Source organism: Leptolyngbya sp. Cla-17, from assembly GCF_016807185.1.
Taxonomy (GTDB): Bacteria; Cyanobacteriota; Cyanobacteriia; order Leptolyngbyales; family Leptolyngbyaceae; genus ULC077BIN1.
This window is the reverse complement of the sequence record NZ_JAEVYN010000001.1, coordinates 2,178,847-2,236,517: the sequence shown is the minus strand read 5'-3', so window position 1 is coordinate 2,236,517 and position 57,671 is coordinate 2,178,847. Positions and strand designations below refer to the sequence as shown.

49 protein-coding genes (2 of these 49 only partly in view) are annotated in these 57,671 nt (G+C 48.7%); 24 read left to right on the top strand and 25 right to left on the bottom strand.

The features are described 5' to 3' along the window. On the bottom strand, positions 1–1,184 hold the 5' portion of the coding sequence (locus JOY44_RS09985) for a dihydrolipoamide acetyltransferase family protein (protein WP_171573430.1). Its footprint begins 91 nt before the window's first position; only the first 1,184 of its 1,275 coding nucleotides appear in the window; it begins with the start codon at positions 1,182–1,184; its stop codon lies beyond the left edge, outside the window. A gap of 1,021 nt (positions 1,185–2,205) precedes the next feature. Here JOY44_RS09985 and JOY44_RS09980 point away from each other — a divergent pair. Continuing rightward, positions 2,206–2,748 (top strand): FHA domain-containing protein, encoded by a 543-nt coding sequence (locus JOY44_RS09980; RefSeq protein ID WP_171573428.1) that lies wholly within the window; start codon positions 2,206–2,208, stop codon positions 2,746–2,748. A gap of 40 nt (positions 2,749–2,788) precedes the next feature. On the opposite strand, the gene JOY44_RS09975 is transcribed toward JOY44_RS09980, so the two are convergent. Beyond that, complete coding sequence (locus tag JOY44_RS09975) at positions 2,789–3,487, bottom strand: DevA family ABC transporter ATP-binding protein (RefSeq protein WP_171573427.1); 699 nt, start codon at positions 3,485–3,487, stop codon at positions 2,789–2,791. A gap of 182 nt (positions 3,488–3,669) precedes the next feature. On the opposite strand from JOY44_RS09975, the gene cpdA reads away from it, so the two are divergent. From cpdA to JOY44_RS09950, 5 genes are all read left to right on the top strand, one after another. Continuing rightward, the gene (gene cpdA / locus JOY44_RS09970) at positions 3,670–4,482 is read left to right on the top strand and encodes a 3',5'-cyclic-AMP phosphodiesterase (RefSeq protein WP_171573426.1); all 813 of its coding nucleotides are present in this window, start codon (positions 3,670–3,672) and stop codon (positions 4,480–4,482) included. Between the two features lie 743 nt (positions 4,483–5,225). Next, complete coding sequence (locus tag JOY44_RS09965) at positions 5,226–5,645, top strand: GFA family protein (RefSeq protein ID WP_171573824.1); 420 nt, start codon at positions 5,226–5,228, stop codon at positions 5,643–5,645. A 106-nt stretch (positions 5,646–5,751) separates the two neighbouring features. Next, on the top strand, positions 5,752–6,456 hold the full coding sequence (locus JOY44_RS09960) for a diacylglycerol/polyprenol kinase family protein (protein ID WP_197985101.1): 705 nt from the start codon (positions 5,752–5,754) through the stop codon (positions 6,454–6,456). Between the two features lie 115 nt (positions 6,457–6,571). Beyond that, complete coding sequence (locus JOY44_RS09955) at positions 6,572–7,162, top strand: DUF3038 domain-containing protein (RefSeq protein WP_171573425.1); 591 nt, start codon at positions 6,572–6,574, stop codon at positions 7,160–7,162. A 69-nt stretch (positions 7,163–7,231) separates the two neighbouring features. Beyond that, positions 7,232–8,659 (top strand): DUF4335 domain-containing protein, encoded by a 1,428-nt coding sequence (locus JOY44_RS09950; RefSeq protein WP_171573424.1) that lies wholly within the window; start codon positions 7,232–7,234, stop codon positions 8,657–8,659. Positions 8,660–8,704: 45 nt separating this feature from the next. Here the strand turns inward: JOY44_RS09950 and JOY44_RS09945 are convergent, their stop codons facing one another. The 5 genes from JOY44_RS09945 to psbH all read right to left on the bottom strand — a co-directional run bounded on the left by JOY44_RS09945 (position 8,705) and on the right by psbH (position 11,983). After that, positions 8,705–9,382 carry a DedA family protein gene (locus tag JOY44_RS09945; RefSeq protein ID WP_171573423.1) on the bottom strand — a complete coding sequence of 226 codons (678 nt, stop codon included), beginning with the start codon at positions 9,380–9,382 and terminating at the stop codon, positions 8,705–8,707. A 109-nt stretch (positions 9,383–9,491) separates the two neighbouring features. Continuing rightward, entirely contained in the window at positions 9,492–10,352 is an 861-nt protein-coding gene (locus JOY44_RS09940; protein ID WP_171573422.1) for a TlyA family RNA methyltransferase, read from the bottom strand. 190 nt (positions 10,353–10,542) lie between these two features. Continuing rightward, complete coding sequence (gene mazG, locus JOY44_RS09935; RefSeq protein ID WP_171573421.1) at positions 10,543–11,382, bottom strand: nucleoside triphosphate pyrophosphohydrolase; 840 nt, start codon at positions 11,380–11,382, stop codon at positions 10,543–10,545. A gap of 63 nt (positions 11,383–11,445) precedes the next feature. Beyond that, entirely contained in the window at positions 11,446–11,679 is a 234-nt protein-coding gene (locus JOY44_RS09930) for a CHAT domain-containing protein (protein WP_171573822.1), read from the bottom strand. Positions 11,680–11,794: 115 nt separating this feature from the next. Continuing rightward, entirely contained in the window at positions 11,795–11,983 is a 189-nt protein-coding gene (gene psbH, locus JOY44_RS09925) for a photosystem II reaction center phosphoprotein PsbH (protein WP_171573420.1), read from the bottom strand. Between the two features lie 82 nt (positions 11,984–12,065). On the opposite strand from psbH, the gene psbN reads away from it, so the two are divergent. After that, entirely contained in the window at positions 12,066–12,197 is a 132-nt protein-coding gene (gene psbN / locus JOY44_RS09920) for a photosystem II reaction center protein PsbN (RefSeq protein ID WP_171573419.1), read from the top strand. Here psbN and JOY44_RS09915 read toward each other — a convergent pair. From JOY44_RS09915 to pntA, 9 genes are all read right to left on the bottom strand, one after another. Beyond that, complete coding sequence (locus JOY44_RS09915) at positions 12,194–15,451, bottom strand: alpha-mannosidase (RefSeq protein ID WP_171573418.1); 3,258 nt, start codon at positions 15,449–15,451, stop codon at positions 12,194–12,196. The two genes, psbN and JOY44_RS09915, sit on opposite strands and share 4 nt — an antisense overlap. A gap of 193 nt (positions 15,452–15,644) precedes the next feature. Then, a complete protein-coding gene (locus JOY44_RS09910) occupies positions 15,645–15,911 on the bottom strand; it encodes a type II toxin-antitoxin system RelE family toxin (RefSeq protein ID WP_171573417.1) in 267 nt (88 codons plus the stop codon). Next, a complete protein-coding gene (locus tag JOY44_RS09905) occupies positions 15,901–16,116 on the bottom strand; it encodes a hypothetical protein (RefSeq protein ID WP_171573416.1) in 216 nt (71 codons plus the stop codon). The genes JOY44_RS09910 and JOY44_RS09905 overlap by 11 nt, the downstream gene beginning before the upstream one ends. A 188-nt stretch (positions 16,117–16,304) precedes the next feature. Beyond that, complete coding sequence (locus JOY44_RS09900) at positions 16,305–23,438, bottom strand: tetratricopeptide repeat protein (RefSeq protein WP_171573415.1); 7,134 nt, start codon at positions 23,436–23,438, stop codon at positions 16,305–16,307. Positions 23,439–23,601: 163 nt separating this feature from the next. After that, complete coding sequence (locus JOY44_RS09895) at positions 23,602–25,935, bottom strand: tetratricopeptide repeat protein (RefSeq protein WP_171573414.1); 2,334 nt, start codon at positions 25,933–25,935, stop codon at positions 23,602–23,604. A 125-nt stretch (positions 25,936–26,060) separates the two neighbouring features. Then, positions 26,061–26,300, bottom strand: a complete 240-nt coding sequence (locus JOY44_RS09890) for a hypothetical protein (protein WP_171573413.1) — start codon at positions 26,298–26,300, stop codon at positions 26,061–26,063. 193 nt (positions 26,301–26,493) lie between these two features. Then, entirely contained in the window at positions 26,494–26,745 is a 252-nt protein-coding gene (locus JOY44_RS09885) for a hypothetical protein (RefSeq protein ID WP_171573412.1), read from the bottom strand. A gap of 54 nt (positions 26,746–26,799) precedes the next feature. Continuing rightward, positions 26,800–28,203, bottom strand: a complete 1,404-nt coding sequence (gene pntB, locus JOY44_RS09880) for a Re/Si-specific NAD(P)(+) transhydrogenase subunit beta (RefSeq protein ID WP_171573411.1) — start codon at positions 28,201–28,203, stop codon at positions 26,800–26,802. Between the two features lie 150 nt (positions 28,204–28,353). Further along, positions 28,354–29,976 (bottom strand): Re/Si-specific NAD(P)(+) transhydrogenase subunit alpha, encoded by a 1,623-nt coding sequence (gene pntA, locus JOY44_RS09875; protein WP_171573410.1) that lies wholly within the window; start codon positions 29,974–29,976, stop codon positions 28,354–28,356. A 472-nt stretch (positions 29,977–30,448) separates the two neighbouring features. Here pntA and JOY44_RS09870 point away from each other — a divergent pair, with 472 nt between their 5' ends. The 8 genes from JOY44_RS09870 to JOY44_RS09835 all read left to right on the top strand — a co-directional run bounded on the left by JOY44_RS09870 (position 30,449) and on the right by JOY44_RS09835 (position 35,981). After that, positions 30,449–30,982, top strand: coding sequence for a DUF2808 domain-containing protein (locus JOY44_RS09870; protein ID WP_171573409.1), 534 nt, complete (start codon positions 30,449–30,451; stop codon positions 30,980–30,982). A gap of 122 nt (positions 30,983–31,104) precedes the next feature. After that, positions 31,105–31,245, top strand: a complete 141-nt coding sequence (gene rpmH / locus JOY44_RS09865) for a 50S ribosomal protein L34 (RefSeq protein ID WP_171573408.1) — start codon at positions 31,105–31,107, stop codon at positions 31,243–31,245. Positions 31,246–31,257: 12 nt separating this feature from the next. Continuing rightward, on the top strand, positions 31,258–31,674 hold the full coding sequence (gene rnpA, locus JOY44_RS09860) for a ribonuclease P protein component (RefSeq protein WP_171573407.1): 417 nt from the start codon (positions 31,258–31,260) through the stop codon (positions 31,672–31,674). Continuing rightward, positions 31,664–32,062, top strand: coding sequence for a PH domain-containing protein (locus JOY44_RS09855; protein ID WP_171573406.1), 399 nt, complete (start codon positions 31,664–31,666; stop codon positions 32,060–32,062). The genes rnpA and JOY44_RS09855 overlap by 11 nt, the downstream gene beginning before the upstream one ends. 120 nt (positions 32,063–32,182) lie before the next feature. Then, positions 32,183–33,337: a membrane protein insertase YidC gene (gene yidC / locus JOY44_RS09850; protein WP_171573405.1), complete on the top strand. Its 1,155-nt coding sequence runs from the start codon at positions 32,183–32,185 to the stop codon at positions 33,335–33,337. A gap of 2 nt (positions 33,338–33,339) precedes the next feature. Further along, positions 33,340–33,837, top strand: a complete 498-nt coding sequence (locus JOY44_RS09845; RefSeq protein WP_171573404.1) for a protein jag — start codon at positions 33,340–33,342, stop codon at positions 33,835–33,837. Between the two features lie 39 nt (positions 33,838–33,876). Beyond that, positions 33,877–34,386 carry a YceD family protein gene (locus JOY44_RS09840; protein WP_171573403.1) on the top strand — a complete coding sequence of 170 codons (510 nt, stop codon included), beginning with the start codon at positions 33,877–33,879 and terminating at the stop codon, positions 34,384–34,386. A 68-nt stretch (positions 34,387–34,454) separates the two neighbouring features. Beyond that, positions 34,455–35,981 (top strand): AAA family ATPase, encoded by a 1,527-nt coding sequence (locus JOY44_RS09835; RefSeq protein WP_171573402.1) that lies wholly within the window; start codon positions 34,455–34,457, stop codon positions 35,979–35,981. Between the two features lie 81 nt (positions 35,982–36,062). On the opposite strand, the gene JOY44_RS09830 is transcribed toward JOY44_RS09835, so the two are convergent. Both JOY44_RS09830 and JOY44_RS09825 read right to left on the bottom strand, forming a co-directional pair. After that, the gene (locus JOY44_RS09830; RefSeq protein WP_171573401.1) at positions 36,063–37,295 is read right to left on the bottom strand and encodes an MlaD family protein; all 1,233 of its coding nucleotides are present in this window, start codon (positions 37,293–37,295) and stop codon (positions 36,063–36,065) included. A 20-nt stretch (positions 37,296–37,315) separates the two neighbouring features. Beyond that, complete coding sequence (locus JOY44_RS09825) at positions 37,316–38,098, bottom strand: ABC transporter ATP-binding protein (RefSeq protein ID WP_171573400.1); 783 nt, start codon at positions 38,096–38,098, stop codon at positions 37,316–37,318. Between the two features lie 326 nt (positions 38,099–38,424). Here JOY44_RS09825 and JOY44_RS09820 point away from each other — a divergent pair, with 326 nt between their 5' ends. Beyond that, positions 38,425–39,750 (top strand): bifunctional folylpolyglutamate synthase/dihydrofolate synthase, encoded by a 1,326-nt coding sequence (locus tag JOY44_RS09820; RefSeq protein WP_171573399.1) that lies wholly within the window; start codon positions 38,425–38,427, stop codon positions 39,748–39,750. A gap of 351 nt (positions 39,751–40,101) precedes the next feature. Here the strand turns inward: JOY44_RS09820 and JOY44_RS09815 are convergent, their stop codons facing one another. Beyond that, the gene (locus tag JOY44_RS09815; RefSeq protein ID WP_171573398.1) at positions 40,102–42,669 is read right to left on the bottom strand and encodes a M1 family metallopeptidase; all 2,568 of its coding nucleotides are present in this window, start codon (positions 42,667–42,669) and stop codon (positions 40,102–40,104) included. Between the two features lie 115 nt (positions 42,670–42,784). Between JOY44_RS09815 and JOY44_RS09810 the strand changes: the two genes are divergently transcribed. Further along, a complete protein-coding gene (locus JOY44_RS09810; protein ID WP_171573397.1) occupies positions 42,785–43,759 on the top strand; it encodes a class I SAM-dependent methyltransferase in 975 nt (324 codons plus the stop codon). A 63-nt stretch (positions 43,760–43,822) separates the two neighbouring features. After that, positions 43,823–44,641 (top strand): transglutaminase domain-containing protein, encoded by an 819-nt coding sequence (locus JOY44_RS09805; protein WP_171573821.1) that lies wholly within the window; start codon positions 43,823–43,825, stop codon positions 44,639–44,641. Between the two features lie 125 nt (positions 44,642–44,766). Here the strand turns inward: JOY44_RS09805 and JOY44_RS09800 are convergent, their stop codons facing one another. From JOY44_RS09800 to JOY44_RS09785, 4 genes are all read right to left on the bottom strand, one after another. Then, on the bottom strand, positions 44,767–45,219 hold the full coding sequence (locus JOY44_RS09800) for a CAAD domain-containing protein (RefSeq protein ID WP_171573396.1): 453 nt from the start codon (positions 45,217–45,219) through the stop codon (positions 44,767–44,769). A gap of 245 nt (positions 45,220–45,464) precedes the next feature. Next, on the bottom strand, positions 45,465–45,776 hold the full coding sequence (locus JOY44_RS09795) for a hypothetical protein (protein ID WP_171573395.1): 312 nt from the start codon (positions 45,774–45,776) through the stop codon (positions 45,465–45,467). A gap of 247 nt (positions 45,777–46,023) precedes the next feature. Further along, on the bottom strand, positions 46,024–48,996 hold the full coding sequence (locus JOY44_RS09790) for a PAS domain S-box protein (protein WP_171573394.1): 2,973 nt from the start codon (positions 48,994–48,996) through the stop codon (positions 46,024–46,026). A 262-nt stretch (positions 48,997–49,258) separates the two neighbouring features. Beyond that, positions 49,259–50,443, bottom strand: a complete 1,185-nt coding sequence (locus JOY44_RS09785; RefSeq protein ID WP_171573820.1) for a M20 family metallopeptidase — start codon at positions 50,441–50,443, stop codon at positions 49,259–49,261. Between the two features lie 347 nt (positions 50,444–50,790). Between JOY44_RS09785 and JOY44_RS09780 the strand changes: the two genes are divergently transcribed. Next, on the top strand, positions 50,791–51,741 hold the full coding sequence (locus tag JOY44_RS09780) for a bestrophin family protein (RefSeq protein ID WP_171573393.1): 951 nt from the start codon (positions 50,791–50,793) through the stop codon (positions 51,739–51,741). Here the strand turns inward: JOY44_RS09780 and JOY44_RS09775 are convergent. Then, positions 51,738–52,397 carry a (2Fe-2S) ferredoxin domain-containing protein gene (locus tag JOY44_RS09775; RefSeq protein ID WP_171573392.1) on the bottom strand — a complete coding sequence of 220 codons (660 nt, stop codon included), beginning with the start codon at positions 52,395–52,397 and terminating at the stop codon, positions 51,738–51,740. The genes JOY44_RS09780 and JOY44_RS09775 overlap by 4 nt on opposite strands. Positions 52,398–52,444: 47 nt before the next feature. Further along, positions 52,445–52,693, bottom strand: coding sequence for an Asr1405/Asl0597 family protein (locus tag JOY44_RS09770; RefSeq protein WP_171573391.1), 249 nt, complete (start codon positions 52,691–52,693; stop codon positions 52,445–52,447). 376 nt (positions 52,694–53,069) lie between these two features. Between JOY44_RS09770 and JOY44_RS09765 the strand changes: the two genes are divergently transcribed. The 5 genes from JOY44_RS09765 to JOY44_RS09745 form a co-directional block, all read left to right on the top strand. Continuing rightward, positions 53,070–53,486, top strand: a complete 417-nt coding sequence (locus JOY44_RS09765) for a DUF1824 family protein (protein ID WP_171573390.1) — start codon at positions 53,070–53,072, stop codon at positions 53,484–53,486. Positions 53,487–53,499: 13 nt separating this feature from the next. Further along, a complete protein-coding gene (locus JOY44_RS09760) occupies positions 53,500–54,237 on the top strand; it encodes a VanW family protein (RefSeq protein WP_171573389.1) in 738 nt (245 codons plus the stop codon). Between the two features lie 18 nt (positions 54,238–54,255). After that, the gene (locus JOY44_RS09755; RefSeq protein WP_171573388.1) at positions 54,256–56,490 is read left to right on the top strand and encodes an ATP-dependent helicase; all 2,235 of its coding nucleotides are present in this window, start codon (positions 54,256–54,258) and stop codon (positions 56,488–56,490) included. A gap of 184 nt (positions 56,491–56,674) precedes the next feature. After that, positions 56,675–57,214, top strand: a complete 540-nt coding sequence (locus JOY44_RS09750) for a GbsR/MarR family transcriptional regulator (RefSeq protein ID WP_242541737.1) — start codon at positions 56,675–56,677, stop codon at positions 57,212–57,214. A gap of 68 nt (positions 57,215–57,282) precedes the next feature. Next, positions 57,283–57,671 carry the 5' end (the start) of an efflux RND transporter periplasmic adaptor subunit gene (locus tag JOY44_RS09745; protein WP_171573387.1) on the top strand. The gene runs 961 nt beyond the window's last position, so the window shows 389 of its 1,350 coding nt (coding positions 1–389); the start codon lies at positions 57,283–57,285; the stop codon falls past the right edge of the window.

The window sequence follows — 57,671 nt, the reverse complement described above, 5'->3', positions numbered from 1 at the left end:
TCACAGGTCATGTTTACCTGCATTTGTCGCTTCACCCCCAGCAACCCATCATCTGTTGCAACTACGGTGGGTAAGGAAGCCCCGATCGCGAGAATGGAACCCATACCCGGCGGAAGAATCGCATCAAATCGATCAACCCCAAACATACCTAAATTTGAAATCGCAATCGTGCCAGTGCTGTATTCATCGGGCTGAAGTTGTTTTGCTCTGGCGCGGTCAACCAGATCTTTCCAGCTACGCGACAAGGAATACAAATCCATTTGATCTGCGTTTTGCAGAACGGGGGTAATTAGTCCGCCATCATCCATTGCCACGGCGATCGCCACGTTAATCGCTGCTGGATAGTTGATACTTTGGTTGACATAATTGGCATTCACAACCGGATGTTTTTGCAAAGTAACGGCGACTGCTTTTGCCAACAGCGCCGTCATCGTGACCCCTTTAGACTTCACCTGTTTGTAAAGCTTGTCTAAATTGTCGGTCGTGATTTTGTAGCTGACATGGAATGTGGGAACTTCCATACTGGCTAGCATGTTCCGCACAACGGCATTTTGCAGAGTGTTGAGGGGAACTTGTTGTCCTAAAACGACGGGCGCAGGGGCAGCAGTAGGTTTATTGGAAGCCACTGCCGTTGAGACAGGAGCCACTACAGCAGGAACAGTCACACTAGGGAGGGGAGCGACAATCCCCCCAGCGGCTTCCACATCTTCAGCAATGATGCGTCCATGAGGACCACTACCTTTTAAGGTATTCAAGTCAACCTTTAAATCTTTTGCCAATTTCCGGGCACGAGGAGAGACGATCAGGCGACCGTTGCCAGTACTCCCTCCATTCGTGGAAGGCGGTGCTACAGAAGGAGCCGGAGCCGGAGCCGCTGATGTCATTACCGCAACTTCCGGCTTCGCTGGAGTAGTTGCTTGCTGTTGGGCAGTGGCGATTTCTGCTTCGGTTTCAACCACTAGCGCGATCGCAGCTCCTACAGGGGCAGTTTCGCCCGCTGACACCACAATTGCCGCCAAATAGCCTTCATAGAAAGACTCTACATCCATATCTGCTTTGTCTGACTCAACCACCACAACGGTTTCGCCTTTCTCCACCTTGTCGCCCGGAGATTTCACCCACGCAACGATTTTTCCCTCCGTCATGGTGGAACTGAGAGCAGGCATGAAGACTTCATTAATCATGGGGCACTTTCCAAAGCAAACAGTGTAAATCAAATTAAAGCGATCGCCAGCCGACGTTGCAGTGGCTACCAGCCAAGCAAGATAGAAGGATCAGGCTAGTTAAGTTGCAAGCAGTCAGGGCAACCAACCTCAATTTTACAAGCTTGAACATCATAAAGCCCAGAGCTACAGGGAAATCATTTTTGCTATCTCCTAGCTCTCCAATAGTGCTGCGAGTTAGTTGGGGGAAAACCTTACCGAGAGTTGTGTGCAGAATAGCCACGACAACGCATTCATCGGTGCAATGCCAAGGTTAGCTTTCCCCGTGAAATCAGCGATCGCAGAGGCTGCAATGTTGGCGATTACTCCCGCTTATTTCAAAGAAACCATAAAGTAGGGCTTAATGATTAGCACCTAGGAAAGGCAAAATAACCTAGGCTAAGACTAAGTGTGATTGTGGGCAGCAAAAACTCAACAGAGTGTAAAAATGAGTACGGAAAAGAAGCGACAACAGCCTGGTTGGTGGGTTCCAGCGTTTATTGGTTTCATCCTAGCCCTAGCTGGCATTCGGTATGTTAGCTCCCAGGGGTGGTGGGGAAATAGATTTGACGTGAACCAACGGTCGTACCAAACAATCAGTACCGGGCTTAGCGTTCAAGTGCCCAATCAGTCTGAAGTTCCAATCGGTACTCAAACGTTAAACCCAGGTAGACCGTCGCGACCATCCACTTCAATAGATTCCAGTCAGAGTAGTAGAGCATCCGACCAAGGGCCACGCGCCTTATGGTAAGCAAAAGTATAAAAAGTCCGTAAGGAAGCTTCAAAAAAGATTCGTAATACTGACAAACTCTGTAAAGGTTTAGAAAAGTTTGTCTCGAATCATTGCATGAGGTAATAAAGCTAGTGTTTAGTCTATGTATTCGCACTTAGCTAGACCCAGCAGATAGATTTTTGATCATCTTTGGTTGCGTCAAGGGTCTAGATTCAGCAAACCGGTTTAAACGCTTGTTGCACTATCATAAGTTTTCTAGATTAGGTAACCATGTTGAATCTGAAATCTCCTGTTCAAGTTGATCAACGTACTCACTTGTTTCTAGAGCAAAATCCGTCTATTTCAGAATCCTTGATTGAGGAGCTTGGGCAAAATCTTAGTCAGGTCGCAACTTTTATCCAGCCTATCTTGAATGCGCCAAGCCGTTGCGAAATTAGCTCTAACTACATCCAAGCTGTCACTACTGGACGAACCACTTTTTTAACCACTAACCTGACTAATGTTCGCTCAACTCAAGTCACTGAAATGGCGAACAGTTGGTTGATCGGACGTAGTAACAATTGCGCGATCGCCATTTTGGAGAAGTCCATTTCTCGCTGCCACGCAGTAATCGGGCATCACCCTAATGAAGGTTTTTGTATTATGGATTTAGGCAGCAGCAACGGCACTTGGGTCAATGGCTCTAAGTTGGTCCCATTGCAGCAGCAGTTTCTTAAAGATGGAGATTTGATCGAGTTCAACAAGATTCGCGCAGAGTTCTTTGTTTCCGGCTGGGCTGCGCCTAAATCTTCTATCCAAGAGACCCACTATTAAAACCATTAAAAAGACAAAGGGACGGTGTTCGTAACGGTATTTATGTAGGAGCCGTCTCCAATGATGACAAGTAGCCATCTTCCATATAGATGATCCGGTCCGCCACATCTAAAATGCGGTTGTCGTGGGTCACTAACAAAATAGCTGACCCTTGCTGCTTCGCAAGTTTTTGCATGATTTCTACAACGTCTCGACCCGATTGTTTATCTAGGGCCGCAGTGGGTTCATCAGCTAAAACAATTTTAGGATGACTGGCAAGGGCGCGGGCGATCGCAACTCTTTGCTTTTGCCCACCCGATAGCTCTTGAGGATAGTAGTTGCTCCAATTGGCTAATCCAACCGCTTCTAACATCTCTTCGGCTCCACGTCGCCGCTCACGTTCAGATAAATTTTCATGCAATTCCATAGACATTTGCACGTTTTGGCGAGCAGTTAAAGAATCTAGCAAGTTATGCGCTTGAAAAATGTACCCAATATTGCGCCGTAATTCTACTAACAAGCGGTTTGGGGAACCATTCAATTCTCGGCTCAACACTTTTAGACTGCCTTCTTGGGTTGAACGAAGTGCCCCAATGAGAGTCAGCAAAGTGGTTTTTCCAGAACCGGAAGGTCCCATCATAATCACAATTTCTCCCGGTTGAATCTCTGTAGTGACCTCAAACAAAATTTGCTTTCGGAGTCGCCCTGAGCCGAAATAGTGATTCACATGGTCAATTGCAATGATTGGTTCTTGCCGCATTGATTAATAACTCTTCTACACGGAGCTTCTGTGTGATCGAAATCATACCGTTTACTGAGGTAGATCGCAGGCCTAAGTCTCCAAACATACTAATGTGTATGTGGGTCCCTCTGTCTATTTCTCTCAGGCTGACGTGCTTTCTCGACTGCTTGAATTCACTGATTGCAATGTTGGAACTTTTTATGAGTGCTGTCGCTGTCAATTCTCCATCACCTTTGCTAATTGCCCAAATTACCGATACTCATTTGTATGCCGATGCTCAAAAGGAGCTGTTAGGTTTGCAAACAAGTCAATCGTTTCAATGTGTGATTGAGCAAGTAAACGCTTTAGAGCAGCGGCCTGATCTGATACTTTTAACCGGTGATTTATCCCAAGACGGCACAGCAGAATCCTATGAACGATTGCATACAATGGTTTCACCGCTTGCAATTCCGACATACTGGCTGCCGGGAAACCACGATTGCCCAAAGACGATGGCGCAGGTGCTAACGCGATCGCCCATTTCGCCTCAAAAGTCTTTTTATGCCGATCCCTGGCATATTGTGTTGTTAGATTCCAGCGTACCTGGCTGTGTTCATGGCTACCTATCACCCGAAAGCTTGGAGTGGCTTGATCAAGAACTGAGGCAATCAAACGATGCCCCGGCTTTGATTGCCTTTCACCATCCGCCTTTTTTAAGTGGCTCCGACTGGATGAACGACATTGGGTTACTCAATGCGGAAGAATTCTTTGAGGTGTGCGATCGCCATTCTCACGTCAAGCTCGTTTTATTCGGGCATATTCACCAAAACTTTAGCCATCAGCGCAATCAAGTGCATTACTTAGGCACGCCCTCAACCTGCATTCAATTTAAGCCGAACAGCGTTAACTTTGCATTGGATGAAGAGCAGCCCGGTTTGCGTTTAGTGACACTTTATCCGGATGGAAAATGGGAAAGTGAAGTTGAGCGGGTTGTTTATAGCTGCAAACTTGATTTTGCTGCGGCAGGCTATTAATAGAAAGATAGTTCTGCTTGCAAGGGGCTATTTCTCATGTCAACTGATTTTTAGCAGAATTGTGTGAGCAATTAGAAGCCTATCAAGGACTTAAGGTGAGTCAACCGACCTTGTGTCGAGCGCCGCAACGCTTGAGGCTGACCCGTAGAAATCACTGTACGCGAGTGAGCAAGATACTCCTATGGTTCGTCAACAGCGAAATGAGTAACGTCGCTGGCTACAGCAGGTGGAGTGCACAATTGGGTGTTCATTGACGAAGCAGGCATTCCTCTGGGCAGGGTGCGCTTATTTTCACGAATTTTGTTGTGAGAACGGGCTGTCGATACTGTCTCCCGTAATCGTGGAGCGTTTCACCCATTGGGGCACTGAACCTTGATGGTTTGATTGCATCTATGACCCTAGAAAACGTGTCGATACTTCAGCACTCTTGAGTGATGTCCACGACGTTCTACCCACAATTATGGGTCGGGGCGATTGTTGTCATGGACACTCTCAAAGCCTCATCATGCTCATTTAGCTCGCAGGGTGATTAAAGCGGTGGGAGCACAGGTGGTCTTCTTACCTGCTAAGATTATGCGCTCAGTTGGTTCAATCACTGCGGTCTATTATTCACTTGAAATTTACTGTATACAGAAAACATCTGCCTATTCACCCGTTTTGGAGCGTTATCCGAAAAATTTCCGCCTAACACTAGTTAGGTGCCAAAATTCAGACAGCAAACACTGGAGATACAGGAAATCGGTATGGATGGTAAATGTCTTTGTGGTGCAATAACTGTCCGAACGCCAGATAAGAAGGGCATAGATGCCTGTCATTGCAGCATGTGTCGGCGATGGGGAGGTGGACCAGCATTAGGTATAGCGTGCGGCTCAGATGTGCAGATAGACGGTGTTGATAAACTGAAAGTGTATAAGTCCTCAGAATGGGCTGAAAGAGCTTTTTGTGGTGAATGCGGTACGCATCTGTTCTACAGATTGTTGCATACCAGTGAATATTTTGTTCCGGCAGGTCTTTTTCAAAATGAAATTGAGTTTGAATTCAAGGAGCAAATCTTTATCGATATGAAACCTGGTTACTATGAATTTGCTAATCAAACCTTGAACCTGACAGAAGCAGAAGTATTCGCCAAATTTGCGTCCAGTGAGAATATTGAAGGCACATAACACTAGCTCGTCACTCTGAAAGCCAAAGAGAGGTTTCAGATGCGATCGCCTTGAACTAGATCAGCAGTAGAGTGGAAGGAATTGTGGTCTTTGGGTTAGATTGCCTGTGACAATTTCCTCTTGGTGGGTAGTTCCAGTCCCGCTTTGGCTCCAACTTGGTTTGGTTGGGACTTGGTTGGGACTGGTTGGGCTGTCTGCGGAATGGCTATACAGGACAAAACTGGCAAGCCCAGAAGTGGTTCGCAAAGTGGTTCACATTGGCGTAGGGAATGTGATTTTGCTGGCATGGTGGCTGCAAGCTCCAGCATGGTTGGGCATTGGTGCCTCGATCGCATTTAGCGCGATCGCATTTCTGTCCTATCAGTTTCCCATTCTGCCCAGCATTAACGGGGTCGGGCGCAAAAGCTTAGGCACTTTTTTCTATGCTGTCAGCATTGGTCTATTGATTAGTTACTTCTGGACGATTGAGCAGCGTGAGTATGCCGTTTTAGGGGTTTTAGTCATGACTTGGGGCGATGGTTTGGCGGCTCTAATTGGGCAACGATTTGGCAAGCATCTCTACACGCTTTGGGATACCCAAAAAAGTTGGGAAGGTTCTTTGACAATGGCGATCGCCAGTTTTGTGGTTAGCAGCAGCATTTTGGTCAGCGTACAGGGCAATATTTGGCAATCCTGGATCATTTCTGTTGCGGTCGCCCTCTGGGCAACGGGGCTGGAAGCTTTTTCAAAGTTTGGGATTGATAATCTAACCGTTCCTGTGGGCAGTGCTGCGATCGCCTTTCTCCTAGGCTCTCTATTATTTTTAGAATAGGGAAGGGGATCTGTCATGGCAAAATCAGAGTAGTATCGTTCGCTAATTGGCAAATCGCGTTTCAAGACCTGTAACCGTTCCTCTTTTGCCTAGTTTCTCGCCTATTCTTAAAGCTATGCCCCCCGACCTAAAACCTCTGCCATTCAACAATATAGAGGCGTTTCCTCTCACCACTTCTCCACATCCTGAACAGCTAGACAACATCAAAGCCCAAATTGATTTGGTGTTACTGGCACTAGAAGCATTAACTGGGATTGGCTCTGAGGCGATGTTGCAAGCGGCGATCGACCTCAACCTGGAATCAATGGTGGCAGATCGAGTGGCATTATGGCGCTTGCGTCAATCCAACCCACTGCGTAAAGGGCAAGGTGGGCGTAAAAAGCTCGATGTGGAAGAAGCAAGGGCACTGGTTCTGATTAGCTGCCATTTGGCAAAGCAGCAGCATGAACTCATTCGACGGGCAGTGGCGTTACTTGAGCAGGTGACAGAACAACAGCGGCAACCTCATCAAACGGCTCTTTTAGGAGATTACTTAGATAAGTTCAACAATACCTATCAAGAACGCATGGAGGCAGGAGATGCAGTCTCTCCCGAAACACTGATGAATTTGGCACTAAAATTGCTGATTGATCTGCTGTTTTACAGCTCGAACCATGGATTTCGTCGGATGTGGTTAGCCCTGATCGATCGCACCAAGCTCCATTGAATTCATATACCAGTTTTCATATTTTTTCTCTCCCTAACTCCTAGCCCTTCATCCTAATCCCTCTTCTCTATGCTCCGATCTCCATCAGTCATGCGTCGCTATACCCCACCAACCTGCACTTTAGAGGTGATGGCAGAGAATTCAGCTTTATCTCGCTGGGCTGAGCAATCGGTTGTGAAGAATGTACGGTTTCACCTAAAGCTGGATGATCCGACCCTGTCTCAGGAGCGGTGGGTAGAGTTGAACGGCGATCGCGATCAGCTAGAAGACTTAAGACACACTGTAAATACTTACGTACAAACTTTTTTAGATCAATCTCAGGATTTTACATTTCCTTCTGCTGCGTCGATTGACCAAGATACTCCTAAGATTGCCGTCACCGATCCAGCCAAATCTAGCGATCCAACCGAATCTAGCGAAAAACCACTCTCTGGCTCTCATGAGCGAAACACCGTAGATATTAGCTTGCAACCCAGTGGATTGCTAAAGCACGATTTGAGCCTTGGCTCCTTAGCCACAGAAGAATCAGGAGCGGTAATTCGCCTAAGTACCCTACAGCTTTTCGATTTGGCAACCGCGCTGGATGACTATTCTGCTGACCTCTTGGAACTGCCTACCCTGCCAAAAACAGGCTGGTTTAGAGGTAGGGAAAATTGGGCACAGATCGCGGCGATCGCGGTGGCAGTTGTGGGCTTATCTGCATCAGCGCTCAAACTGTTGGATAGCTCGATGGCACCAACCGCAATGTCATCGAACCCCAGCCAGGACACTAGCAGCAACGACCAGCGCATAGCAACCCAAATTTCTCCATCGGTGGTCGATCAAGCCACTCCTCCAGTGATTTCGGCTGAAAGATTGCCACCCATTCCCCCGGTAGGATCAACTCCAAAAATCGAGATCCCTAAGCTGGCTCCGTCTCAACCTGCACCGGGTGCATCCTTGGCTAGTCCCACTTTACCCAGTTCTAAATCCCTTCCGCAAAATTCGATCGCAACGGTTCCGATTACCGGACTTCCAGATCACCCCACGATTATTACAGGCGAGAATGCAGCCGTAGCATCGAAAAAGACCGATCCATCCTCTGCCAGCGCAGACAGTGCTGCCTTAGCCAGCGGTCAAGTTGCGGCTGCGCCAGTGGAGCCAATCGGGCAATCATCGGCATCGCGTAGTGCTTTAAGCGGTGGCGATCGTGCAACGAATGCCACTGCTTTTGACACCATTCCCCAGGTGGCTGAAGTAAGAGCCTATTTCCAACAGCGATGGAAGCCCCCTGAGGGGCTGACTCAGACGCTTGAATATAGCCTTTTACTTGCGCCCAATGGCAGCATTCAAAGTGTCGTTCCACTACGGCAGTTATCAGGCGATTATATCGATCGAACAGGAATGCCACTTGTAGGAGATCCCTTCGTATCGGCAACTCCTAACGCACAAAGCGCCAAAATTCGTTTGGTTCTCAGCACCGATGGTAAAGTGCAAGCCTTCTTAGAACCAAACTAGAACGGCTTCTAAAAGCCACAACAATAAACAAAAGATCAACTTAAACTAACTGCCTGATTCTTGAGGGTTTGTAGAAACTTCTTCAGGAAGGGTTGCCGCTTTCACTACTTGAGCAGCTTTTCGAGACTCTAGCCAAAGCGGAATCACAATCCAAGCTGCCAAAATCACGAAGACTACCGCACTAAATTGACCTGCCAAGGCAACTAACTTATCTAACGGTACAAATTGACCTGCAAAGTAGGATAGCGTCACCATGACCGATGCCCAAGCCGCCGCCCCTAGGGTGTTATACAACATGAACTGCGGATAGGGCATTTCAGCAATCCCCGCCAAGGGACTAGCAAAAACTCGCAGCAGCGCCACAAACCTTCCCAAGAACACCGCTTTTGCTGAATTCTCACCAAACTGATTTTTCATGGCAATTAAGCGGGATTCAGGCACTCGAAAAACGCGCCCAACCCCCAGCATCAAAGGCCAACCGCCATATCGACCGACCCAGTAGCCAATATTGCCGCCCAAAATGGCACCCAGCACTGCATACCCCAAAACAAACCAATAATTAAGCTGATCGCTCCCCGCTAAAAAGCCCCCGGCTAAGGTGACCGTTTCGCCTGGAAGTGGAATTCCAATGTTTTCTAACAAAATTCCAAAAAAGATAACCCAATAACCATACTGCTGAGCTAAATTTTCAATCGATTCTAGGGAGATGAAATCCAGGGACATGATGCTGCCTTAACAAAAAGTCACTAATGTCACAATCTTGGCGCGTTGAGGCAAACTCTGTCAATTCGACCCAATAGATAGACGGCTTAACAAGATTTTCTAATCGCAGTTAGGTGCGTTTGGTGAGTTCTTGCTGAGCTTGAAGGGTGACCTGCTTAAGAATTTGAAAATCTGGTGATGATTTTGGTTGGTTAGCGACCTCCTGATCGCCTTCCTTTGTTGACTCAACCTTCCCTTGCAGCCACAACAAATACTCGATGTTGCCTGCGGGACCCACAAGCGGCGACCAGGTTAAACCAGAATAGGTCCATTCCAATGCTTGAGCGGCTTGCAGCACTTGTAAAATTGCATTCGCTTGATCGACAGGATCACGCACTACACCATTTTTGCCGATGCGATCGCGCCCTACTTCAAACTGAGGCTTAACTAATAGCACTACTTCTCGCGGCGGCTGTAATAGCGAATGGAGCGCGGACAGCACCTTGGTTATTGAAATAAATGACACGTCTAGAACGCCCAAATCTGCCACGGGGAGATCGCCCGTATACAAATCCTCAGGCTTTAAATACCGCAAATTAGTGCGTTCCAGCAACGTCACTCGTGGGTCTTGGCGCACAGTCCAGGCAACTTGCCCATAGCCGACATCAATGCCATATACCTGTGCCGCTCCCGCTTGCAGCAAACAATCGGTGAAGCCACCTGTGGAAATGCCGCCATCTAAACAGATGCGATCGGCGATGGAAATTTGAAAGTGGGCGATCGCTTTTGCCAGCTTTTCTCCACCCCTAGAAACATAGGGCGGTTTTTGCCGAACTTCCAGTAGGGCAGCCAGATCAATCTCCGTTCCTGGCTTATCCACCACCTGCTGATTCACCTTCACCTCCCCCGCCCGAATCACCCGCTGCGCCTGCTGCCGCGTCTCGCACAAGTTTCGTTCTACTAAAAGCACATCCAGTCGTTGTTTGGGCATGGTTTGGAGCTGTATGAAGCGTTACGTAATCCTGAGAAACATAGTAAAGTGCAAGCCGAGTGTGGATCTTTCGGGATAGGGATGAGATTGAGTCTAAAATGCTGGCTCGGATTGTCAAAATAAGGGATTAGAGCCAAGTGATTTATGAAAAGAACAAATCTCCTGAATGGCGATCGCAAGTGTCTGCGCCCTAATTCCCTGAACCCTGCTTCAGAGTTGCTTTTGCTTGCTGCCACAGAGCTTCCAGTTCCACCAGAGTATAGTTTTCCAGGGGGCGATCGGCAACGGCTTCCATCAGTTGCAGACGTTGAATGAAACGTTGATTGGTGCCTTGAAGAGCAGCGCTGGGATCGAGGTCATACCAACGAGCAAGGTTGACCACGGTGAATAGTAGATCGCCTAGTTCAGCTTCTTGGTGAGCTTTATCTTCACTGGCGATCGCTTCTTTGAATTCCGCCAGTTCTTCAGCAAATTTATCCCATACGCCATCCACGGTTTCCCATTCAAAACCAGCGGCACCCGCTTTTTTTGAGATTTTCATGCTTGCCATCATCGGCGGTAGCGATCGCCCATAGCGACTCAGTTTTTTGCTCAAGGGCAGCTCGACATTCGGGTCTTCTCCTTTTTCTACTGCCTTAATCTTCTCCCAATTGCGAAGTACCTCATCTAGACTCTGTACTTCAACATCACTGAACACGTGGGGATGCCGTCGGATCAATTTATCGGTAATGCCCTGCACCACCGTTTGCAGGTTGAATTGATTGGTTTCGCTGGCAATCTGCGCCTGAAGCACCACTTGAAGCAGCAAATCGCCAAGTTCTTCACAAATGGCGTTAGGATCACCGCTGCGAATGGCATCTACGGTTTCGTAGGCTTCCTCAATGATGTAGGGAACTAGGGTTTCTGGAGTTTGGGCAAGATCCCACGGACACCCATCATTGGGCGATCGCAACTGGGCAACCACCTCAATCAACTGCTGCACCGCCTTCAAAATTTCGGTTTGTTCGGGCGTTTGTTCCAGATTCCCCATGCTGCACCATTCACTACTAGTTCCATGCTTTCACTTTAGCGGCAGTTAAGCATTTTGCTAGGATTATTCCCCTTGCCCAACCAGCGTAAAAGCTGCCCAATCGCGGGGTTCGGGATATTGCTTCAGAGTGATTAGCATGGCTTCAGCTTTATCGGGATTTTTGAGCAATGCCTGATAAAACTCGGTCATCAATGTTGCGGTTGCGGCATCGGGGACTGCCCAAAGGGAAACGACCACGCTGGCAGTGCCTGCCAAAATCAGCGATCGCGATAGCCCGATCACACCATCTCCGGTAATTCGGTGCCTCTACGTGAATCATCAAAGGCTCAGATTTCCCCATAAAAAAACCCCGAAGATCCGGGGCGCAATGCGGTAGAAATCACTCTGCCTTGGCAGCATTCAGTCGTCGTGCTTACCAATCCACAGAAAAACCATCCAAGATGATCGAAGAGTTGTAAATTTGCAAAATAATCAGCAAAAATACCAGAAATAGACCCATGAAAACTCCCATCAGGAGGGTTGTTCCCCAACCAGGAACGACCTTACCGTATTCAGAATTTAAGGGCTTAAGGATGTCGCCTAACCGAGTCCGCTGTGCCATGGTCACCTTATGAGAATCTGGACAGAAGTTGTAAATGTTCGTTACATTATACGATGGCTGTGTACTTATAATTTTAATGCCAATGGAACCTGCAATAGCTCTTAACATTTCTATCTGTGCTGCCCTGGTAGGTCTGACTGGATACGCCATCTATACGGCATTTGGTCCTCCGGCAAAGAGCTTAGATGATCCGTTTGAAGATCACGAAGATTAGTCGCGATCGCGCTTTAACTTAAAACTAACTATTTTCCAGGGGGAAACGGTGATCGTTTGCCCCTTTGTTATGGGTTCACCGATTGGTTGCTCCAACAAATCCACAGCAGTCTCAATCCTCAGATTCACATCGCTGCTCAGGTTCAACTCCGCATCTTCGCCATGGCACTCATAGCAACGCAAAATCCACTCATCGGGCGCATCTTCCGATTGCTTCAACGCCATTAATACTAAATTTTCCGCGCCCAAATCGAGCAGAGATCCCACGGGTGGAAGCGTTCCAGATTGAGACATTTGATCTGCGTTGAGTTCAACTACTTGCAACGGCAGATCCAACTCATAGCCACGTCGCACCGTTTGCGCCTGTTTCCAATCGCCTGCATGGGGATAAATCGCATAGGTGAAAGTGTGCCATCCTTTGTCGGCTTCTGGATCTGGCCACTCCGAGCCACGCAATAACGTCAGCCGAAGCTGATTGGGTTGAGCATCGTAGCCATACTTGCAATCATTCAATAAGCTCACGCCGTAGTTGCGGTCGCTCAAATCTGCCCAGCGCATGGCCGGAACTTCCCACTGTGCCTGTTCTGCCTCGGTTTGCGGCTTCGTGGTGCGCTGAATAGAGCCACAGGGAATTTCGTAGGTGGCAAAGTCAGCTTCCAGATTAAGTGGAAATGCAGCTTTGACCAGAACGTGTCGCTCTTGCCAACCCACCGAATTTTCAACTTTGAGGATGGGTGATCCTTTTGGCAGTGCGTAGGTCTGAGTAAAGGTGGAGTCTCCAATTTTTCGCTTAACCTGAATACGTGTCTCTAGTGAACCATAGAAGAAACTATCTATGCTGAGCAGATCGCAGGTAGGTAAGGGAAAATTTTGGTAGTTTGGATCGATATTCCACGCATCCCAATATTGCCCTTTATCCTCAAACGCTTGCAGTTGAGCATCAGAACATTTCAACACTTCGACTTGGTTGACCTTATCAAACACGCTAGACAAATCTCCAGTCAGCGGATCGACTATGACGCATAGAAACTCGTTCTCTAACGTGAATGAATCAGCTTTGGATTTAGGGGGTTCTTGACTGGAAGTTTCATAATAAAACCAAAAGCAACGATAGCCCACTGAAGGAATGTTTTCTGCAAGAAATGACATTCTCCAATGAGTTCGATTTGAGTGTGGGTAATAATGCCCGTAGGAGTAAAACTCGACTTCTTGTCCATCTGAGCTGCAAATGCGACAAGGAGACTCCTCTTTCCTATTTCCAACTACAGATTCAATTGACCTCAGATCAACTACTTCTGTCCGCTGCCAATTCAAAGGATTAAAAACCACCATAGGAACTGCATCGGGATAAGGGGGGTCAGGTAAGTTGACCTGAGCAGCGATCGCCTGTTGAGAGCGATCGATAATTTCAAAGCAAACTTGCTCAACTTCTCTCCACGCTTCATTGGCATCAAGAAACACTTGTGTAATTGAAGAACCCGGTAAAATGTCGTGGAATTGATTCAACAGCACTTTCTTCCAAGCCTTTTGCAGTTCAGCTTTGGGATAGGTTGCTCCCGTTGAAATGGTTGCCAATGATGCCCATAACTCTGCTTGATACAACAACTCTTCTGATCGACGATTAAACCGCTTTTGCTCGGCGTGAGTGGTGTAACAGCCGCGATGGAATTCCAGGTAGAGGTCGGAATTCCAGGTCGGAAGAACGTGCGGAGTGCGAAGTGCAGGGTACGGAGTTTCAGTTGTTGCTGTATTCTCCTGACTTCTAACTTCTAAGTCCTGGCTCTTTATTTCTTCCAAATACTTTGACACGGTGCCAAATTTCATCTGCGGAAAAAAGGGCGATCGCTGCCAACGTTGCGCCACTTCTAGCATGTCGCGGGTGGGTCCGCCGCCATGATCACCCACACCAGGTAGCCAGAGGGTAGTCTGCAAGCCTGTTTTTTGCTCTAGGTTCCAGGCAAAGTCCGTCATTTTCACGGGATCGATCGCTTCACCAATTGGGGCTGACATTAAGCTGAAAACCTGCGTACCGTCGGGTGATTGCCATTGAAACACTTCGTGGGGAAATTTTGTGGTGTCGTTCCAGCGCAGCTTTTGGGTGACGAAGTAATTTACGCCGCCCTGCTTGAGGATTTGAGGCAACTGCCAAGTGAAGCCGAATGTATCGGGCACCCAGGCGATCGTGCAGGTTTGCCCAAACTTTTCTTGGATATAGCGCTGCCCATACAGCACTTGCCGCACAATCGATTCGCCGCTGATCAGGTTCAACTCTGGCTCAATCCAAAATCCGGCAACGATTTCCCACTTTCCAGCTTTTACCTGTTCCTGAATGTGAGCGAACAAATCAGGACGATTGTGTTCCATCCATTCATATAAAGCAGGCGTAGTGTGGGCAAACGTCAGTTCGGGAAAGTCTTGTTGCAGGTTGAGGACAGAGCGAAAGGTGCGCTCTGCGGCTTCCCAGGTTTCTGCTACTGTCCATAGCCACGCCATATCCAGGTGGGCGTGTCCGACCAGGGTAATGTGGCGCTGTTTGATCGGTTCTGCTAGCGGTAAAAGGGTTTGGCGGAGGGTTTGGAGTGAGGCAGTGAAGGGGTGGAGGAGTGGAGGGGTGGAGGGCGTTGAAGCTAAGGAAGCCCAGTCAATTTTGGCAATGGCATTATCTAGGGTGTCCAGCTTTTCGGGTTGAAATTGTTCGAGAAAGGTGTGCAGAACGGCGAGTTCATTGGCAACAAAGGCGGGTTCTGGAAAATCATTGGGGTCGAATGTTTCGTAGTGACAAACTGATTTCATTAGCGCGCCGTCTTCATGGATGGGGCTGATGAGACGCAGGGCGATCGCAAACTCATCGCCAGCCTTGACACTAGAACTCAGCAGGATTCGGGGGGCACAGTCAAACAAATCCCCTGACTGCACTAGCTCACCATTGACGTAGACTTGCGCATCCGTCGCCCACCACAATAAAGCCAATCTTAAACACATCCCGTCTAGCGGGTAGCCGTGCAAATCAGCGGGAACCTTCACTATTCGCGAAAGCCAGCGTACCGTCTGTCCAATTTTCCAGGGATGGTGGTCTTTGGCGTTGACTTCGCTGATTGCCAAACTCTTCCAGCTATCGGGGTTGGTAGCGTCACTTGGTGGCAAATCATCATCACGATATCGCCAGCCCGGTTGAATGCTGATCTGACTCAGGCACCGCAGACGGGCGATCGTCGCCAAAATTTGCTCGGATGGGGAAGAAGCCAACTGACTCACGTTTACATACCACTCAACGATTCATATCCTAGAACTAATGCGTTGCAGCGATCGCTCAACTCATTTAAAGAAAAGCTGAGAACGGTTTAATCAATACTGCTGAGCAAAGTTAGGAGTTTTTTGGCTACTGCCGACCAGGGGCGCGATCTCTTGTTCTACTCAGGTTTTAGCAATTTCTAATTGCTATGCTTGTTCATGGAAAATACCGATACATTTCCTTGCGATGTAGTACGCGAATAAAGGTAATCGTACCCTCATTCTCTACGAAGCCAATTCGATAATTGCCAACTCGAATACGGTAATAATTTCCATCCGCCTTAAGCTTTTTTATATTGCTAGCATCCAAAAAACTTTCAGCAGTTTCAATTTTTTCAATTACAGCTTTGACTTTTGCAAGTAAATCTTCATCTCGAAGCTTGCCAAGATCTTTTTCAAAGCTTTTTCTAAACTCAACTTTCACGCTTTGGCTCCAAAAGTTGAAAGATGGACTCGCGTCCAACCAATTCAGTTATCTCACCTTCGGCGATCGCTCTCTCCATTGCTATATCTTCAATAATCTCTGCCAAAAATTCAGAAACCTCTTCACGGTTATCACGAATGAGTTCAATGATCGCACTTTTCAAAATCTCTTTAAGTTGATTTGGGTTTAGAGCAATCTCAGACATGGTGCCTCCATTCGATTAGTTTGAGTTTGATAAATTGATTCCTAACGGTTCAAGCTGCTGATTGATCCAAGCGATCGCGGTTGCTTCGTTGGCTTTGATCGCCGGTTCTACTCCTGTTTTAGCAGTTTCCAACAGTTGCTTAGATTGCCCCCGATTTTAATAAATGGTCTTCAATTTCCACCGAGGACTTACGGCGTAACAATATTGCTCAATACGGTTGCAAACTCTTTAACGACGATTGACCAGGGGCGTGATCGCAGCCAGTCAGCACTGGCAAGGCTACGCTGTTGCGCTTCGGCACGGTGGACATAAAGGTATTCCAGAGTTTCCACCAGTTCTTCCACATCCGATTCACCCCAGCCTTCTACACCCACAAATTCGGCAGGCGCTTTGACTCGGCGTTGTGATTGCAGCGGGAAACCTAAATTGTGTTGAGTCAGATCCCGGTTGCCTGTGTTGTTGGACAGCACCGTTGGCACGCCGCAGGCAAGGCTAGCGATCGCGCTGTGGTTGAGTCCGGCTTCACAGCGATTGGGGAAAACAGCAACATCGACTTGGCGTAGGACTTGACTTAATAGGGCATAAGCCACAGGTTCAAGCACCAGGAAAGACTCACTGGGCAATCCGTTTTGGCTCAGCCATTGAGCGGTTTCAGGCTGCCCTTGCGGGTTGAGTTTTGGCACTCCAGTGACATGATGAGCGTGATCAAGCCCTTGAAGAGAATTACCGTCTGTCCACCAGGCGGTTAATAGCAAAGCATCGGCATGGCGGCTTTGGAAGGCTTTGAAGGCAGCAATCAAGACATCCTGACCATGGGTATAGCTCAGCTTGCCAGGAGGAAAGATGACAAAGCGATCGCCCAACCAGTCACCCTTTTTGCCTGGATAAAACAAGGTTGGATCAATGCCCTGAAGCCCTATTTGAGAGACTTCCAGCCCGTAGCTTCTGAGCAGATCCGCATTCCATGTGGAACCCGTGACAATCGCCCGACAGGATTTTGCTGCTGCCAATGCCGGATTATCCAAATGCGTGTCTTCTAAGGCAACTAGGGCAATCGTTTGCTGGGGATTGGCAGGCGGACTAGGGGCAATTGGTGTAAAGCCATCCGCGATCGCTTGTAGCCGCAGCCCATTCGATGGATTACTGGATTCTGCTTCCAATGACTGCAACAGCGCCACTTCTAGCGGAGTTAGAGAGTTAGACGCAGCCAGCGGATGCTGAAGCACAGGCTCGAACTGGGAATGGTGCCGCAGATGCAATGCTAATTGAGTTCCCAAAATGCCCCAGTTCGTCACTCCGTTGAGATGCCAGGAGAGAGAAATGGGGGATAACGAGGTTCGAGTGTCGATGGGATGTTCGGCGTGAAGCGTACGGGGTGCGGCAGGCAGCGTGTGTACTGTGTCATTTGCCGCCTGGCGGTCATTGGCACTGCGTAAGGAGTCACTCACAGTGCGTTCTAACTCGTTCCGAATGTGCTGCATCATGCTGTCCCAGTCGCCGGGATGGGGCTGCCGGAATAGGCGTAGGGTGGGATACCAGGGGCTGTCGTCGCGATCGAGCATCCAGCGCCAGTCGGGGGCGAAGGCGAGCAGCACCCATACGGGTTTGCCGAGCGCTCCGGCGAGATGGGCAACGGCAGTATCGACGGTGATGATCAGGTCTAGCTGGGCGATCGCGCAGGCAGTATCCGCAAAGTCTTGGAGCTGCGACCCAACATCATGGACTGGCAATGTACTTAACTCGGCAGCGGCATCTCCTTTTTGCAGACTGTAAAAGGTGACATTTGCCAGGTCAAACAAGGTGGAAAATTGCTCTAGGCGGCAGGAGCGAAAACGATTGTTGCGGTGACTGGGATTGCCTGCCCACACAAGACCCACTTTGAAGGAGGGTCGGATTAACTCCTGCGGAGACGCTATGCGAACGGAGTTTGGGGTTTGGGATGGAAGCGAAAAAGTAGACGTTGAGTCAAGCAAGTAGGGAATATCGACGGGAATGGTATCAAGGGTGGTACCGAGGATACGGGGCAGGTTCAGCAGGGGCGCATGAACATCAAAGGGCGGCAGCGGGGCATCTTGAGGAACCAGTTGGTCGATGCTAGGAATAGGAGTGAGCAGTCGTAGTAGGGGTTCCTGACACTCCACAATGACTCGTCCACCACGGGCTTTAACAAGGGGCGCATAGCGGATAAATTGTAAGGTGTCGCCCATGCCCTGTTCCGCGTGGAGCAAAATGGTTTTGCCGTTCAAGTCACTGCCATCCCACTCCGGCTGGGCAAATGGGCGGACTGCCCAGCCTTCTTGCTGCCAACGCCATTGATATTCCACAAAGCCTGTGGTGAAATCGCCTGTCAGCAACAGTGCATGCCCCAGATTTTTGTGGGCGTTGACGAAATCGGGCTGGAGTGCGATCGCCTGACGGTAGGCAGCGATCGCCTCAGTGACTCGATTTGATCGCCGCAGCGCAAACCCCAAATTATAGAAAGCATCGGGTGAATCAGGTCTTGCTGCTACAACCTGTTCTGCATGATGCACCGCTGTCTCTGGACGATTCAAATCCAGCAGCACCACACTCAAATTTTGATGCACATTTGGATTGGCAGAATTGATCGCCAGTGATCGCTCGTAGCAGGCGATCGCGTCCTCAAACTCTCGCTGTTCTTGCAATGCGCCGCCCAAGTTACCCCATCCTTCCGCAAAATCAGGCTGGAGTTGAGTTAGATGACGCAAGTGGGCGATCGCTTCCTCAGAGCGCTTCGTCTGGCATAAAATCACGCCCAACACATGCAGCGCATCCGCTTGATCAGGCTGTTGCTGCAAAATTTGACGATAAAGTTGCTCCGCCTTAGCTAATTCCCCATTGTGATAATGCTGTAAAGCGGTGGAAAGGCGTTCAGTCGTTCGGGGTTCGGGGTTCGGGATTCGAGGTTCGGGGTTCACACTCCGTACTCCGTACTCCGCACTCCGCACTTGATTCACACTCCGTACTCCATCCTCGGCACTCCGCACTGCTTCCAAGGCTGTTCTGACTTGCTGCAACACGCTATCCCAGTCTCCGGCGGTGGGCTGGCGAAAAATTCGCACGGTGGGATACCAGGGGCTATCATCGCGGTGCAGCATCCAGCGCCAGTCAGGGGCGAAGGGCAATAGGAGCCAAGTCGGTTTGCCCAAGGCTCCGGCAAGATGAGTGACGGCCGTATCGACGCTGATGATCAGATCCAACTCCTGAATCAGGCTAGCGGTATCGATGAAATCGGTTAGCAAGTCGTGCAGATCATGCACCTGAGGATGCGATCGCAGCAAGGCTAAATCGTCGTCAACCAAATCTTTTTGCAAGCTGTAAAGCTCTACATTGGGCAAATCTGCCAGCAATAGCAAGTCTGCTAGCGGCACGGCGCGATTGCGATTGTAGGGATTTCCGGGGTTGCCAGACCAAACGAAACCGATTTTAAGCGGAGCCGCAAGAGAAGAATTAGACGAAGGGGCAGGGAGCGCAGCAGCAGACGTTGGAGGGATTAAATAAGGAATGTCGGCAGGAATCGTTTCGGGGGTGATTCCTAGAATGGTAGGTAGGCTGAGGAGGGGAGCTTGAATGTGATACGGGGGAGGAGCGCTACCGTAAGGGACTAAAGTTTCTACGCCGGGAAGGGTTTGCAGCAGGTTAACGAGGGGCGGATGACATTCCAAAATGACGCGACCGCCAAGCTGCACAACCAAGGGCACATAGCGAACAAATTGAATTAGGTCGCCCATGCCTTGTTCCGCATGGAGGAAGATCAATTGACCTTTAAGCGGGGAGCCATCCCAACGAGGACCAGGAAAGTCGCGCAGAGATTTGAAGCTGGGCAGATTGACATGTTTGCGCCATTCATATTCTGCAAAGCCCCGCTCTAGATCGCCACCCACCAGCAGGGTCAAGGCTTTGTTCCAGTGCGCTTCTGAAAAATTGGGTTCGATCGCTGTTGCCTGGTCGTAATACTGGATGGCAGTTTGCAAATCGCCTTCATCGCGAAAGATGTTGCCCCAGTTGTTATAGGCTTTGGCGTAATCGGGTTTGAAGCTGATCGCCTGCTGATAATGCACGGCAGCTTCGGCAAAGTTGCCCATTTCTTTTAAGGCATTGCCTAAGTGATTCAAGGCTTGGGGAAAATTGGGGCGCACTGCCACAGCTTGCCGATAGGCGGCGGCAGCTTGCTCGAAGTTGCTCATGGCATAGTAGGCAAGCCCCAAATTGTTGTAAGCATCGGCGTAGGTAGGATTCATCGCGATCGCCTGCTGGTAGTGATGCACGGCTTCCGCTAAGCGCCCCTTTTCCCGCAGGGCATTGGCGTAATTATTATGAGCATCCGCATAATCGGGCTTCAACGCCAACACCTTTTGATAGTGGGCGATCGCGTCATCGAACTTGCCCTGTTCGTGCAAAGCAACTGCCAGATTGTTGTAAGAGTCGCAATGGTTGGGATCAGCGGCGATCGCCCGTTGATAGTGGGCGATCGCATCATCCAAATTGCGTTCTTGATGGGCGATCAGTGCCAGCAAATGCCACCCGTCAGCCAAATCTGGCTGTTGTTCCAGCACATCTCGACAGGTTTGTTTTGCCGCTTCAATTCGTCCCGCTTGATGGTGACGAACTGCGACCTTGAGCGATTCGGGCAAAGTGGATTTGGGGGGAGGATTAGGTGTCGGGTGCGGAGTGCGGAGTGCGGAGTTTTGTAAGTCCTTCGGACTGGCTTTGCCAACGCGTAGCGTTCCCCCAGGGAGGATTTTGCTAGCGTCAGCGGCGCTTTGCGCTTTTGGGTTTTGAGTGAAAGAGGGGAAGGCAAGAGGATCAGCCTTTGCGTCAATATCTTTGCCTTTCTGTTTTTTGTGCTTAGTTTTGGGCTTTTTCCTTTCTTCCTTTTTATTCTCTGCTCCTTGCCCCCTGCCCTCTGACCGTTCCTCCTCGCCTGTAACTCGCGCCACCAATGCCGCTTTTAATGCTTCCAACACGGGTTCCCAATTACCGTAACTGGGCTGGCGAAATAGACGCATGGTGGGATACCAGGGACTGTCGTCGCGATCGCACATCCAGCGCCAGTCGGGGGCGAAGGGCAGTAGGAGCCAAGTGGTTTTGCCTAAGGCTCCGGCAAGGTGAGCGACGGCAGTATCAACAGCAATAATCAAATCCAACTGCTGAATTAAAGAGGAGGTGTCGGTGAAGTTATTCAGCAGCGATCGCAAATCCTGGACTTCTGGATGGGCTTGCAGCAGTTCCAAATCTTCGGGCTTGGGTTCTTTTTGCAGGCTATAGAGACTTACTCCAGGGATTTGGGCGAGGGGAAGCAGTAATTCTAGGGGACAAGTGCGCGATCTATTGTAGGGATTTTGGGGATTGCCATCCCACACGAAGCCGATTTTGAGGGAAGCAGGAATTGGAGAACTAGAAGTTGGGGAAGGAAGGGAAGGAGTGGATGGTGAAGAGGGTAAATAGGGAATGTCAGCTGGGATATTTTCTAAGGTAGTGCCAAGGATGAAAGGCAAGCTCATCAGCGGTGCGTGAACATCAAAGGCAGGCAGTGGAGTGCCATAGGGAATAATCTGCTCAACAGCGGGAATCGATTGCAGCAGGTTAGCTAAGGGTGGATGACATTCTAGAATAATGCGTCCGCCTTGCTGAGCAACAAAGCCTATGTAGCGGATAAATTGAATGGTGTCGCCCATGCCCTGCTCGGCGTAGAGCAAAATAGTTTTGCCATCTAATGGGCTGCCGTCCCAGCGAGGTTGGGTAAAGTTGCGGGGAGGATTTTGCTCAATAAACTTGCTCCACTCAAAGCGCTGCTCATATCCAGCAAAGCCATTTTCCAGGTCGCCAATCAGCAGGTAATTGAGGGCTTTGTTCCAGTGAGCTTCGATAAAATCGGGCTTGAGTTCGATCGCGCGATCATATGCGGCGAAGGCAGCATCCAAATCGCCAGAGTTGCGTCGGGCAATGCCTAGATTATTGTAGGCTCCAGCAAAATCGGTATGGGTGGCGATCGCCTGTTCAAAATGCTCAAAGGCTTCGTCAAATTCACCAATGTATTGCAGCATGTTGCCCAAATTGCTCCGCACTTCGGCAAGTTCAGGCTTCAGTTCTACAGCTTTACGGTAGCAGGCGATCGCGTCCTCTAAGCGATCGAGTTCTTGGTAGGCATTGCCCAAGTTGTTGTAGATTTCCGCAAAACCGGGCTGAAGCGATAGCGCCTGTTCCAGGTAGGAAATTCCTTCTACGGTTTTTTTCTGATCCCGCAGTACGGCTCCCAAATTGCTCAAGGCTTCCACGAAATTAGGACGCAGCTCTAGGGCACGGTGATATTCAGCGACGGCTTCATCTCGTTTGCCTAGCCGCTGTAAGGCATTGCCCAGATTGTTGCAGGCTTCGGCATAGGTGGGGCGCAGCGCTAATGCTTGACGATAGGAGGCGATCGCTTCTTCGGTGCGATCGCTTTCTAGCAAAAGATTGCCCAAGTTATTGCACACGCCGGGATAGTCAGGACGGATGACCAGCGCTTGTTTAAATGCAGCGATCGCCTCTTCCACCTTGCCCTGTTCTTGCAGCACCATCGCCAAATTGTTGTAGGTGTCGGCGGAGTCGGGTTTTAAGGTCAGCAGATGGTTGAACTGGGCGATCGCTTCATCTAGCTTGCCTTGCTGGTGCAGGGTTGAGCCAAGGCTAATGTGGGCATCAATATATGTAGGCTTGAGGGCGATCGCCTGCCGAAAATAGTCAATGGCTTTGTCGAGCTTGCCCTGAATCCGCCAAATAATACCGAGATTGTGATGAGCATCAACATAATTTGGCTTCAGTCGTAGCGCCGTTTGATAGGACTGAATCGCCTCGTCTAGCTTGCCTTGCTCCTTGTAACTAATGCCAAGATTGTTGTGGGCTTCAGCATAGTGAGGATTGAGGGCGATCGCGTCCTGGTAACAGGCGATCGCGTCTGCCGCACTGCCGCTTTCCTTCAAAGCATTGCCCAAATTGCTCATCACCTCTGGCTGATTGGGCTTCAGCGCTAGTGCTTTGCGGTATTGCTCCACCGCTTCGGTGTATTTCCCTTGAGCCTTCAGCACAATCGCCACGCTGTTATGAGACTCAGCAGCGGGTTTTAAGGTCAACACTTGCTCAAAACAGGTGAGCGCTTCGTCGTAGCGACCCAGTTCATGCAGCAATGCTCCCAGCAAGTTGAGGGCATCAATCGATTCGGGCTGCTGCTCCAGGAGCGATCGATAGACCTGCTCAGCCTCAGCCCTGCGTCCTGATCGTTGATGATCGAGGGCAGTGGTAATTGAAATCGACCCTTGGTTCATCGGCGGCTCCCTGCCCTTGCGGCATAGCTGACTATGCTGTCTGGCTGACTATTCTACCTACCTTGCTGCCCATACGCGCGATCGTTTTGGAGTTTTCTGTTAAGAAATGCGGAGGTGCTGGATGATTTTAATCATTCAATCCAAATCGATCGCAGCCCACAGCCTACTCCCTCATCAATACCTGGAACCGTTCGTCGTCTCGAATGCTATCAAAAGCTGCGTCTGTTTTTGCCCTATCCCGGCACTTAGAATCTAGGTTGATGGCTTGCTGTAGCGTGGCAATGGCTAAATCAATCTGTTCCTGCAATCCATAACAGTGGGCTTTGTTATACCAGGCTACGTGATAGTCCGGTTTGATTTCCAGGGCTCTGTCATAGCTGGCGATTGCCGCTTCCTTTTGCCCTAAGGCAGACAGGGCATTGCCGCGGTTGTACCAGGCTTCATGATCGTCGGGTTTAATTTCCAGTGCTTTGTCATAGCTGGCGATTGCCGCTTCCTTTTGCCCTAGGTTAGACAGCGCCACCCCGCGGTTGTGCCAGGCTTCGTGCTTGTCCGGTTTGATTTCCAGGGCTCTGTCATAGCTGGCGATTGCCGCTTCCTTTTGCCCTAAGGCATCCAGTGCAATGCCTCGGTTGTACCAGGCTTGGTGCAAGTCCGGTTTGAATTCAATTGCTTTTTCATAGCTGGCAATCGCCGCTTCCTTGTGCCCTAAAGCAGACAGCGCCAAGCCTCCGTTGTACCAGGCTTCGTGATCATCCGGTTTAAATTCGAGGGCTTTTTCATAGCTGGCAATCGCCGCTTCCTTGTGCCCTAAAGCAGACAGTGCATTGCCTCGGTTGTACCAGGCTGCGTGATCATCCGGTTTAAATTCGAGTGCTTTGTCATAGCTGACAATTGCTGCTTCCTTTTGCCCTAAGGCCTCCAGTGCAATGCCTCGGTTGTACCAGGCTGCGTGCAAGTCGGGTTTGAATTCGAGTGCTTTGTCATAGCTGGCAATTGCCGCTTCCTTTTGTCCTAAGTCAGACAGCGCCAAGCCGCGGTTGTTCCAAGCTTGATCATCGTCTGGTTTAAATTCGAGTGCTTTGTCATAGCTGGCGATCGCCGTTTCTTTTTGCCCTAAAGTAGACAGCGCATTGCCGCGGTTGCCCCAGGCTTGGTGCCAGTCCGGTTTAAATTCAAGTGCTTTTTCATAGCTGGCAATTGCCGCTTCCTTTTGTCCTAAAGCAGACAGCGCCAAACCTCGGTTGTACCAGGCTGCGTGCTTGTCTGGTTTGGATTCAATTGCTTTGTCATAGCTAGCGATTCCTTCAGAAAGCTTCGCTAACGCCGCTTCCTGTTGTCCTTGCGCTTGTAAACTGCGCCCTAAGTCATCCAGTGCAATGCCGCGGTTATACCAGGCTTCGTGATCATCCGGTTTGAATGCAATCGCTTTGTCATAGCTAGCAATCGCGTCTTCCGTGCGCCCTAAGGCAGATAGCGCAATGCCGCGGTTGTACCAAGCTTCGTGATCATCCGGTTTGAATGCAATCGCTTTGTCATAGCTAGCAATCGCGTCTTCCGTGCACCCTAAGGCAGACAGCGCAATGCCGCGGTTGTACCAGGTATCGTGGTCGTCCGGTTTGGATTCAATTGCTTTGTCATAGCTAGCAATCGCGTCTTCCGTGCACCCTAAGGCAGACAGCGCAATGCCGCGGTTGTACCAGGTATCGTGGTCGTCCGGTTTGGATTCAATTGCTTTGTCATAGCTGGCGATTCCTTCGGAAAGCTTTGCTAAAGCCGCTTCCTGTTGTCCTTGCGCTTGTAAACTACGCCCTAAGGCAGACAGCGCAATGCCTCGGTTACACCAGGCTGCGTGATCATCCGGTTTGAATTCGAGGGCTTTGTCATAGCTGACGATTGCCTCTTCCTGTTGCCCTAAGTCATCCAGCGCACAACCTCGACCGTACCAGGCTTCGTGATCGTCCGATTTGATTTCCAGTACTCTGTCATAGCTAGCGATCGCCGCTTCCTTTTGCCCTAAGTCAGACAGCGCAATGCCACGGTTGTACCAGGCTGCGTGCTTGTCTGGTTTAATCTCAATCGCTTTGTCATAGCTAGCAATTGCCGCTTCCTGTTGCCCTAAGTCAGACAGCGCATTGCCGCGGTTGTACCAGGCTGCGTCATAGTCCGGTTTGAATTCGAGGGCTTTGTCATAGCTGACAATTGCTGCTTCCTGTTGCCCCAAGTCAGAGAGAGCCAAGCCTCGGTTGTTCCAAGCGTCGTGATCGTCCGGTTTGAATTCAATCGCTTTGTCATAGCTGGTGATTGCCGCTTCGTAGCGGTTTAAATTACGCAGCGCATTGCCTCGGTTGTACCAGGCTGCGTCATAGTCCGGTTTAATCTCAATCGCTTTGTCATAGCTGGCAATTGCCGCTTCCTGTTGCCTCAAGTTATACAGCGCAGTGCCGTGGCTGTTCCAGGCTTCGTGATCGTCCGGTTTGAAGTCCTGCTTTGTCATAGCTGGTGATCGTATGCCCTTTGCGCCCTAAGGCAGACAGCGCAGTGCCTCGGTTGATCCAGACTTCGTAATCGTCCGGTTTGAATGCCAGGGCATCGTTTCGTCGTGGCTTTTAACATGGGCAGTTACAGGAGATTTAAGGTACGCAATAGCTCCACCGCATTATAAGCGTACATTGTCAGCAGATAGCGCTGCACCACCTTGTTATAGCGTCGTCGCCAGGCTTCATCTAGCTTGGGCGAAAACTCCTGGTTATTCACTGCTAAACCGCGACTCTGGGCGCGCTCTAAATTCAGCGTGATATTCCGAAACGTGCTATCGTTTCGCTGCGCTATCTGTCTATACTCTGCCGGGATTCCCTGCATCCCGCCGCTGCCACGCAGTCTGTCAACAAACTGACAACCACATACTCGGATCGAAATATTTGGCTGGTAATCATCGCGACGATGATTTGGGGTAAGTTTGTCTCCAAATCATCTGCTTGCACGATTCAAGCAGGGCGAGTTTTAGTAGATTAGATCAGAATTTGGGAAGGATACCAGAGCAACATCGCCCCGCTTAACGGTTAGCTTTTGCTGCATCGTAGTCATCATAAATACTCATTTCGGGGCTATTCCAATCTTCCGAGAAAGTCACTAGGCTTTCTCGCAAAATCTCCGCCTGTGCCTTGTCAATGCCCTGAGACGCTAAATCAATTGTGTTAGACCTAATAAAAGTCACAATAACTCGCGTTCCTTCAAGTACCTCGTTGAGGCTTTCCGCGATTTCTACTCGACCATTACGATAAACTCCCTCAACACTGGTTAGCATTTTTTGCCTCTTTCAGAATTGATGCACTCTCAGCCCAGATTAATTTAATTGAATCTATCGCAAGTGCGTCAAGATTTCATCCAGGTTTTTCTTGGCATCGCCAAACAGCATTTCGGTGTTGGCTTTGTAGAACAGAGGATTTTCCACGCCTGCGTAGCCGCTTGCCATGCTGCGTTTCATGACGATCGCCTTATGAGATTTCCACACTTCCATTACAGGCATTCCGGCGATCGGGCTGGTGGGGTCTTCCTCGGCGCTGGGGTTGACCGTATCGTTTGCGCCAATCACCAACACCGCATCCGTTGCCGGAAAATCTTCGTTAATCTCGTCCATCTCCAGCACGATGTCGTAGGGCACACGAGCTTCTGCTAGCAACACATTCATGTGTCCCGGCATCCGTCCCGCTACGGGGTGAATGCCAAACCGCACATTAATCCCCAGCCCTTTCAGGGTTTTAGCAATCTCTGAAACTGAATGCTGCGCCTGTGCCACTGCCATGCCATATCCCGGCACAATCACAACGCTTTTGGCATCGCGCAAGATTTTTGCCGTATCGGCGGCGGTGGTTTGGTTCACTTCCCCTTCCAGTTTGGCAGCAGGAGCCGATCCACTCGCGGCTCCAAACCCACCTAAAATCACACTAATGAAAGAGCGGTTCATCGCCTTACACATGATGTAGCTGAGGATTGCGCCGCTACTGCCAACAAGCGCTCCGGTGATAATCAGCAGATCGTTGGACAGCATGAATCCTGCTGCTGCTGCTGCCCAACCAGAGTAGCTGTTGAGCATGGAGATGACCACGGGCATATCGGCACCCCCGATCGCCAGCACCAAATGCACTCCCAGCACCATGGCAATGCCCGTCATAATCAGCAGCGGTGTTAGTCCGGCATAGCCCTGAGCACCGAGAAACCAACTGCCCAGCCATAGGGTCGTCGCCAATAGTCCCAAATTCAAAAAGTGACGAGCAGGCAGTAAGACAGGTTTGCTCGAAATCAATGCTCTGAGTTTGCCAAACGCGATCACAGAACCAGAAAACGTCACTGCCCCAATGAATACGCCGACATAAATTTCTACCTGGTGAATCACCTCTTCCACACCGCTCAGAGAGTGATCAGGCGAGAGGTAATTGGCAATGCCGACGAGTACTGCTGCCGCGCCAACGAAGCTGTGCAAAATGGCGACGAGTTCTGGCATGGAGGTCATGGCAACCCGTGCTGCCAACACGGCCCCAATCAGAACTCCAGGAATCATAGCAATCGCCAAAGTGGCGTAGTTGCTAGCGTTAAAGCCACTCATGCCAGCGGCGATCGCCGTTGCCATAATCGCGATCGCCATGCCAATCATGCCGTACAGATTGCCCCGTTGTGCTGATTCCTGGTTTGACAATCCCCCCAAGCTGAGGATAAACAGGGCGCTGGCTCCAATATAAGAAACGGTTAGAAGACTATTAGTCATATGAAGAGGGACTAAGGGACAAGGAATGACGAGTAGCGTTCGCGTAGCGTCTCCGTAGGAGATATGACCTTTCTTGAACACCTGATGGGGCTATAGAACGAGTAACGGTTTAAGGAAGTGTGATTGTTACTGCACTTCGTCCTTCGTTCCTTATCTTTGAAACATTTTCAACATGCGCTGTGTGACGAGAAAGCCACCAGCGATGTTGATGGTGCCGATGAGAATGGCGATCGCGCCTAAAATTGCAGTGGGTGAAAAGGCAGACCCCGGTAGCTGGAGAATGCCGCCAATGATGATGATGCCGCTAATGGCGTTGGTGACGCTCATCAGTGGGGTGTGCAGGGCAGGACTAACGTTCCAAATGACCTGCCAGCCCACGAAAATCGCCAGCACAAATACGGTCAGGTGAGATAAAAAGGATGGCGGTGCGCCAACGCCAATGCCAAGGAGTGCCAATCCGATTAAGGCTAGCCAAACAAAGTCTTTACTACTGCCTGGGGATGATTTTTTGCCAGGTTTCTGAGAGTTCGGTTCAGTCGCAGCAGATGAGATCGGGGCGGTCGGCATCGGGGCGGCTTTCGCTGGGACAGATTGTGTCGCAGCCTGAGCAGATTCCACAGGTTTTGGTGGTGGAGCAGGAGGCTTATTGGGCGACCAAGTGATCTCGCCCTCTCTCACCACGGTTGCGCCGCGTACTACCTCGTTTTCAAAGTCGACGGTGTAGTTATCGTTGCCGCCCAATTCATCCAGCAAGTGACATAGGTTGGTGCCATAAAGCTGGCTTGCCTGTTGCGCCATGCGGCTCGGCAAATCGGTTAAGCCAATAATGGTTACGCCGTTGTAGCGATACACTTCGCTCGGTTTGGTGACTTCGCAGTTACCGCCCTGTTCTGCAGCTAAATCTACCACCACAGAGCCGGGTTTCATACTATCCACCATCGCTTGGGTAATCAGCACGGGTGCTTTTATGCCCGGAATTAGGGCAGTGGTGATGATAATGTCTACATCTTTTGCTTGTTCTGCAAACAGCGCCATTTCTGCTTTGATAAATTCTTCACTCATCACTTTGGCGTAACCACCCTGTCCAGTGCCATCTTCCTCAAACTCCAGTTCCAAAAACTCGGCTCCCATACTTTCTACTTGCTCTTTCACCGCAGGGCGCGTATCAAAGGCGCGGACGATCGCCCCCAAATTTTTCGCCGCTCCAATCGCTGCTAATCCAGCTACACCTGCTCCGATAATCATCACTTTAGTGGGAGGCACTTTACCCGCAGCGGTGATCTGTCCAGGGAAGAAGCGATCAAATTTACTCGCCGCTTCAATCACTGCCCGGTATCCAGCAATATTTGCCATGGAACTCAAGGCATCCATTTTTTGGGCGCGGCTAATTCGAGGGATGGCATCCATCGCCAATACGGTCGCTTTCCGGGCAGCTAAAGCATCCAGTAATTCTCGGTTTTGAGCCGGATAGATAAAGCTGATAACGGTGCCACCTTCCCGCACACATGCCACTTCAGAAGAACCACCTACTTCAGCAGAGAGTGCAGGCGGACGCACTTTTAGCACAACATCTGCTGCCCAAACAGTAGAAGTCTCTGAAACAATGGTGCAGTTTGCTTGCACATAGGCCTCATCTGGAAAGTTTGCGGCACTGCCAGCATTTGCTTCAACTAATATTTCAAACCCCAATTTTTGCAACCGTCTAGCCGTGTCTGGGGTCGCGGCAACTCGACATTCACCGGGATAAATTTCTTTAGGAATCCCAATTTTCATAGCTGCTCCAGCGATCGCTACGGATCAATAAATCCCCTTACCACCAGGGAAACCTGAACATTACTACTGTGGTGCGATCTGGGCAGGATTGTTTTTTTAGCAGAATGATTTAAGAACAAAGTTGTTGAACGTAACAATTCTTGGAAAAATTAAATAGTTTAGAAAAACTTTAGATACAAATGACTGTAAAGACTCCTTTTTAAGCTAATAGCTATTCATCTACTTTCTGCTGCTCTTAAACACGCTAATTCGCCAGTTTTCAAAAACCAAATAGGTATAATTCTCAGATCATTTCCTCTACTCAGGAACTTATTTTAATGGGGCTGCGTCTGCCCAGATGGAAGTAGCCAAATATCGTTTTGCGTTAGATCCTGATAGAGTAGTAGGGCTAAACACAGCTTCACAAATCAATACCTTGGTTCAGTGGTTTTATATTTACTGAATTGAACAGCTAGTTAGGTTAAACAGAACTATGTTTTTAAAATTATTGACACGGCGCTTTTTCGCTGGGTTAGCGATCGCGGGTTGCTTTGTTGGAGCCGTTCCCCTGGTTAGCGTGGCTCAAAACGGTCTACCCGGTTTTACCCTCTTTGGAGGAGCTAAAGGTGATGATAATCTCAATTACCGTCTAGATTTTGGTGGTAAGGCGGGCGGCTGGGATCGTTACCGTCTTCGTCTTCCAGCGAAGAAGATGACGTTAGCAGTTGCCCAGTTCGCAATTTCCTATCCTGACTATTACCAAGGTATTTTCGACCCAAAGAGCGTTGAGCTACAAGTTCAAGGAAAGGCTGTGAAGCTGAAAGAAGTTGTTTGGAACAAAGAGAATAACTTGATCGAAATCTTTCCCGAAGATCCTGTACCCGCTAATACCAAAGTGGAAATCTGGTTGGAAAATGTCAAGAACCCCACTTCAGGCGGCATGTTCTATTTCAATTGTCAAATCATGTCCCCAGGCGATTTGCCGTTGCTGCGCTATTTGGGCACCTGGGTAATACAGATTTCTTAGGCGATCGCTAAAGCGAACGGTGTAAGATTGCTTGATCTCTTACGGCTCTGCTTAAAGGGTGGTACAGTTATAGACTGTGATTTTTTTCAAACCTTGTTTGGGAAGCTTGGGAGAACGATGGAATGACTAAACGGACATTGGGCGGCACTAGCCGTAAACGTAAAAGAACCTCTGGATTTCGCGCTCGGATGCGGACTTCCAATGGTCGGCGGGTGATTACAGCTCGTAGAAAGAAGGGACGGGCTAAGCTATCAGTTTCTTAAGCGATCGCTAATGTGGGACTTCCCAAGCAGAATCGGCTAAAGCATCGAAAGGATTTTAGTGCGGTTTATCAGCGAGGAACTCGCATTAAAACAAAGCACCTCTCCTTGCGAATTCTACGTGGATCTCCGAAAAAAACTCTGGATCTGCCTTTGTCTGCACGACCAGTAAGCTCTACGCAATCTGCTAATGCAGGTTCGTCAACACGAGTTGGCATTTCCATTAGCTTGAAAGTGGATAAGCGATCAGTTGTGCGGAATCGAATTCGTCGTCAGATTCAAGCTGCTTTTCGTCAATTACTGCCTGTCCTTGCGAAAAATTTGGATATTTTAGTGGTTGTTCATCCTCCAGCAATTCAGTGCGGTTACTTGCAATTTCTGCAAGAATTAAAGCAGTTACTCGCAGACTTTGAGGTGTTAAATGGCGATTAAAGAGGATGTGTACTATGAGGGTGGTCCTCATGTTGGCGATCTGATCTTTAATATTCTGTTGGGATTTACAGTTATTTGCATCCCTTTGACGGTTGGCGCGATCGCTCGTGCCGTATGGCTTCGCTATCGCATCACTGATCGCAGAATTTCCGTTACAGGTGGTTGGAAAGGGCTGGATCGCTCAGATATCGTGTACTCTCAAGTTGCTAAAGTCGTAACTGTGCCCCGTGGCTTGGGTGCTTGGGGTGATATGGTCATCACTCTGAAAGATGGAAGCCGCTTGGAACTTAGAGCAGTGCCTAAATTTAGGGATGTTTACAACTTCATTGCTGAGCAGCTATCGCCTGCTGCTAAGGCTGCAAGCGGTGGAATTGGCACTCAGCAGTAGTATCTCTAAGTACTTTGGGTGTAATACCCCTACTTGTTAAGGGGTTGGCATTAGTCGGTATGCTGGGGATAGTCAATCACTGTAGATTCAGCGAACTCAAAAAGGGTCAGGATAACGCGAATGGACTTTGGTATCGGGTTTCTTTCCAACAATGTAATGCTGCCGATCCTGGATTTTTTTTACGGGGTCGTACCGAGCTATGGTTTGGCGATCGTGGCTCTAACATTGGTCATTCGCCTTGCACTTTACCCGCTTAGTGCTGGTTCAATTCGTAACATGCGCCGGATGAAGGTTGTTCAACCGGTGATGCAAAAGCGCCAGCAAGCAATTAAAGAGCGCTACAAAGACGATCCTGCGAAACAGCAGGAAGAGATGGCAAAGGTGATGCAAGAGCTAGGCAATCCGCTAGCAGGCTGCCTTCCCTTAGTATTTCAAATGCCAATTCTGTTTGCTTTATTTGCTACTTTACGGGGATCGCCTTTTTCAGACGTTCCCTACACGATGAATTTTCAAGTTTTGCCTCGTGAGCAGATTGAGCAGGTTCAGCCTCAAGCATTTCTTACTAAGCCTCAAAATATTTATTTTGCTGATAGTGTTCATGCTCCCGTTGCCGCGATCGCGCCCAGTGGCACTCAGCTAACGGTTGGAGAAAAAACCAAGATCGAATTTCAAACCACTGAAGGTAAATCGCTGAACGATTTGGTAGCGCAGTATCCCGACAATGACCTGACTCCTCGATTTGAAATCGTTAGTGGTGCAGAAAACGTCAAGCTCAATCAAGACGGCACCGTTGAGGCTTTGCAGCCCGGAGATGTAGCCCTCAAGGCGATTGTTCCAGGTCTGGCAACCAACAAAGGATTCTTGTTCATCGACAAGTTGGGTCATGTGGGTGCCATTGATCCCGATGGAAAGATTCATTGGGATGTTGTTGGCATGATTATCTTTTTTGGAGTCAGCATTTACGTCAACCAGTTGCTTTCAGGACAAGGCTCTACCGGAAATGCAAACCAGGACACGGTCAACAAAATCACTCCCGTACTTTTTTCTGGGATGTTCTTGTTTTTCCCCCTCCCCGCTGGCGTGTTGATGTATATGGTAATTGCCAACATTTTCCAAACCGCACAGACCTATATCTTGTCGCGTGAAGCGCTGCCAGAGGAGATTCAGAAAATAGTCGATGCAGAAGCAAAGGCAACTGAAAAGGCGGGAAAGAAAGAGGGTAATGACACGATTCCATTTGAACCAGGACGGACAAAGAAGAAAGCTCAGGGTTAGGTATGGACACCAGTCGAGAACAGCGTGGTCAGCAGTGGTTAGAAGAATTGCTTCAGCATGCAGCAATTCCAACTTCGATTCGCTCTGAAAAAAGCCCAGAGTTTTGGGAGGATAGCTGTTGGCTAGTGATTGACGAAAAGCCCTTAGCGCTTGAACAGATTCAGGCTCTTATAGGGGCTGAGGGCACTGTTATAGACTCACTCCAATATTTAGCAAATACGATTCTAAATTTGGGTCAAGAGTCTGGGCATCAGGGTGCATTTACTGTAGATTTGGCGGGCTATCGTCTACGTCGTTATTCTGAGCTACAGGCGATCGCTGAAAAAGCTGCGACCGAAGCCCGCGAAACTGGCACTGAAGTTGAGTTGAAAGCACTTTCTGCGGCGGAGCGCCGTCAGGTGCATACAATATTGAAGGAACACACCGACTTGGAAACTCAAAGTCGCGGTCAAGAGCCAGATCGCCGCTTAGTTGTGTCTTTGGTAAAAGGTACACCTTAAATCAATAGGAACAAGGTGTGAAAAAGGGAGAATAGCATTATGGAACCGATTTATATTCCTCGGCTGACCCGGTTACCTGAGCAAATCGATATCCAACAAATCGATGAAGTAATCCCAGAGCTAGGATCGCTGACTCCTGTTAAAGGACTAGTTCGCGTTAAGCACCAAGGCAACTATTTGGAAGTGTCAGGCAGGGCTGAGGCAATCATTACCCTTACCTGCGATCGCTGTTTGCAGCAATATAACTATCGACTGTCCATCACACCATCAGAACTAATTTGGCTGGATGAAACAGCAGAAGAATTCAACCAGGATCTTCTTGATCGCGATCTTAGTTCTGAAGATTTGGTGGAGTCATTGTCGCCAGAAGGTTACTTTGACCCTACTAAGTGGCTTTATGAGCAGCTTTGCTTAGAAATTCCTCTCCGAAAACTCTGTGATCAGCAATGTGAAGGTATTTCTGTGCCCCAAAGCGAAACCAATTCTGCGGTTGATCGCCGCTGGGCTGGTTTGGAAGCCTTTAAAGATCAGCTATTTAGCCAAAATTAGTTTTTTAACCAAAAGCCCAACGATAATGAACTCATGCGACTTTGAACTTTGCTTTTAAGCCTGGTGCCATGAGTTTTAGTCACGAATTTGAGCTACTTCTACGCGCACGGTATCCACTAATTTACATCCCGACTCAGGAAGAGGAACGGGTGGAAGCTGCGATCGCCAACAGTGCTAAAAACCAGGGCAATCGCGCCGTATATACGTGGGATTTTGTCGATGGCTACCAGGGCAACCCTAACGATGCCGGGGTAGGTAAACGCAATCCTCTCCAGGCATTAGAACTAATTGAAAAATTGTCAGCTAGTGCCCCTGCCATTTTTATTCTGCGAGATTTTCATCGTTTTCTAGACGATGTATCTGTTGCCCGCAAGCTGCGAAATTTGGCACGGATGCTGAAATCTCAGCCTAAAAACATTGTCATCCTATCGCCTCAACTGACTATTCCCGCAGATTTAGGCGAAGTGCTAACGGTGATGGAATTTCCTTTGCCAGCCGCCGCTGAAATTCGGTTAGAGGTGGAACGGTTAATTAGTGCAACGAGGCAGAGTTTAGAGCTACGAACGTTGGATGAATTGGTACGCTCATGCCAAGGCTTATCTATTGATCGCATTCGACGAGTACTATCCCGCGCGATCGCGACTCACGGCGAGCTTCGGCTTCAAGATATGGAATTGATTTTAGAAGAAAAGCGCCAGATTATTCGTCAGACTCAAATTTTAGATTTTTACCCCACAAGCGCCAACATTGCCGACATCGGCGGTTTAGATAATTTGAAAGATTGGCTACTACGGCGCGGTGGAGCTTTTTCTGATCGCGCCCGCCAATACGGCTTGCCTCATCCACGCGGGTTGCTGCTGGTTGGCATTCAAGGTACAGGCAAATCCCTCACGGCAAAAGCGATCGCCCACCACTGGCACTTACCCTTATTAAGACTAGATGTGGGTCGCCTGTTTGCTGGATTAGTGGGAGAATCGGAATCTCGTACCCGTCAGATGATTCAGCTAGCAGAAGCCTTGGCTCCCTGCATTTTGTGGATTGACGAAATTGATAAAGCCTTTTCAGGTTTGGATAGTCGGGGTGATGCCGGCACTACCAGTCGAGTGTTTGGCACCTTTGTCACCTGGATGGCAGAAAAGACCACGCCTGTTTTTGTCGTCGCCACTGCTAACAACATTCAAGCGTTGCCACCGGAAATGTTGCGAAAAGGACGGTTTGACGAAATCTTTTTTGTGGGATTACCTAGTCAAGAAGAACGCCGTGCCATTTTTGCCGTTCATTTAGAACGGTTACGTCCCCATACGCTCAAAAACTACGACTGCGATCGCCTGGGCTACGAAACTCCCGATTTCTCCGGGGCAGAGATTGAGCAGACTTTAGTAGAAGCGATGCACATCGGCTTTAGCCAAAACCGCGACTTCACAACTGATGATATTTTGGAAGCCGCGAGCCAAATGGTGCCCCTTGCCCGCACTGCCCAGGAGCAAATTCAACTGTTGCAAGACTGGGCAGCTTCTGGCAAAGCTCGCCTTGCCTCCAAACATAGCCCCTTAAGCTGTCGTATTCAGCAGCAGATCCGGCAAACAGATGAATAAATACCGTTAATTGAGAGTAGAAAGAATAGAGAAAGTAAGCGACTTACGGGTCTGGATTTATGGCTTTGTTGCCCTGACGCTTCACTCTTGATGGATACCTTCTGGTAATTGCGGAGAAGAGGTTTTGCTAGGCAGTGTATCGATAGTAGTAGGCTTAGGATCAGGCTGAGGAGCTTGGGCAGGATGAGTGAGAGAAGCCGCGATCGGGGCTAGGATTTGGGCAGTCTGGGTTTGTTGCTGAAGCTGTTGGGTTGAAGACACTAAACCGCTCAATCCATTGACCAGATTTTTTAAGTTACTCCGAAACTTTGGATCTCCAGTTAATTCATCCAAATCAGCGGTAATTTTTTGAGAATTTTGGAAAGTGGCTCTAGCCGAGTCCAACGTTTGTTGCAGCACCAGCAGATTAGCAGGACTATTGAGAGCATCACTCGCGGCGCGTAAATTAGTCGAAGCTCTGGCAGCGTTTGTAGAAAGCGTTTCTAGATTTTGGATAAATTCACCTTGCTCAGCCTTTCCTAGCACAGTACCGAGTTTGCCAATCGAAACCCGTAGGTCGCCGCTAGTGGCATTCAGGTTATCTAGGGTGGAAACTAGGGTTGCTCGGTTAGTTGACAGAAGGTTATTCACCTGAGCAGCCGTGGCACTGAGTTGATTGGCGGTTTGAGTAATCGCTTGAGTGGACGATGACAGGTTCTTGAGTTCTGAACGGGCGTCCTTTGTGAGCATAGTAAACTCACGGCTGAGGGCGGCAATTTCGGCAGCGGCAACTGAGGTGTTTTTGACGACCCCATTGACGTTGGCAAAAAACTTGGGATCAGTATACAGATTGGCAAATCGTATGGTAGCACGCCCTAGTTCGTCGATACTGAATCCTGGTTCGCCTGATAATCGGGCTTGGTCGCACAGAATTAGCCCTTGGTTACAATCCTTAGCCAAGGGAGTGGTGTTGACGCTAGCAGGTAGTTGGGTTAAGGGCGTAAGTTCGATCGCCGTTTGGCTAATTAAACCCGACTGGTTCACTTGAGCGATCACATTTTTGGGAATCAGAGCGTTGGCTGGAGAGATTTCTGCCTCAACTTCGACTTTGTTGGGCTGAGGGCGAATCCCCACAATTTTGCCAATGTTCACCCCGCGATAGCGCACAGGTGCGCCCACCTGTAGCCCGACTGTATTCGCAAACTCAATGAAAATCTTAAAACTCCGTTTACCAAACTGCACGCCTTGCAGCCATAAAGCAATGCCAACAAATAAGCTGATGCCTGCCAAAATCAGCAAGCCTACTGAACCTTCTCGCACTGTTCGCGATCGCATACGCTGCCCTCACACAATGATTAACCTGCTACTTGAATCGGTCCTTCTACCTTTCCACTAAAAAATTGGCGGATTAGAAGATTGTCTGTTGTATCAATTTCATCAATCGTGCCTTCCCACTGTACTCTGCCGCGATATAGCATCATTATCCGATCTGCCGTCCGCCGAATTGTGCTGTCTTGGTGAGTGACCATCACATAAGTGCTGCATCCCCCTTGCGACTGTTGGAGCTGACGCACCAAATCTTCGATCACAGTAGAAGCAATTGGATCAAGCCCCGCTGTTGGTTCATCGTATAACAGCACTTCTGGCGTGTCTTTTGGATTGGCTGGATTTGCCATAATGGCACGGGCAAAGCTCACCCGTTTACGCATCCCCCCCGAAAGTTGTGCTGGGTAGCGATCGCCAATGTTAGCAAGCCCAACCATTTCTAATCGATGGCTGACTAATTTCTGAATTTCTAGATGAGACAGGTTGGAATGTTCGTACAGTAGAAATCCGACATTTTCATCCACTGTAAGGGAATCAAACAGCGCCGCTTGTTGAAACACCATGCCGATGCCAATTGGATCTTCAGAATCTTCAATTAATCCTTGACGGCGTTTCCCCTGCACCCAAATTTCTCCTTCATCCGGTGCGAGCAAACCAGCCATGATCCTAAGAATCGTTGATTTACCTGTACCAGAAGGACCCACAATTGCCAGAGCTTCCCCTCGATAAATGGTTAAGTCAACGGAGTCTAATACAATTTGCTCTCCAAACGCCTTGGAGATTCCCTTCAGTTCAATTAACGGTTCAGGCATTATATGAACCAAGACGCGCAGTACTTAAATTTGGACTCCTATGAATTTAACCGTCAAAGGTATGATCTGTCAGGCGAAAAATCTGTTTGCAAAGTTTCTGCATAAATTTTTTTGAAAGTCGTCCTTTAGTAATGCTTCATCAATTCCACTTTAAAGGAATCAGAAGTCGAGAAAGCTAGTTGTACTGCATTTGAGCGAGAACTGCTACATATTTATAGAAACCGATTACGCAGTCCTTCATCTGAAATGGGATTACTCCTGACTCCACACTCTGCCCTCTGCATCCTGTACCCTGTAGGCTAGTACTCTTTTATTGATTTAGTCCCTTGGCGATCGACGCAATTCTTCAATCCTTTAGCCATTTTGGCGTTCGGCTGGGGCTGGATTCCATTCAGCAGCTCCTCAAAAATTTAGGCAACCCTCACGAGCAAGTACCCATCATCCATGTGGCAGGCAGCAATGGGAAAGGCTCGGTTTGTGCTTACTTGTCTACCATTCTGACCGAAGCGGGCTATACCGTTGGGCGGTATACCTCACCCCACTTGATCGATTGGACGGAACGTATTTGCTTAAACAATCAGGCGATCGCTCCCGAAACGCTGGAATCAATCTTGCAGCAGGTGGTTGCTGCGATTCAGCCCGATGATTTGCCACCGACCCAGTTTGAGGTCATCACAGCAGCAGCTTGGCTCTACTTTGCTCAGCAGGAAGTGGACGTGGCAGTGATGGAAGTGGGTTTGGGGGGACGACTGGATGCGACTAATGTATGCGATTATCCCCTCGTGAGTATTATTACCTCGATCAGTCGCGAACACTGGCAGCGATTGGGTCCGACTTTGGCAGACATTGCCTGGGAAAAAGCAGGCATTTTGAAACCGGGCTGTTCAGCGGTCATCGGGCAAATGCCTCCCGAAGCTGCATCTATGATTCATCGGCGAGCCACAGAGTTAGGCTGTGTGGCAAACTATGCTCAGCCGGCACAAGATCTAGGCAATGGTTGGGCTGAATATCGAGGCGTTGAAGAGTATGAAATAGAGGCAAGCTCAGGCAATCCGGAGGAGCGTAGCATCGCGCATCTGCTGAAAACAATTCGTTATCCACTATCGTTACAAGGCGCGATCCAGCTTCACAATTCAGCAATCGCGATCGCGACCCTTCAACTATTGCGAGAGCAGGGCTGGCAAATTTCGGATGAAGAGATCGCCAATGGAATTGCCAAAACCCAATGGGCAGGACGCTTGCAGTGGTTTACCTGGCAGGGAGACAAGATTTTAATCGATGGTGCCCACAATCCCGCTAGCGCCAAGGTATTGAGGGAGTTTGTAGATACTTTGAATCCTGCGCGCGCTAACATCCATTGGGTGATGGGGATGCTCTCCACCAAAGATCATGAGGATGTGTTTCAGGAGTTGTTGCGATCGCGCGACTCGCTCTACTTAGTACCTGTCCCCGATCACAGCACCGCTGAACCAGCCGAGTTAGCTGTTTTAGCCAAAAATATCTGCCCCAATTTAGCCCAATGCCATACATTTTCCGATGTCGTGGAAGCGCTTAAAACCGCAACCCATCAAGCAGGCAACCAGGATCTCGTAGTCCTCTGCGGCTCCCTCTATTTATTAGGGCACTTCCTTAAAACTGCGAATCCCGTTTAAGCTTGAACCCAAAGCTTTCCCCAGAAATGATGTGTTGCGAGGTTTCAGCCTCAAAGAGGTTTATTGCGATCGCTCGTTTGCAAGCGATCATTGTTTACATTCCACTTGCTGCACCGCAAAACGCATCAATGTGGCCGGCTGAGTTTGAGATTACTTGCAGTGTTAAATGTGAAAGAAATTGCATTTGCTTGACAAGTGTTTATGCTTGTTAAAAATTCACTACGATTTGACCGTTTTTAATTAGATCGTGAATTCGCTGACGAGTTACATTAAGTAGATTCGCGATTTGAGATACGGTTTGAGCCAGCATCGCCTGATCCAAAAGCTGAAATGGTCACAGTGTGAGCAGTCCTATTTTGATTTGGCTTCCAGGGTTTCCAGACGACTTTTCAGATCTTGGTTTTCCTGTTTAAGTTGATCGAGTTCAGTGCGGAGTTGTTTGACGGCTTTGTCTGATCCAGCGTTTTTCTGGACTTTCTGCACGGCTTCTTCGGCGATGCGGCGGACGCGCCCATCGGGGGTTTGATCCGCCAAGCCTTGGAGAATCGCGATCGCTTTTGCCGTTTCCATTTGTCCTAAGGCGTTAGCGACAGAGACTTGCGTCAGGAAAAAGCTTTCTCGCGAGAGTTCTTTGAGGCGGTTTAAGATCCGCTCCAGGTTGACGTTGGTTTGTCCGCTAGAGATCGCACCTAAGGCGCGAATGGCAGTGAGTCGCAGGGCTTGAGGAATACCGGGTTCGGTGTAGTCGAAAATTATATCCAGGGCTGCTTCTGAGGTTTTCATTTGGCTGAGGGCAGCGATCGCGCCCGATCGCACCACTTCATTCCAGCCTTGCCGCTCTTTTAGCACCGACTTTAACAGCTTCAAGATTTTTTCTTCTTTCGCATCCATCAGGTTCGTTCCGGCAATGCTGCCCAATGCACGAATGGCTGCGGCTTCAACGTAATAGCTAGCGTCGCCTTTCTCCACAATTGGCTTTAAGGCTTTGTAGCTGTCTGTGGTTTTGATGGTTGCTAAAGCTTCAACCGCAGCGCGACGCACTCTAGCATCGGCATCTTCTAGTCCAATCAGCACTCCTGCAAAGGCTTGATCCAGCTTAATGCTTGCCAGATTTTTCACTACTTCCACGCGCACTCCCCAAAATGATTCTTGCTTGAAGGCAGCAGTGAGGGCTTTAACGGACTCTAATCCCCCTTTTTTTGCCAGGGCCTCGGCGGCATAAATACGAGAAACCGGATCGGGATCATGCTGCAATTGGGCTTTAAGTTCGGGAATTGGATAGTCCAGCGCCACGGTTTTCAATGTGGGATTAGCGACATCAAAACTGATGAAACTGGGCTTTTGTTCTAGCGGGAAGTAGAAGGCTTGTTCGCGATCGCAAATTCTCACCGTGAAGGGTTTGAGGGGTTTCTCAGATTCATAGCCAAAGGCGATCGCAATTTTCAGGTCAAACAGATCTTTGCTGTTGCCGTCGCTCGCTTGGGTTTGGGTGACAGTGACTTTGGCAAGATTGCTGTCGCCATCCCACGAGTAAGCGACTTTGTAATCGGGGTGTCCGCCGCGAAAGACATATTGATCGAAAAGAAACAGCAGATTGCGTCCGGTGGATGTTTCAATGGCGCGCAACAGATCAACGGTTTCCACAGTGCGATGGGCGTTGTCATTGACGAATTGAGCGATCGCTTTCCAGAATAGATCCTCGCCCAGTTCCGCCCGAATCATGTGATAAACGCAGGCTCCCTTTTCATAGAGGTGGCGATCGTAGAGTTCGATCGCTTCTCGATAAACGTGGGTAACGATAGGACGACGATATCGAGATGCATCTTCATCCAAATAGTTACGGGCTTCATTGAGCAGATAATAGGCAGCATCCTCGGCACCGTACTCATGATCCGTCCACATGACTTCGGAATAGGATGCCATCCCTTCTTTCAGCCATGCGTGCGACCAATGTTTGATCACCACGAGATCGCCAAACCATTGATGCGCCAACTCATGGGCAACCAGGCTTTCGGTATTGCGGTTGTCGATCGCGGCGCGTTCGTCAATCAGGCAGCGATCGGTCAATAGCGTCGTGGAAGTGTTTTCCATGCCGCCGAAGATAAAATCATCAACGCACACCTGGGCATATTTGGGAAATGGGTAAGTGTAGCCATACTTTTCGCTAAAAAACTCAATCATGCGCGGCGTTTTGCCCATGCTGAGACGGGCTTCGGCTTCTTTGCCGGGTTCCACGTTATAGGTGACGGGTCTGCCCTGCCACTCATCTCGCAGCTCGGCAAAGTCACCCACAGCAAGGGTCATCAGGTAGGTCGGATGCACCTGCTTTTGATGCCAGTGAAAAATCTTGGAGTTGCCCGCCTCTGTTGTTTCCACCAGTTCACCATTGGAAATGGCAATCAGATTTTTGGGCACCTTCACCCGAATTTCTGAGGTTGCTAGTTGCCCCGGATAGTCGAAGCAGGGAAACCAAAAGCGGGAGTCTTCATCTTCGCCTTGAGTCCAAACCTGCACGGGCTTGTGGGGGTAATGCTTGTCTGGAGCGATGAAGTACAGCCCACGCTGAGGTTTTTCAACGCGATAGGCGATCGCAACGGTGATGGTTTTCCCAGCTTCCGTTGGCTGAGTAAGATGCACATGCAGTTGTTCACCATCGTAGTCAAAGCGCTGTGGGGTATCTGCCACAGTCACCGCAGTGATCATCAAGTTGACGGCATCAAAGGTGAAGCGATCGATGCCACTGCGAACCGGCTTAATTTGAATGCTGCAAGTTCCCTCGTAGGATTGCTGGGGAATATCCAAGATTAGGTCTAAAAAAATATGCTCTACCTGCCCAGGGCGATCGGGATTGTAGTGAGGTTTCGCACCGGGCAACTCAAAAGACTTATGACCGTTATCAGGATTCAGGTGTGACTGCATGGTGGGGCGAGTAGAGAACTATGATCTAGAAAAATAATTGTAGTCCTTAGTCGCTTGCCTGGGCTACGTGCTGGATAATGAGATTAGGTATTTGCAATCGTTTTATCTCATTTTTATGACTGCTACTGTTTCAGCACCCAGCTTCGCATCTCGTTTAGTCAACGGCATTCTGGCGATTAAACCGATCGCTGCATTGGCAAAAAATCGCGCTCGTCAAATGATGATTCAACGAGCGGATGACATTGGTGTGCCCTGGCTACAAGAAGTGGCAACCCTCAGGGCACGCGACTGGAGCGCTGATCTGGCTACGGTTCAAAATGCCAATTTGCAGTATCCCGACTACTACACAACGTCCTTCCACGCTTACGAAGAAGGCAACTTAGGCTGGGAGCCTGCCCTAGAAGTGGAAGTTGCTGCCCACGCCGTTCATGCTCGAATTTGGCCAGAAGGCGACGCATCGGGAGACTCGCGTTTGCGCCAAAGCTATCATGATGCAATGAAAGCACAGTTGCCAGAACAACCCAGCGACATTGTGGATTTGGGCTGTAGTGTTGGCATGAGTACATTTGCGCTCCAAGCTGCTTTTCCAGATGCACAGCTTACGGGGGTCGATTTGTCACCCTATTTTCTGGCGATCGCGCGCCACCGTGCTCAGTTGCGATCTCAGGGCACCGCTGACGGAGTGCAAGCCCGTTTTCTGCCCACTCCCTCTGCTTCACCTTCCACGCCCCGATGGATTCATGCCACCGCTGAAGCCACAGGCTTACCTAGCGCCTCCTATGATTTGGTATCAACTTGCCTCATGTTTCATGAGTTGCCTCAAACAGCGGCGATCGCGATTTTGCAAGAAGCTCGTCGTTTGTTGCGTCCCGGTGGTCATCTAGCGATTATGGATATGAATCCTAAATCGGAGATTTATGCCAAAATGCCACCCTACATTTTGACGCTGCTAAAAAGCACCGAACCTTACTTGGATCAGTACTTTGCGTTGGATATTGAACAGGCGATCGCAGACGCTGGATTTGATCGCCCCACCATTACCTGCAACACGCCCCGTCATCGAACAGTAGTAGCCAAAGCGATCGACTAAAATGCGTCTCAGAATTGCGTTATAACCACAAAACAAGCCTAAACAGAGTGCATGGAGGCGAGTATGCGGCTGACTGCCGAATGTCAAATTTCCTTTGAAGCCAGCGAACCCACCCCGGTTATTTTCATGCTGCGTCCTCGAAGTGGACAGGGACAATGGGTAGTGGCTGAAACTTACCTACTTGAACCCAATGTTTTGGTCACTGAATACACCGATACCTTTGGCAATTTGTGTCAGCGGTTAGTAGTGCCAACAGGCCCGTTTCGGCTGCACACCACTGCTTGCGTTGAAGCCGCCGATACGATTGATGTGTTTCCAGGTGCACCCTTTGTGCCAATTCAGCACTTGCCAGAAGAAGTCCTTCGGTTTCTGTTGCCCAGCCGCTACTGCCAGTCTGATCAGATGGGTGAATTGGCCCTAGAAATTGTGGGCGATGCAGAACCAGGATATGACCAGGTAGAAGCGATTCGGCATTGGATTCAAACTCATGTGGACTATCGCTATGGCACCAGCGATGCCTCAACTTCCGCAATGGATACCGCCCAAAGCCATGTTGGGGTCTGTCGTGATTTTGCCCATTTAGGCATTGCCCTCTGCCGCAGTCTAAATATTCCCGCCCGCATGGTCGTGGGCTATCTCTATCAACTTGATCCGATGGATCTCCATGCCTGGTTTGAAGCCTATGTAGGCGATCGCACAGAATCTCCTACATTGGGTCGCTGGTACACCTTTGACGCTACTCAAAAAGAACCACTCGGCAATCGGATCGCGATCGCCTATGGATGCGACGCCACCGATGTTGCTCTCTCTACCCAATTCGGAGCCATGCAACTGTTAGAAATGAAAGTCAGTGTAGAAGTAGACGAAGGAAATAAAAAATAAAGAATAATAATAAAAGCAAAAGTCAGGGTCGGATTTTTATCTAACCTCTGACTTTTTAATTTTTGACTGCTGACTGATGGCAGTTACTCTTTAACTGCCTACTTAAGCAAGTTGCTAATAACCAACTACTTTGGCAAGTTGCCAACAATCTGGTCTTTCAGTTCTCCTAGCTCTAGCCCCAATTCTTGGCGAGTTGATGCTTTCAACAGATAGCGATAAACAAACCAAACACTATATCCAAATCCAACCAACTCGAAAATGGGAGCCAATAACGGGATGTCATCTACTGCATCAAGAAGCGCCAAAGTCATTTTAACGGCTAAGATACCGCTAAAAATTAGACCCAAGGTAATCAAAGGACGACGGTATTCACCAAAGAATTCAGACAAATACTCAGGCAAACCAGCCAAAAACGTGGAGATACGCTCTCCGATCTGATTTAGCTGTTGATTAACGTCGCTAGTGGGTTCACCGGGGGGTAAAAGGAGAGGCTCATCGGACATTGGCAGCACGGTAGGATCGGTAAAATCGGGGGTGCTTGCCACTGGAATTTCAGTTTCTCTAATTTCAGAATTCATATGTATTACCTGGAACAACAACCTAAATGCTGCCTGTTAGAGGGGTCGCCACCACTAAGCACCAACGGCTTGAAAGTACTATTTTGCCTAACTTTTGAGTAACTGACATATGCAGTCAGATAGATAAATATCCGATATTCTTTGATCTGTAAACGATAGTTAACAAATTTCTATGTATTTTCTTGACAATGCTGCCCTGTTTTAAATTTTTAAGATGCAAAAACGGCTGAAGTTTAGATATCAGGCTAGCAAGTTAACGAGGGGTACGATCGCATGGACTCGCCGAAATTTTGAGTGTTCGCAGCGTAAATTTCTTCTTGAGCATAGTGAATCGATAGGCGAGATGCCCCTGTTATTACCCAAGCATCCCAGCAAAGCTGTTCCATATCGTAAAGTAGCTGATCAACGATCCAAGGCTCAGCGCAATGAATGGCTAACGTGTTGTTTTGGTTTAGATGCAGAAAGCACAACGATAAAGAAGGGACAGAAGAACGAAACCGCTCTACACGTTGTTGCTCAAGGGTAAGTAAATCATCATGATTAAAGTCTAAAAACATGGGACGATCCTCGGTTCGGAACAATATCTATGATTTAACCGGATTGGAAAATATGTCCCTACGGTAGAACCTATGATATTTCTGGTCAGCTTCACAAACATCTAAGAAATTTTACGCAGGCAATTATAAATATGCCCAAGCCAAGATGCACTGAGCATTATGCGTGATCAACCACAAGTCATAAATAATGAATTGTGAAGCGCTAATTTCCTGCACTCAATTGCGTTTTAAGTAAAATAAACAGCGTTTATTTTGATGACATGGAGAAGGTCGTATCCAGCAAAGCATTTAAGCGAAGGGTAAAGGTTGTCCAGCCCTGGCTACTTTCGACCTGAATAGAGCCACCTAATTCAGTCACGAGCCGCTGCACCAAAGCTAACCCTAAACCAGTGCCGCCTTGCCTCCAGCGATCGCCATTAGGCACCCGATAGAACTTGTCAAAAATTCGAGGTATCTCTGCTGCTGAGATTTCCACCTGATTTGCTACGGAAAATAACAATGCGATGTCAGTAGTGCGATCGTCAATGGCGCGATCGCAGGATAGATCTTCTAGCTGCTCCACACTCAAAATCACCTCGCCATTGGGAGGAGTATATTTACAGGCGTTATTCAGCAATTCAGCCAGCACTCGCTCTAGAGTTTGCTGGTCAGCAATAATAGGTGACAAGTTGGCTGGGATGCGAATTTGCAAATTTTGCTGACGCTCTTGCGCTCGTGATCTAAACGGTTCTACCAAGTGAATCAGGCACGCTTGCAGATTAATTTCTACGGGGTTAAGCAGATAGGAAGATGCTTCTAGCCGTTGGAGGTCGAGCAAGTCATTAATTAAGTCAATTTCTCGAGTGCATTCAGATTGCAAAATATCCAAATATTGCTTTTGCCGCTCAGGGCTGTTTATGTTTTTCAACATATGAATTGCCATCTTCATGTTGGACATAGGAGTCCGCAGTTCATGAGATACGGTGCTAAGAAAATCATCTTTTAGATGATTAAGCTCTTCTAAGGCGGTAACCTGTGCCTGGGTTGCTTGATATAGACGGGCTTGGCGAATCGCGATCGCGCATTGATTTGCTACCTGCTGCACCAGCCGAATTTCTAAGTCTGTAAAGGCTTCATCGGCTTGTTTGAACAGCCGTAGATCACCCATAACGCTGTGGTCATCCACAATGGGACAGACAAAAGCGGCGTGTATCCCCGCTAGGGGGCGTATCCCGACATCACCGATGCGGCAAAACTGAAAGTATTGGGCTTGCAAAAGCTGGTTGTACAAATCGACGTGATTTGCCATCTCAATGGTGGAACCTTTAGCAGCCGGGATGTCAAAGCGAATATATTCATAGCGAATAGTAGAAGTCGCTTGCTCTAAGTCGTAAATTCCTGCATCACATCCAGAAATTGCTAACCCCAACACTAACTCTTGGACAGCATTTTGAAGAATTTGATCTTCATCTAAGCTATCGCGCACGGAGTCTGTAATCCTCTTTAGCATTGCTTCGTAGGTTAGTGCTTGCTGAAGTTGGGTGGTTCGTTCTCGCACTTGCTCTTCTAGGTTTGCGTTGAGTTGACGCACTTGGCGATAAAGCTCGGATTGCTGAATGGCGATCGCCACCTGAATCGCCAATTGTTCCAATAGCCCTACTTCATAAGCTGCCCAGAAACGTACCGTACTGCACTGATGAGCAACTAACGTACCCCACAGTTCATTTCCGTGCAAAATCGGCACTGCCAAAAAAGATTGGATCTGCCATTGCTTCATAAAAGCTTGTAGTTCAGCAGATTGATGCTGTTGATCATCCACCACGACATGATGCCCCTGACGATAGGTGATAGGGGCTTCTCCGAAAGTGGTGTCGTTTATGACTAAACCCAAGATGGAAGAATAGTTAGGCTGAACCGATTCTGCCGTTACGATGCGATCGCCATTAGCAAGACCCCGATAAATTACGACCCGGTCTGCCATCAAAAACTGGCGCACTTCCGATACCGTCGTATTCAAAATTTCTTTTAGGTTTAAGGATTGACGAATCCGATGGGAAATACTGGCTGAAAGCTGCGCCAATCCTGCCATTAATCGTTCTCGTTCGGCCTGCTGCAAGAGAGTTGCCTCAGCCAATTTGCGCTCAGTAATATCTCGTGTAAAGCAGTGATGCCCAACCAATTGGTCATACCAATCGTAGGCAGCAACCATCATGAATTCTTTGTAAAAGATAGAGCCATCTTTACGAATTGCCCGTACTTCTGCCTCCGCGGTACCGTGCAGCAGCATGTGCTGATAGCTCGCTTCTGCGATCACCACATCTTCTGCATGAACGGTATCTTGCCAAGCCATGCCAATTATTTCCGATTGCTCGTAGCCTAATCCTTCGGCATAAGCTCGGTTGAGGGCAATATAGTGCCCTTTAATATCTAAACGAGCGATGCCTTCCACGGCATTTCCTAGCGCAGTACTCATTTCTAGGAGTTCGATCTGGGCATGTCGTCGCTCGGTCACATCTACTAAAAATAAAGACAACCCGTCTGCTGCGGGAAAAACACGCACCTCAAACCAAGTTCGCAGAAAAGGATAAAACTCCTCAAAGCTAACTGGAATCGTTTGAGAAAGAGCCTTATTGCATTCTTTATCTAGAATTGAGCCGATAAAATCGGGAAATGTTTCCCAAAGGTTTTGACCAAGTAGCTCTTCTCGCGATCGCTGAATCAGTTGTGCTGCCTGATGATTGAGATAGGTAAAGCACCAATTTCGGTCTAAAGAAACAAATGCATCCGTGACGCTTTCGAGAATGTTGACAATCTGCCGATTGGCAGCACGCAGGGCTTCTTCTACCCGATTGCGTTCAGTAATATCATGACAATTAACGACGACTCCCTGAATAGCAGGATCATCCAGCAAGCTAGTAGCTACGGCTTCAAAAGCACGCCAACAGCCATCACGATGACGCACGCGATATTCGATTGTGGCTTGCCTTACGCGTGGATTTTGAACTGCGTTTTGTAGGACTTGCATAACGATGGCCACATCTTCTGGATGCACCAGATCAGCGGCGGGTCTGCCATCGACATCTTCCAGGCGATAGCCCAACACTCTCTCTGCGGAAGGGCTACAGTAGCGAAAGATACCTGTTTCATCCAGGATCACAATGATGTCGGTGGCATTTTCAATTAAGGATCGAAAGCGGCGATCGCCCTCTTCCAGATTGATTTCTGCTAATTCGCGTTCCAACCTATTCACCTAACTACCATCCGTTGTTAGCGAATAAACACCATTTGCTTAGAATGCCCAGCGGTATGAGCAAAATCTCCACCGCTCAGATTAACTAGAATCTTCATGTGGGACTTCTAGCTCTATGGCGTAACTGTATTTTTGCTTAGCCTTACTTTTCCCGAATCGTTCGCTATCTGCAAAATAACCAAGTTTTGATCATAGACCACATTTTATACCAGCGTAATTGTTGGTCCATTTGAAACAAGGCTACCCCTTCATCCTAGACAGGAGTGTCCTGCCAATATTGCCATGCAGCGTAGGCAAGAGTGACAACGCCTGTCAAAATCGACGACTCATCAACAGCAAATTGTGGATGATGCAACGGATAATTGTGGCGATCGCGAAACCCAACGCCCAAACGAAACATGCTTCCTGGTGCATGTTGGAGATACATTGAAAAATCTTCCGCACCCAATGATGGCTCCTGAATCATCACAACCCCGCTATCACCCCAAGCTTCTCTGGCCGATGATTCTAAAAGCTGGGTTAAAGCCAGATCATTTTGCACAGACGGTACTCCACGCTGATAGTTCACCTCGTAGCGGGCACCATAGGGCTGACAAACTGCTGCTACAATGCGCTCAATCCAATCGGGAAGAGCATCACTCGTTTCTGGATGCAGCGATCGCACCGTGCCTAAGAGCTTCACCTGATCCGCAATTACATTGGGTGCCCGTCCCCCGTTAATTTGCCCAATTGTCAGCACCACCGGACGCAGTGGATTTTGGGTACGGCTAATTGCTTGCTGCAACGTCGTGATTACTTGCGCAGCAATCCAGATTGCATCTACCGCCTCATGCGGGCGCGCCCCATGCCCCGACTCGCCCAAAATCGTAATCTCCAAATCATCCGCTGCCGCCGTTAACGCCCCATAACGGATTCCCACCCTGCCTGCATGAATAGACGGAAACACATGCAGCGACAGTACGCCTGCAACGTCATCCATTGCTCCATCTTTGATCATCCAGTTAGCACCCTGCGCCACTTCTTCCGCAGGCTGAAACAAAAATCGCACGTTTCCCGGCAAAGTTTCGCCCAGTTGCGAAAGCACCATCGCCGTCCCCAATCCCACCGTCGTGTGAACATCATGACCACAAGCGTGCATGATGCCCATCTGTCGGGAAGCAAACTCTAATCCTGTCCGCTCCTGAATGGGCAAAGCATCCATATCCGTGCGAATTGCCAGAGATCGCCTATGGCTGCCTTCACCCCGCAATTCTCCAATCACTCCAACTTTGCCCACACCTTCTTTGACCTGTAACCCGCAAGAGGAAATCACTCCAGCAACATAAGCGGCTGTTTGGTTCTCTTGACCACTCAGTTCTGGATGGCTATGTAAATGGCGGCGAATTTCAATGAGTCGAGGGGCTAAGTTTGAAGCGATATCCTTAATCCGAGTCAGCATGAGCAATGTGTTGTGCTTTACCCTCATGATACGAGATGTAACGAGAAAGGGGGCAAGGAGTAATGAATGGAGAATTAAAAGCCAGCGATCGCGTAGGGTAGGTTGAGCACGGCTGTGACGCACTCTGAAAAGGGTGTAGGTTGCAAAGGAGTAAGAAAAAGGGATGTAGACAGAGAATAAATAGATCATGGATAGTGGGCAGAGGGAAGATGCAAAGCGCTCCTCCCAAGCTCAAAAAATATTTTGTTTACTTGAAACCCATCTTCTTCTAGACTCTGTTCGGCTAAGTACCCACGAAGGTTGCTCAGGTCAAATCACGTTGAAGCCTAACTTCTATTCCCTAGCTCATGATTGAAAGCAAACACTGGTTCCGGACGGTATTTCAGCTTAAAGGTTCTGTCATTCCGTCTATCTTAGGACGCACAACCGTCTGCGGTTTATTTGGAGTGTTGATCTCTGCTTTTGCCTACTTTAAATATCCCGTAGCCCTGCCAACCCTGGCCAGTTTGATTCCTAACATTGTGTTAGGTCTGCTGCTGGTATTTCGGACAAATACGGCATATGAGCGCTTTTGGGAAGGGCGAAAGTTGTGGGGAATGATTGTGAATACAATTCGCAACTTGGCCCGTCACATGTGGATCGTGATTCCGGTAAAACAGCCAGATGATCGAGAAGGTAAAGTTGCGGCGTTGAAATTACTCATAGCGTTTGCGATCGCCACAAAGCAGCATCTCCGACAGGAACCGCTAGACGCAGATGTGGAAAAATTGATCGCACCTGCCAAATTTCGCAAGCTTCAGACAATGAACCATCCGCCACTGGAAATAGCCTTTTGGATTGGAGACTATTTGCAGCATCAATATAGCTATCAACACTTCGATAGCTATCAACTGACAGCGATGCAGAATTTACTCAATAGCTTAGTAGATTGTTTAGGCGGCTGCGAACGTATTCTTAAAACGCCCATGCCATTGGCATACTCGATCCACTTGAAACAGTTGCTGCTGTTGTACTGTTTATCGTTACCGTTTCAAACGGTGGGTCAGTTGGGCTGGTGGACAGGGGTTGTAGTGGCGCTGATTAGCTTTACGCTGTTTGGCATCGAGGAAATTGGCATCGAAATTGAAAATCCTTTTGGACATGATGCAAACGATTTGCCGCTAGATACCATTTGTGCCACGATGCTGCGCAACATCGAAGATTTGATGACCCTCACCCCAGGAATGGACAGTAGTTTTGGGGAAAATTTGGAAGACACTGATAGCCCATTGATCAGAATAAACACTAAATCTGTTTAAGACATTGGGAAGAGCGTTGACTCAGGATGCTCTGGCGCGATTCCCATAGGAATCGTTTCACGAACCGCTGGGGGAAAGTGCTGATCAATCATCTGAGGAACTTCCCGCGCGGTGATACGGCTATAGCGAGTTTTGTCAGGCATAACCAAGTTTGGACCTGCTTTGCACTGTTTCATGCAGCCTGTGCCTTTAATCATTACTTGATCCTGCAAGCCGCGATCGCTTAAGGTTGCCTGCAATGCTTGACAAAGCGCTTTTCCACCCCGCTTCATGCAATCTGACTTTTGACACACTAAGATCGCTGCCGGATGCACTTTAGATTTCTCAGCCGCATTTTTCGTGGGCAGAAGCATCTCCGATCTATTTACCGCCAACTCTCTGTCTTGCCCAAGAACTGCCTGGTTAATCGAAAACGCTTTGTATTTAACTTCTCCCGTTGTTAGGTCAACTGTTTGTTCTCCAAACACCCCAATCCAACTGCCGGGAGACAGCACACCATTTACTGATGCTCTGGCTTCCTTAGAAAGCTTAATGGAAAGTTCACCCTCCGCAGTTGACACACACAAGCGCTTAATCTTATAGCCATCCTCTAAAACAAAGCTGAGGAAGCGTCCTTCAAGGCTAAATGCAGAGACCTGCTTATGTTTTTTGCTCATGGTTTAAGTGGAGACATACGAATGACAAACTGTGACTGACAAGCGGTTTAGAAATCAGAGTCTAAGCATCGCTCTAGCCAGTCTATAAGCTCTGAGCGGGTTGCAGTAATTTGTTGGACTACGCTGCGAAGTTGCAAGATGGCGATGGGATGAGTGATTTCTACCTGTAAGCAGCCATCAGACTGGCATTGGCAAGGAATGCTGAGGTCTTGCAAGCGCTGACAGGCGAGCCAGCGATCGCAGCGAGAAACTGATCCAATTGGAACCGTTAACGTAATCAAGCTAGATGGATTCATTATTTAAACTAATGCGAATAATTATTAGTGTTGATAACAGGTTTAGCGATCGTTTCTCAGAGCAGGGTTTGTTTTACCCAACCTCAAAAGTTGTTGAGCCTAGTATGCCCATCCGTCAGAAGACGATGCACAGGAATTAGCAGGAAAGTTTAAATGTTGGACTTGGCAACTTTCTAAAATGGTGCTAATCATAGTTGCGAAAGAGATTCAATAGCGTAGTTATAGAATACAGCATAATCAGTTACTTGCATATTATTCTCAATAAGTCGCTTATTTTGCCAGGAGTTGGAATAAACGGATGAATCGGAATAAACCTGAATAGGAATAGTGGGATGATGAGGAAAATCTTCACCTTATTTTCACCGCTTGAGAATCAATGTTTACTCCTTTACCGATGAATCTTGAAGCGGCTCAAACGCTTTTAAGACAGTTTATTTGCATTGAACAAGTACCCGCAGACCAAATACCAACCTCAGAAGCAATTCGATCCGCTGTATGTCAGGTTCGCGATCGCTCTGACTATCAAATCTTTGGCATTTGTGCAGACACCGCTTCTCAAGCGATCGCGACCCTGCATCACTACCTTGCGGCTCTGGGATACTCGGCTCGTCCGCAGCCCGATGCAATTGCTGGCTCCGTTTATCTCAAGTTCAATCCCAAAACCGACCGCTGCCACCTGGATATTTATACCGGAACTCATCGCGGCGTGCTAGTGTCTTGCCAATCGGCTGACGATGAAGACGTGAATGAAACCTATGGGCACTTGCCGCTCAATTTATTTGACGGAACCTAACTCCTGATATTGCATGAAACAACTCATTCCGGCTTCCTGGAGATTACAGCTCAAAGTCACTCAGAGGAATTGGTTAGATTGGTCAGCCGGGCAAGCTGATCAATTGATTCATGCTCAACGCTTATTGGATTCAGAAAAGCAATTTTTTCAACCTCAAATTCATCTGACCCAACCCATTTTTACGACAGAATATTCTGATAATAAAAAGCACAACTTGGCATTAGCGATCGCCCATATCCAAGACGTTCTTATTCCACCGAACCAAATCTTCTCATTTTGGCATTTAGTTGGTTCTCCCAGCCGCAAAAGAGGCTATCTGGCAGGACGAGCAATTGCCAAAGATCAGCTTACCGCAGAGATTGGCGGGGGATTATGCCAACTGTCGGGGTTGATTTATTTCCTCATCTTAAAAGCTGGAATTACTCCATTAGAGCGGCATCCTCATTCCAAAGATATCTATACTGAAGAAAACCGCTTTGCCCCTTTGGGTTCAGATGCAACTGTAGTGTATGGCTACAAAGATTTACGGTTTAGAAATCCTTTTTCCTTCCCTTTTTATTTTCAATTTGATTTGCAATCTCAGGCAATTCAAGCGGCAATTTATGCACCGAAAGTAATTCCTGAGCTACGCATAGAATTTAAGCGAGTAGACCTGCCTGATGGCATTCAGATTCAAACGATTCGCTATGAATTAAACACTACCCAATTTGAAGCGATTGATTCTACTTTTTATCCCACATTGCTTTGTTAAGTGCTGAGGAATGGCTAGATGCTCTCTTCTCCCCAAACTACTCTTGATGACCTGCGCGCCACCCTGCGGGTGGGGCAGCGAGAATTGGCAGATTGGCAGTCGGGAGCGCTGGCTGTGTCGGCGGTGCCGGGTGCAGGTAAATCCACCGGAATGGCAGTGGCGGCAGCGATCGCAATTGCACGGAATCAACTAAATAGCCGACGGCAGTTGATTGTCGTCACGTTTACGCGATCGGCAGCGGCAAATATTAAAGCGAAGATTCGCGGCTACTTGAAACAGTTATCTTTACCGCAACAAGGCTTTTCGGTTTATACGCTGCACGGGTTAGGCTGGGCGATCGCCCGTAGCCACATTGAGCGATCGGGTTTAAATTCCGACACGTTGCTGGTTACACCCAATCAGAATCATCGCTTGGTGCGCGCCTGTGTAGAACAGTGGATTGCCGCAAATCCGCGCCTGTTTCAAACCTTACTGGAAGGTCAGCAGTTTGACGGTGAAGAAACCGAGCGACTGCGGCGACAGTCCGTGTTGCGAACGGAGGTATTGCCAAACTTAACAACGACCGTAGTGCATGAGGCAAAAAGTTCGGGATTGCAGCCCGATGATTTGCGCCGATTTAGCGATGACAGTGCAGATGAATACTCGGTGCTGGCGATCGCAGCAGGACTGTACGAACTTTACCAAGAGCAACTGCACCGCCGTAACTGGATGGATTATGACGAAATGATGTTGGCAGCGTTGCGGGTGCTGGATGATTCCACCGTGCGGAACTATTGGCAGCAGCAAGTGTTTGCAGTTTTTGAAGATGAAGCCCAGGATTCTAGCCCGTTGCAAACCCGCCTGTTGGAAATTCTTGCCGCTGACCCTACTCAGTCTGACCAACTAAATTTAGTGCGGGTAGGCGACCCCAATCAAGCCATCAACTCTACCTTTACGCCCGCCGACCCAATTTTCTTTCGCGAGTTTTGTGATAGTTGTGATCGCCATCACCGTTTGGCAACCATGACTCAGGCAGGACGTAGCACAGGCAAAATCATTGATGCAGCAAACTTTGTTTTGGATTGGGTCAATCGATCTAAACTCGCTGGAATAGAACAGCCCTTTCGCTTGCAAAAAATTCAGCCTGTGAATTCCGGCGATCCTCAACTTAACCCAGAGCCAGAAGGGCGAGGACTGGAGCTTTATACGCCAGATGATGTTTTTCAAACAGTAGAACTAATTGGGCAGCGATCGCTCCAGCTATTTCAACATAATCCTGATGGTTCAGCGGCAGTGCTGGTGCGAACCAATGAGCAAGGACGGTTTGTCGCACGAGAACTGCAACGCTGGTATGGCGACACGATTCCAGTCTATGAAGTGGGGCAACAGGAACGCCAATCTCATGTGCCTATCGAGATGCTGACGCTGCTGCAATTTTGCGATCGCCCCCACTCTCCCGATTACTTAAAAAATGCTCTCGTTACCCTGGTTCAGCGCAAACTGATTCCCACCCAAGATTTGAACGCGATCGTCAGCTTTCCAGAGCAAATGCTATACCCCGGACCCCTCGATCCGGCTCAATCTGAATCAGTGCTCCAAGCCCGCCGCTACTGCACCAGTCTTCTGCGCGCCCGGTTAGAACTACCGCCCTATCAACTCATTTCCTTTTTTAGCTACACCCTTGGCTATAACCAAAACGAACTGGCTACGGCTGACAAATTATCTGATCGCACGATCCAGCAAACCCAGGGGGATCCGACTCTACCTGCCATTCTCGCGGCACTGAATGACATCGTGGCTTCCGAACGATTTGAGCCAGTGGACACCGAAAATGCCGACGATCGCTACACCAAAGCCGGACAGTTGACCATCATCACCATGCACAAAGCCAAAGGTCTGGATTGGGACTGGGTATTTATTCCCTTTTTACACGCGAATATGATTCCCGGTATTCCTCGAATCCCCCCCCAGACAAGCTTTATAGGCAATTTCACTTTGGCAGAAGTTGCCCGTGCCCAAATTCGCGCTCAGGTACATCATCAGCCTAATTTTTCGGACACGTTAGCTGCGTGGAATCGCGCCCAAAACCTTAAAGCTGCCGAAGAATTTCGTTTGCTCTATGTTGCCATGACCCGCGCTAAACGCTTGCTGTGGATGTCTGCGGCTGCTAAAGCACCTTACACCTGGAATAAGCCCGACAACCTCGACGATCGCCAACCCTGCCCAGTTTTTCCAGCATTACAAGAGCGCTTTGCAGAGGCAATAGTTAAATAAAACTGTAGCAAGCGTGGATATTGTTTTTGTCCGACTAAAAATTTCTGAATTGGGTTGAGCCACTGTTGTAGGTACAGCCAGCAGTACTAAAGTTTTCTATTTAGAATGTTCAGTATTTACTGAATATAAAAAATTAAAATATGTTAAGTTGTGGTCATAGCAAAAGTTTAAAGGTGCTGTGAACTTGAACCATGTAATTAGTGCTCAACGACAAGGAGTAGAACAGGCACCAGCAGCAATGGCCTCCACTGGGCAGTTGACCACAGAGGATCATTTTCAGTTCATTGAGGAAGTAGGGCTTTCCTTTGAATCTGTGAGTTTGCCTCGGATGGCTGGGCGCGTCTTTGGCTGGCTGCTCATCTCTAATCCCCCTCATCAGTCCCCAGCGGAACTAGCGGATATTTTGCAAGCAAGTAAGGGATCAATCAGCACGATGACTCGATTGCTGGTGCAACTTAGCTTAATTGAGCGCATCAGTCTGCCAAGGCAACGACGGGATTATTTTCGCATTAAGCCAAACGCTTGGGTTGAATTAAGCAAGCAGCGTTTGGCACAAATCACTGCTTTTCGGAAACTAGCTGAACAAGGCTTGAAATTAATGGAGCAAGATGACCCACTTTTGCTTCAACGATTGGAAGAAATGCGTGATGTACACGCGTTTTGGGAGCAAGAGCTACCCCTGATGAGCCAACGTTGGGAACAGCACAAGCAAACAGCGCTTTAGTGCCTTATCTCAGTCAATCCTAACTAATCCCCTCTCCAACCTCTCTTAACTCCTTTCTTTTAATGACTATGCAACTTCCACTTATTGATAAAGTCAGCAAAAAAACCACTCCCTGGATGGTTGGGTTATTGGCGACTGGGTTAGTTGGCGTTTCGGCGACTGCCTACTTTGCCATCCGAGGACAAGCACCTAAGCAAGATTTAGCGAACTATACAGTGCCCGTGCAGCAAAAAGATGTGACGGTGCGAATTACTGCAAACGGTGAGGCGGTGCCGGTGCAGCGGTTAAATTTAAACCCGAAAACGGCAGGTCGGTTGGCAAAGCTTTATGTAGAGCAGGGCGATCGCGTGCAGCAGGGTCAAATCATCGCCCGGATGGATAGTCAAGAGATCGAGGCAAGGCGTGATCAAGCGTTAGCAGAACTGGCGCGAACACAAGCAAATTTGTCGTTATTGAA

Bases quoted from the DNA above. Each gene is read 5' to 3' on its own strand.
- JOY44_RS09805 (WP_171573821.1), top strand. From the start codon at position 43,823: ATGCGGCTGACTGCCGAATGTCAAATTTCCTTTGAAGCCAGCGAACCC.
- JOY44_RS09825 (WP_171573400.1), bottom strand. From the start codon at position 38,098: ATGCCTGAACCGTTAATTGAACTGAAGGGAATCTCCAAGGCGTTTGGA.
- pntB (WP_171573411.1), bottom strand. From the start codon at position 28,203: ATGACTAATAGTCTTCTAACCGTTTCTTATATTGGAGCCAGCGCCCTG.
- pntA (WP_171573410.1), bottom strand. From the start codon at position 29,976: ATGAAAATTGGGATTCCTAAAGAAATTTATCCCGGTGAATGTCGAGTT.
- JOY44_RS09845 (WP_171573404.1), top strand. From the start codon at position 33,340: ATGGACACCAGTCGAGAACAGCGTGGTCAGCAGTGGTTAGAAGAATTG.
- JOY44_RS09900 (WP_171573415.1), bottom strand. From the start codon at position 23,438: ATGAACCAAGGGTCGATTTCAATTACCACTGCCCTCGATCATCAACGA.
- JOY44_RS09870 (WP_171573409.1), top strand. From the start codon at position 30,449: ATGTTTTTAAAATTATTGACACGGCGCTTTTTCGCTGGGTTAGCGATC.
- JOY44_RS09795 (WP_171573395.1), bottom strand. From the start codon at position 45,776: ATGTTTTTAGACTTTAATCATGATGATTTACTTACCCTTGAGCAACAA.
- psbH (WP_171573420.1), bottom strand. From the start codon at position 11,983: ATGGCACAGCGGACTCGGTTAGGCGACATCCTTAAGCCCTTAAATTCT.
- JOY44_RS09835 (WP_171573402.1), top strand. From the start codon at position 34,455: ATGAGTTTTAGTCACGAATTTGAGCTACTTCTACGCGCACGGTATCCA.
- JOY44_RS09955 (WP_171573425.1), top strand. From the start codon at position 6,572: ATGCCCCCCGACCTAAAACCTCTGCCATTCAACAATATAGAGGCGTTT.
- JOY44_RS09945 (WP_171573423.1), bottom strand. From the start codon at position 9,382: ATGTCCCTGGATTTCATCTCCCTAGAATCGATTGAAAATTTAGCTCAG.
- JOY44_RS09765 (WP_171573390.1), top strand. From the start codon at position 53,070: ATGTTTACTCCTTTACCGATGAATCTTGAAGCGGCTCAAACGCTTTTA.
- JOY44_RS09965 (WP_171573824.1), top strand. From the start codon at position 5,226: ATGGATGGTAAATGTCTTTGTGGTGCAATAACTGTCCGAACGCCAGAT.
- JOY44_RS09810 (WP_171573397.1), top strand. From the start codon at position 42,785: ATGACTGCTACTGTTTCAGCACCCAGCTTCGCATCTCGTTTAGTCAAC.
- JOY44_RS09905 (WP_171573416.1), bottom strand. From the start codon at position 16,116: ATGTCTGAGATTGCTCTAAACCCAAATCAACTTAAAGAGATTTTGAAA.
- yidC (WP_171573405.1), top strand. From the start codon at position 32,183: ATGGACTTTGGTATCGGGTTTCTTTCCAACAATGTAATGCTGCCGATC.
- JOY44_RS09780 (WP_171573393.1), top strand. From the start codon at position 50,791: ATGATTGAAAGCAAACACTGGTTCCGGACGGTATTTCAGCTTAAAGGT.
- JOY44_RS09775 (WP_171573392.1), bottom strand. From the start codon at position 52,397: ATGAGCAAAAAACATAAGCAGGTCTCTGCATTTAGCCTTGAAGGACGC.
- JOY44_RS09890 (WP_171573413.1), bottom strand. From the start codon at position 26,300: ATGCAGGGAATCCCGGCAGAGTATAGACAGATAGCGCAGCGAAACGAT.
- rpmH (WP_171573408.1), top strand. From the start codon at position 31,105: ATGACTAAACGGACATTGGGCGGCACTAGCCGTAAACGTAAAAGAACC.
- JOY44_RS09975 (WP_171573427.1), bottom strand. From the start codon at position 3,487: ATGCGGCAAGAACCAATCATTGCAATTGACCATGTGAATCACTATTTC.
- JOY44_RS09785 (WP_171573820.1), bottom strand. From the start codon at position 50,443: ATGCTGACTCGGATTAAGGATATCGCTTCAAACTTAGCCCCTCGACTC.
- cpdA (WP_171573426.1), top strand. From the start codon at position 3,670: ATGAGTGCTGTCGCTGTCAATTCTCCATCACCTTTGCTAATTGCCCAA.
- JOY44_RS09800 (WP_171573396.1), bottom strand. From the start codon at position 45,219: ATGAATTCTGAAATTAGAGAAACTGAAATTCCAGTGGCAAGCACCCCC.
- mazG (WP_171573421.1), bottom strand. From the start codon at position 11,382: ATGGGGAATCTGGAACAAACGCCCGAACAAACCGAAATTTTGAAGGCG.
- JOY44_RS09940 (WP_171573422.1), bottom strand. From the start codon at position 10,352: ATGCCCAAACAACGACTGGATGTGCTTTTAGTAGAACGAAACTTGTGC.
- JOY44_RS09855 (WP_171573406.1), top strand. From the start codon at position 31,664: ATGGCGATTAAAGAGGATGTGTACTATGAGGGTGGTCCTCATGTTGGC.
- JOY44_RS09830 (WP_171573401.1), bottom strand. From the start codon at position 37,295: ATGCGATCGCGAACAGTGCGAGAAGGTTCAGTAGGCTTGCTGATTTTG.
- JOY44_RS09885 (WP_171573412.1), bottom strand. From the start codon at position 26,745: ATGCTAACCAGTGTTGAGGGAGTTTATCGTAATGGTCGAGTAGAAATC.
- JOY44_RS09950 (WP_171573424.1), top strand. From the start codon at position 7,232: ATGCTCCGATCTCCATCAGTCATGCGTCGCTATACCCCACCAACCTGC.
- JOY44_RS09755 (WP_171573388.1), top strand. From the start codon at position 54,256: ATGCTCTCTTCTCCCCAAACTACTCTTGATGACCTGCGCGCCACCCTG.
- psbN (WP_171573419.1), top strand. From the start codon at position 12,066: ATGGAACCTGCAATAGCTCTTAACATTTCTATCTGTGCTGCCCTGGTA.
- JOY44_RS09895 (WP_171573414.1), bottom strand. From the start codon at position 25,935: ATGACAAAGCAGGACTTCAAACCGGACGATCACGAAGCCTGGAACAGC.
- JOY44_RS09980 (WP_171573428.1), top strand. From the start codon at position 2,206: ATGTTGAATCTGAAATCTCCTGTTCAAGTTGATCAACGTACTCACTTG.
- JOY44_RS09815 (WP_171573398.1), bottom strand. From the start codon at position 42,669: ATGCAGTCACACCTGAATCCTGATAACGGTCATAAGTCTTTTGAGTTG.
- JOY44_RS09770 (WP_171573391.1), bottom strand. From the start codon at position 52,693: ATGAATCCATCTAGCTTGATTACGTTAACGGTTCCAATTGGATCAGTT.
- JOY44_RS09840 (WP_171573403.1), top strand. From the start codon at position 33,877: ATGGAACCGATTTATATTCCTCGGCTGACCCGGTTACCTGAGCAAATC.
- JOY44_RS09760 (WP_171573389.1), top strand. From the start codon at position 53,500: ATGAAACAACTCATTCCGGCTTCCTGGAGATTACAGCTCAAAGTCACT.